At 64.5% G+C, this 53,122-nt stretch carries 65 protein-coding genes; 37 read left to right on the top strand and 28 right to left on the bottom strand.

Annotation, left to right across the window (positions count from 1 at the left end):
- Positions 1-69 precede the first annotated feature (69 nt).
- Entirely contained in the window at positions 70-855 is a 786-nt protein-coding gene (locus D3D01_RS23335; RefSeq protein ID WP_233563634.1) for a TrmB family transcriptional regulator, read from the top strand.
- Between the two features lie 27 nt (positions 856-882).
- Here the strand turns inward: D3D01_RS23335 and D3D01_RS23330 are convergent, their stop codons facing one another.
- Positions 883-1,842 carry a MoxR family ATPase gene (locus D3D01_RS23330; protein WP_101349080.1) on the bottom strand — a complete coding sequence of 320 codons (960 nt, stop codon included), beginning with the start codon at positions 1,840-1,842 and terminating at the stop codon, positions 883-885.
- A 143-nt stretch (positions 1,843-1,985) separates the two neighbouring features.
- Here D3D01_RS23330 and D3D01_RS23325 point away from each other — a divergent pair, with 143 nt between their 5' ends.
- The 3 genes from D3D01_RS23325 to D3D01_RS23315 all read left to right on the top strand — a co-directional run bounded on the left by D3D01_RS23325 (position 1,986) and on the right by D3D01_RS23315 (position 4,900).
- Positions 1,986-3,272 (top strand): O-acetylhomoserine aminocarboxypropyltransferase/cysteine synthase family protein, encoded by a 1,287-nt coding sequence (locus D3D01_RS23325; protein WP_121513917.1) that lies wholly within the window; start codon positions 1,986-1,988, stop codon positions 3,270-3,272.
- Entirely contained in the window at positions 3,269-4,477 is a 1,209-nt protein-coding gene (gene metX, locus D3D01_RS23320; protein ID WP_101349082.1) for a homoserine O-acetyltransferase, read from the top strand. Before D3D01_RS23325 ends, metX begins: the two co-directional genes overlap by 4 nt.
- Positions 4,478-4,597: 120 nt before the next feature.
- Positions 4,598-4,900, top strand: a complete 303-nt coding sequence (locus tag D3D01_RS23315) for a hypothetical protein (protein ID WP_101349083.1) — start codon at positions 4,598-4,600, stop codon at positions 4,898-4,900.
- 42 nt (positions 4,901-4,942) lie between these two features.
- On the opposite strand, the gene D3D01_RS23310 is transcribed toward D3D01_RS23315, so the two are convergent.
- On the bottom strand, positions 4,943-5,500 hold the full coding sequence (locus D3D01_RS23310; RefSeq protein ID WP_101349084.1) for a hypothetical protein: 558 nt from the start codon (positions 5,498-5,500) through the stop codon (positions 4,943-4,945).
- A gap of 88 nt (positions 5,501-5,588) precedes the next feature.
- On the opposite strand from D3D01_RS23310, the gene D3D01_RS23305 reads away from it, so the two are divergent.
- From D3D01_RS23305 to D3D01_RS23295, 3 genes are all read left to right on the top strand, one after another.
- On the top strand, positions 5,589-6,473 hold the full coding sequence (locus tag D3D01_RS23305; protein ID WP_121513916.1) for a ketopantoate reductase family protein: 885 nt from the start codon (positions 5,589-5,591) through the stop codon (positions 6,471-6,473).
- 136 nt (positions 6,474-6,609) lie between these two features.
- Positions 6,610-7,785: a galactonate dehydratase gene (gene dgoD, locus D3D01_RS23300; RefSeq protein ID WP_101349086.1), complete on the top strand. Its 1,176-nt coding sequence runs from the start codon at positions 6,610-6,612 to the stop codon at positions 7,783-7,785.
- A gap of 107 nt (positions 7,786-7,892) precedes the next feature.
- Positions 7,893-8,552 (top strand): DUF502 domain-containing protein, encoded by a 660-nt coding sequence (locus D3D01_RS23295; protein ID WP_101349087.1) that lies wholly within the window; start codon positions 7,893-7,895, stop codon positions 8,550-8,552.
- A 20-nt stretch (positions 8,553-8,572) separates the two neighbouring features.
- Here D3D01_RS23295 and D3D01_RS23290 read toward each other — a convergent pair whose 3' ends face one another.
- The 5 genes from D3D01_RS23290 to twy1 form a co-directional block, all read right to left on the bottom strand.
- Positions 8,573-9,505, bottom strand: a complete 933-nt coding sequence (locus D3D01_RS23290; protein WP_199725654.1) for a branched-chain amino acid transaminase — start codon at positions 9,503-9,505, stop codon at positions 8,573-8,575.
- A 179-nt stretch (positions 9,506-9,684) separates the two neighbouring features.
- A complete protein-coding gene (locus D3D01_RS23285) occupies positions 9,685-10,131 on the bottom strand; it encodes an RDD family protein (protein ID WP_121513915.1) in 447 nt (148 codons plus the stop codon).
- Between the two features lie 116 nt (positions 10,132-10,247).
- Positions 10,248-10,922, bottom strand: a complete 675-nt coding sequence (gene ribB / locus D3D01_RS23280; protein ID WP_121513914.1) for a 3,4-dihydroxy-2-butanone-4-phosphate synthase — start codon at positions 10,920-10,922, stop codon at positions 10,248-10,250.
- Positions 10,909-11,607 carry a DUF120 domain-containing protein gene (locus D3D01_RS23275; RefSeq protein ID WP_121513913.1) on the bottom strand — a complete coding sequence of 233 codons (699 nt, stop codon included), beginning with the start codon at positions 11,605-11,607 and terminating at the stop codon, positions 10,909-10,911. The genes ribB and D3D01_RS23275 overlap by 14 nt, the downstream gene beginning before the upstream one ends.
- Positions 11,608-11,801: 194 nt before the next feature.
- Positions 11,802-12,782: a 4-demethylwyosine synthase TYW1 gene (gene twy1 / locus D3D01_RS23270; RefSeq protein WP_121513912.1), complete on the bottom strand. Its 981-nt coding sequence runs from the start codon at positions 12,780-12,782 to the stop codon at positions 11,802-11,804.
- Positions 12,783-13,045: 263 nt separating this feature from the next.
- Between twy1 and D3D01_RS23265 the strand changes: the two genes are divergently transcribed.
- Positions 13,046-14,278, top strand: coding sequence for a hypothetical protein (locus tag D3D01_RS23265; RefSeq protein WP_121513911.1), 1,233 nt, complete (start codon positions 13,046-13,048; stop codon positions 14,276-14,278).
- 563 nt (positions 14,279-14,841) lie between these two features.
- Here D3D01_RS23265 and D3D01_RS24440 read toward each other — a convergent pair.
- Entirely contained in the window at positions 14,842-14,979 is a 138-nt protein-coding gene (locus tag D3D01_RS24440; RefSeq protein ID WP_170084052.1) for a hypothetical protein, read from the bottom strand.
- A gap of 143 nt (positions 14,980-15,122) precedes the next feature.
- Between D3D01_RS24440 and D3D01_RS23255 the strand changes: the two genes are divergently transcribed.
- Positions 15,123-15,290: a zinc ribbon domain-containing protein gene (locus D3D01_RS23255; RefSeq protein ID WP_121513909.1), complete on the top strand. Its 168-nt coding sequence runs from the start codon at positions 15,123-15,125 to the stop codon at positions 15,288-15,290.
- 27 nt (positions 15,291-15,317) lie between these two features.
- Here D3D01_RS23255 and D3D01_RS23250 read toward each other — a convergent pair whose 3' ends face one another.
- Positions 15,318-15,890, bottom strand: a complete 573-nt coding sequence (locus D3D01_RS23250; protein ID WP_121513908.1) for a peroxidase-related enzyme — start codon at positions 15,888-15,890, stop codon at positions 15,318-15,320.
- A 148-nt stretch (positions 15,891-16,038) separates the two neighbouring features.
- Between D3D01_RS23250 and D3D01_RS23245 the strand changes: the two genes are divergently transcribed.
- The gene (locus D3D01_RS23245) at positions 16,039-16,512 is read left to right on the top strand and encodes a DUF6789 family protein (protein WP_121513907.1); all 474 of its coding nucleotides are present in this window, start codon (positions 16,039-16,041) and stop codon (positions 16,510-16,512) included.
- A 28-nt stretch (positions 16,513-16,540) separates the two neighbouring features.
- Here the strand turns inward: D3D01_RS23245 and D3D01_RS23240 are convergent, their stop codons facing one another.
- Positions 16,541-17,065, bottom strand: a complete 525-nt coding sequence (locus D3D01_RS23240; RefSeq protein WP_121513906.1) for a helix-turn-helix domain-containing protein — start codon at positions 17,063-17,065, stop codon at positions 16,541-16,543.
- 145 nt (positions 17,066-17,210) lie between these two features.
- Between D3D01_RS23240 and D3D01_RS23235 the strand changes: the two genes are divergently transcribed.
- The 6 genes from D3D01_RS23235 to D3D01_RS23210 all read left to right on the top strand — a co-directional run bounded on the left by D3D01_RS23235 (position 17,211) and on the right by D3D01_RS23210 (position 21,346).
- Entirely contained in the window at positions 17,211-17,585 is a 375-nt protein-coding gene (locus D3D01_RS23235; protein ID WP_053966533.1) for an iron-sulfur cluster biogenesis protein NfuA, read from the top strand.
- Between the two features lie 143 nt (positions 17,586-17,728).
- Positions 17,729-18,274 (top strand): CDP-2,3-bis-(O-geranylgeranyl)-sn-glycerol synthase, encoded by a 546-nt coding sequence (locus D3D01_RS23230; RefSeq protein WP_121513905.1) that lies wholly within the window; start codon positions 17,729-17,731, stop codon positions 18,272-18,274.
- Between the two features lie 42 nt (positions 18,275-18,316).
- Positions 18,317-18,589: a hypothetical protein gene (locus D3D01_RS23225; protein WP_121513904.1), complete on the top strand. Its 273-nt coding sequence runs from the start codon at positions 18,317-18,319 to the stop codon at positions 18,587-18,589.
- A gap of 56 nt (positions 18,590-18,645) precedes the next feature.
- On the top strand, positions 18,646-19,800 hold the full coding sequence (hemC, locus tag D3D01_RS23220) for a hydroxymethylbilane synthase (protein ID WP_121513903.1): 1,155 nt from the start codon (positions 18,646-18,648) through the stop codon (positions 19,798-19,800).
- On the top strand, positions 19,797-20,558 hold the full coding sequence (gene cobA / locus D3D01_RS23215; protein ID WP_121513902.1) for a uroporphyrinogen-III C-methyltransferase: 762 nt from the start codon (positions 19,797-19,799) through the stop codon (positions 20,556-20,558). Before hemC ends, cobA begins: the two co-directional genes overlap by 4 nt.
- Positions 20,558-21,346, top strand: coding sequence for a uroporphyrinogen-III synthase (locus D3D01_RS23210; RefSeq protein ID WP_121513901.1), 789 nt, complete (start codon positions 20,558-20,560; stop codon positions 21,344-21,346). Before cobA ends, D3D01_RS23210 begins: the two co-directional genes overlap by 1 nt.
- A gap of 16 nt (positions 21,347-21,362) precedes the next feature.
- On the opposite strand, the gene D3D01_RS23205 is transcribed toward D3D01_RS23210, so the two are convergent.
- Positions 21,363-22,088, bottom strand: coding sequence for a PspA/IM30 family protein (locus tag D3D01_RS23205; protein WP_121513900.1), 726 nt, complete (start codon positions 22,086-22,088; stop codon positions 21,363-21,365).
- Between the two features lie 239 nt (positions 22,089-22,327).
- On the opposite strand from D3D01_RS23205, the gene D3D01_RS23200 reads away from it, so the two are divergent.
- From D3D01_RS23200 to D3D01_RS23190, 3 genes are all read left to right on the top strand, one after another.
- The gene (locus D3D01_RS23200; RefSeq protein ID WP_121513899.1) at positions 22,328-23,791 is read left to right on the top strand and encodes a DHH family phosphoesterase; all 1,464 of its coding nucleotides are present in this window, start codon (positions 22,328-22,330) and stop codon (positions 23,789-23,791) included.
- A gap of 95 nt (positions 23,792-23,886) precedes the next feature.
- The gene (locus D3D01_RS23195; protein ID WP_121513898.1) at positions 23,887-24,120 is read left to right on the top strand and encodes a hypothetical protein; all 234 of its coding nucleotides are present in this window, start codon (positions 23,887-23,889) and stop codon (positions 24,118-24,120) included.
- A 42-nt stretch (positions 24,121-24,162) separates the two neighbouring features.
- Positions 24,163-24,480: a DUF5783 family protein gene (locus D3D01_RS23190; RefSeq protein ID WP_101349104.1), complete on the top strand. Its 318-nt coding sequence runs from the start codon at positions 24,163-24,165 to the stop codon at positions 24,478-24,480.
- Between the two features lie 66 nt (positions 24,481-24,546).
- On the opposite strand, the gene D3D01_RS23185 is transcribed toward D3D01_RS23190, so the two are convergent.
- Both D3D01_RS23185 and D3D01_RS23180 read right to left on the bottom strand, forming a co-directional pair.
- Positions 24,547-25,623 carry a DUF4350 domain-containing protein gene (locus D3D01_RS23185; protein ID WP_121513897.1) on the bottom strand — a complete coding sequence of 359 codons (1,077 nt, stop codon included), beginning with the start codon at positions 25,621-25,623 and terminating at the stop codon, positions 24,547-24,549.
- A 1-nt stretch (position 25,624) separates the two neighbouring features.
- Entirely contained in the window at positions 25,625-26,551 is a 927-nt protein-coding gene (locus D3D01_RS23180) for a S49 family peptidase (RefSeq protein WP_121513896.1), read from the bottom strand.
- Positions 26,552-26,674: 123 nt separating this feature from the next.
- Between D3D01_RS23180 and D3D01_RS23175 the strand changes: the two genes are divergently transcribed.
- The gene (locus D3D01_RS23175) at positions 26,675-28,681 is read left to right on the top strand and encodes a heme-binding protein (protein WP_121513895.1); all 2,007 of its coding nucleotides are present in this window, start codon (positions 26,675-26,677) and stop codon (positions 28,679-28,681) included.
- Between the two features lie 166 nt (positions 28,682-28,847).
- Here D3D01_RS23175 and sufU read toward each other — a convergent pair whose 3' ends face one another.
- The 5 genes from sufU to D3D01_RS23150 all read right to left on the bottom strand — a co-directional run bounded on the left by sufU (position 28,848) and on the right by D3D01_RS23150 (position 32,389).
- The gene (gene sufU / locus D3D01_RS23170; protein WP_101349108.1) at positions 28,848-29,276 is read right to left on the bottom strand and encodes a Fe-S cluster assembly sulfur transfer protein SufU; all 429 of its coding nucleotides are present in this window, start codon (positions 29,274-29,276) and stop codon (positions 28,848-28,850) included.
- Between the two features lie 244 nt (positions 29,277-29,520).
- On the bottom strand, positions 29,521-30,768 hold the full coding sequence (locus tag D3D01_RS23165) for an aminotransferase class V-fold PLP-dependent enzyme (RefSeq protein WP_121513894.1): 1,248 nt from the start codon (positions 30,766-30,768) through the stop codon (positions 29,521-29,523).
- An 82-nt stretch (positions 30,769-30,850) separates the two neighbouring features.
- Complete coding sequence (locus tag D3D01_RS23160) at positions 30,851-31,309, bottom strand: hypothetical protein (RefSeq protein ID WP_101349110.1); 459 nt, start codon at positions 31,307-31,309, stop codon at positions 30,851-30,853.
- A gap of 64 nt (positions 31,310-31,373) precedes the next feature.
- Positions 31,374-31,664 (bottom strand): DUF424 domain-containing protein, encoded by a 291-nt coding sequence (locus D3D01_RS23155; protein ID WP_101349111.1) that lies wholly within the window; start codon positions 31,662-31,664, stop codon positions 31,374-31,376.
- Entirely contained in the window at positions 31,661-32,389 is a 729-nt protein-coding gene (locus tag D3D01_RS23150; RefSeq protein ID WP_101349112.1) for a tetratricopeptide repeat protein, read from the bottom strand. Before D3D01_RS23150 ends, D3D01_RS23155 begins: the two co-directional genes overlap by 4 nt.
- Before the next feature lie 84 nt (positions 32,390-32,473).
- On the opposite strand from D3D01_RS23150, the gene D3D01_RS23145 reads away from it, so the two are divergent.
- The 3 genes from D3D01_RS23145 (at position 32,474) to D3D01_RS23135 (ending at position 34,545) form a co-directional block, all read left to right on the top strand.
- Positions 32,474-32,872 (top strand): hypothetical protein, encoded by a 399-nt coding sequence (locus tag D3D01_RS23145; protein ID WP_121513893.1) that lies wholly within the window; start codon positions 32,474-32,476, stop codon positions 32,870-32,872.
- Between the two features lie 42 nt (positions 32,873-32,914).
- Positions 32,915-33,478, top strand: a complete 564-nt coding sequence (thpR, locus tag D3D01_RS23140; protein WP_121513892.1) for an RNA 2',3'-cyclic phosphodiesterase — start codon at positions 32,915-32,917, stop codon at positions 33,476-33,478.
- A gap of 254 nt (positions 33,479-33,732) precedes the next feature.
- Positions 33,733-34,545: a ZIP family metal transporter gene (locus D3D01_RS23135; protein ID WP_121513891.1), complete on the top strand. Its 813-nt coding sequence runs from the start codon at positions 33,733-33,735 to the stop codon at positions 34,543-34,545.
- Here the strand turns inward: D3D01_RS23135 and D3D01_RS23130 are convergent.
- Positions 34,542-34,994: a hypothetical protein gene (locus tag D3D01_RS23130; RefSeq protein WP_121513890.1), complete on the bottom strand. Its 453-nt coding sequence runs from the start codon at positions 34,992-34,994 to the stop codon at positions 34,542-34,544. The genes D3D01_RS23135 and D3D01_RS23130 overlap by 4 nt on opposite strands.
- 176 nt (positions 34,995-35,170) lie before the next feature.
- Between D3D01_RS23130 and D3D01_RS23125 the strand changes: the two genes are divergently transcribed.
- The 8 genes from D3D01_RS23125 to D3D01_RS23090 all read left to right on the top strand — a co-directional run bounded on the left by D3D01_RS23125 (position 35,171) and on the right by D3D01_RS23090 (position 40,087).
- Positions 35,171-35,323: a 50S ribosomal protein L39e gene (locus D3D01_RS23125; RefSeq protein ID WP_004518346.1), complete on the top strand. Its 153-nt coding sequence runs from the start codon at positions 35,171-35,173 to the stop codon at positions 35,321-35,323.
- On the top strand, positions 35,323-35,601 hold the full coding sequence (locus D3D01_RS23120; RefSeq protein ID WP_121513889.1) for a 50S ribosomal protein L31e: 279 nt from the start codon (positions 35,323-35,325) through the stop codon (positions 35,599-35,601). Before D3D01_RS23125 ends, D3D01_RS23120 begins: the two co-directional genes overlap by 1 nt.
- Before the next feature lie 2 nt (positions 35,602-35,603).
- Positions 35,604-36,269, top strand: coding sequence for a translation initiation factor IF-6 (locus D3D01_RS23115; RefSeq protein ID WP_121513888.1), 666 nt, complete (start codon positions 35,604-35,606; stop codon positions 36,267-36,269).
- Positions 36,270-36,550: 281 nt separating this feature from the next.
- A complete protein-coding gene (locus D3D01_RS24435) occupies positions 36,551-36,688 on the top strand; it encodes a hypothetical protein (RefSeq protein WP_196219967.1) in 138 nt (45 codons plus the stop codon).
- Between the two features lie 148 nt (positions 36,689-36,836).
- Entirely contained in the window at positions 36,837-37,010 is a 174-nt protein-coding gene (gene rpl18a / locus D3D01_RS23110) for a 50S ribosomal protein L18Ae (protein ID WP_004518350.1), read from the top strand.
- Entirely contained in the window at positions 37,007-37,465 is a 459-nt protein-coding gene (gene pfdA / locus D3D01_RS23105; RefSeq protein WP_121513887.1) for a prefoldin subunit alpha, read from the top strand. Before rpl18a ends, pfdA begins: the two co-directional genes overlap by 4 nt.
- A 7-nt stretch (positions 37,466-37,472) precedes the next feature.
- Complete coding sequence (gene ftsY, locus D3D01_RS23100) at positions 37,473-38,762, top strand: signal recognition particle-docking protein FtsY (RefSeq protein WP_121513886.1); 1,290 nt, start codon at positions 37,473-37,475, stop codon at positions 38,760-38,762.
- 875 nt (positions 38,763-39,637) lie between these two features.
- Positions 39,638-40,087, top strand: coding sequence for a cell wall anchor protein (locus D3D01_RS23090; protein WP_101349120.1), 450 nt, complete (start codon positions 39,638-39,640; stop codon positions 40,085-40,087).
- Positions 40,088-40,138: 51 nt separating this feature from the next.
- On the opposite strand, the gene D3D01_RS23085 is transcribed toward D3D01_RS23090, so the two are convergent.
- Genes D3D01_RS23085 through D3D01_RS23075 form a run of 3 tightly spaced genes read right to left on the bottom strand, consistent with a single transcriptional unit; the run spans position 40,139 to position 42,176 of the window.
- Positions 40,139-40,789 carry a bifunctional 4-hydroxy-2-oxoglutarate aldolase/2-dehydro-3-deoxy-phosphogluconate aldolase gene (locus D3D01_RS23085; RefSeq protein ID WP_121513885.1) on the bottom strand — a complete coding sequence of 217 codons (651 nt, stop codon included), beginning with the start codon at positions 40,787-40,789 and terminating at the stop codon, positions 40,139-40,141.
- A gap of 55 nt (positions 40,790-40,844) precedes the next feature.
- Positions 40,845-41,219: a cupin domain-containing protein gene (locus D3D01_RS23080; RefSeq protein WP_101349122.1), complete on the bottom strand. Its 375-nt coding sequence runs from the start codon at positions 41,217-41,219 to the stop codon at positions 40,845-40,847.
- A gap of 48 nt (positions 41,220-41,267) precedes the next feature.
- Positions 41,268-42,176 (bottom strand): AEC family transporter, encoded by a 909-nt coding sequence (locus D3D01_RS23075; RefSeq protein ID WP_121513884.1) that lies wholly within the window; start codon positions 42,174-42,176, stop codon positions 41,268-41,270.
- A 162-nt stretch (positions 42,177-42,338) separates the two neighbouring features.
- Here D3D01_RS23075 and D3D01_RS23070 point away from each other — a divergent pair, with 162 nt between their 5' ends.
- Positions 42,339-43,745 (top strand): signal recognition particle protein Srp54, encoded by a 1,407-nt coding sequence (locus D3D01_RS23070; RefSeq protein WP_101349124.1) that lies wholly within the window; start codon positions 42,339-42,341, stop codon positions 43,743-43,745.
- A gap of 108 nt (positions 43,746-43,853) precedes the next feature.
- Positions 43,854-44,252 (top strand): universal stress protein, encoded by a 399-nt coding sequence (locus tag D3D01_RS23065; protein ID WP_121513883.1) that lies wholly within the window; start codon positions 43,854-43,856, stop codon positions 44,250-44,252.
- 8 nt (positions 44,253-44,260) lie between these two features.
- Here D3D01_RS23065 and D3D01_RS23060 read toward each other — a convergent pair whose 3' ends face one another.
- From D3D01_RS23060 to D3D01_RS23035, 6 genes are all read right to left on the bottom strand, one after another.
- Positions 44,261-44,944, bottom strand: coding sequence for a thioredoxin family protein (locus D3D01_RS23060; protein ID WP_121513882.1), 684 nt, complete (start codon positions 44,942-44,944; stop codon positions 44,261-44,263).
- The gene (locus tag D3D01_RS23055; RefSeq protein ID WP_101349126.1) at positions 44,945-45,688 is read right to left on the bottom strand and encodes an ABC transporter ATP-binding protein; all 744 of its coding nucleotides are present in this window, start codon (positions 45,686-45,688) and stop codon (positions 44,945-44,947) included.
- Positions 45,685-46,443: an ABC transporter ATP-binding protein gene (locus tag D3D01_RS23050; protein WP_101349127.1), complete on the bottom strand. Its 759-nt coding sequence runs from the start codon at positions 46,441-46,443 to the stop codon at positions 45,685-45,687. Before D3D01_RS23050 ends, D3D01_RS23055 begins: the two co-directional genes overlap by 4 nt.
- A complete protein-coding gene (locus D3D01_RS23045; RefSeq protein WP_101349128.1) occupies positions 46,440-47,531 on the bottom strand; it encodes a branched-chain amino acid ABC transporter permease in 1,092 nt (363 codons plus the stop codon). The genes D3D01_RS23050 and D3D01_RS23045 overlap by 4 nt, the downstream gene beginning before the upstream one ends.
- Complete coding sequence (locus tag D3D01_RS23040; protein ID WP_101351392.1) at positions 47,528-48,466, bottom strand: branched-chain amino acid ABC transporter permease; 939 nt, start codon at positions 48,464-48,466, stop codon at positions 47,528-47,530. Before D3D01_RS23040 ends, D3D01_RS23045 begins: the two co-directional genes overlap by 4 nt.
- Before the next feature lie 132 nt (positions 48,467-48,598).
- Positions 48,599-49,987 carry a substrate-binding protein gene (locus tag D3D01_RS23035; RefSeq protein WP_101349129.1) on the bottom strand — a complete coding sequence of 463 codons (1,389 nt, stop codon included), beginning with the start codon at positions 49,985-49,987 and terminating at the stop codon, positions 48,599-48,601.
- A gap of 131 nt (positions 49,988-50,118) precedes the next feature.
- On the opposite strand from D3D01_RS23035, the gene D3D01_RS23030 reads away from it, so the two are divergent.
- The 4 genes from D3D01_RS23030 to D3D01_RS23015 form a co-directional block, all read left to right on the top strand.
- Complete coding sequence (locus D3D01_RS23030) at positions 50,119-50,970, top strand: hypothetical protein (RefSeq protein ID WP_101349130.1); 852 nt, start codon at positions 50,119-50,121, stop codon at positions 50,968-50,970.
- Positions 50,971-51,025: 55 nt separating this feature from the next.
- Positions 51,026-51,604 carry a magnesium transporter gene (locus tag D3D01_RS23025; protein WP_121513881.1) on the top strand — a complete coding sequence of 193 codons (579 nt, stop codon included), beginning with the start codon at positions 51,026-51,028 and terminating at the stop codon, positions 51,602-51,604.
- Positions 51,605-52,171: a magnesium transporter gene (locus tag D3D01_RS23020; protein ID WP_121513880.1), complete on the top strand. Its 567-nt coding sequence runs from the start codon at positions 51,605-51,607 to the stop codon at positions 52,169-52,171.
- A 54-nt stretch (positions 52,172-52,225) separates the two neighbouring features.
- A partial coding sequence (locus D3D01_RS23015) for a nucleoside recognition protein (RefSeq protein WP_121513879.1) occupies positions 52,226-53,122 on the top strand: 897 nt, incomplete at its 3' end.

The raw sequence follows: 53,122 nt of genomic DNA, 5'->3' as shown, positions 1-53,122 counted from the left end.
TCGCGCCGGCCGCACCCGCGTCGAGTCCGGTCCTGTGGACCTTTGTACCGGCCGCTCGATCACCTGACGATGACCGAACTGGCCGAACTCGGGCTCTCGAACTACGAGGAGACGGCGTATCGGACGCTGCTGGTGACCGGTGCGGTGTCCGCGAGCGACCTCTCCGACGCGAGCGGCGTCCCTCGGGGACGGATCTACGACGTCCTCAACGGCCTCGAAGCCCGCGGGATAGTCCAGACCCAGCCGACCGACCCGACGCGGTACACCCCCGTCGACCCGGAGACGGTCGTCGACAGGCTACTCGCGGAGCGGACCCGCGAACTGGCGTCGGAGCTCGATCGGTACCGGTCCGTCGCCGCGTCCGTCAGGGCGGACCTCCTGCCCACACCGCCCGTCGACAGCAGTTTTTGGCTCGGATCGCTCGGAAGCGAGGAGATGCGGGCGGCGATGAGACGGCACGTCAGGACCGCCCGAGAGCACGTCCGGGCGACCGTCGGTCCGCCGTACGAGCGCGCGTCGTGGGAGACGTTCCAGACTGAGGTCGACGCGTTTCTCGACGGCGTGGACGACGGTGTACGGGTCGATCTGCTCTGTAGCGAGGCGGTACTCGACGTGCTTCCCGAGTCGTTCCCCGACCTGCTCGCCGACCGCAACGCGGCGGTCCGGGCGGTGCCGACGGTCGGGGTCTCCTTCGACGTGATCGACGCCGCGGCGGTGACGGTCGACGTTCCGGACCCGCTCTCGCCCGCCGACAGGCTCGGCGTGGTCGGGATCACCGATTCGGAGGTCGCGGCGGCGTTCGAGGCCCGCTTCGAGCGACTGTGGGCCGAGGCGGAGCCGCTGCTGGGGCGGTAATCCGGAACCGACCGGCGGTGCCCGGTCTCAGCGGCCGGGGCTGACTGCGGGCACCTCGACGCGGTCAAGCACGTCCTCGACGACGGTCGCCGGGTCGACCCCGCGAACGCCCGCGTCGGCGGTCAGGACGAGTCGGTGGGCGAACGCCTCCTCGACGACGCTCTTGACGTCGTCGGGGACAGCGTAGTCGCGGCCGTCGAGGACCGCGGCGGCGCGAGTAGCCTCGAACAGCCGCTGGATGCCACGTGGGGAGACGCCGACCTCGACGCGGTCGTCCTCGCGGGTGGCCCGGCCGAGCTCGACGACGTAGTCCCGGAGCGTGCCGTCGACGGTGACCGATTCGACTGTCCGCTGGAGCGCCGGCAGGCGCTCGCCGTCGATGACGCTGGTGACGCTCGGAGCCTGTGCTGTCCGGTCTGCCCGCCGGTCGATGAGTTCGCGTTCGCCGCCGAAGTCGGGGTAGCCCATCGACGTTTTGACGATGAAGCGGTCCCGCTGGGCCTCGGGCAGGCCGAAGGTCCCTTCTTGTTCGACGGGGTTCTGCGTGGCGATGACGAAGAACGGGTCGGGGAGGTCGTGGGTCACGCCGTCGACGGTCACCTGCTTCTCGCCCATCGCTTCGAGCAGCGCGGCCTGCGTCTTGGGCGGCGCGCGGTTGATCTCGTCGGCCAGCACGACGTTGGCGAAGACGGGGCCGGGCTGGAAGTCGAACTCGCCGGTGGCCTCGTTGAACACGTTCGAGCCGGTGATGTCGGACGGCAGCAGGTCCGGCGTGAACTGCACCCGCTTGAAAGAGAGGTCCAGCGCCGTCGCGAACGACTGGGCGGTGAGCGTCTTCCCCGTGCCTGGCACGTCTTCCAGCAGGACGTGCCCCCGAGCGAGAATCCCGGTCATGACGGTTTCGAGGAAGCGGTCGTCGGCGATGACGGCACTGCCGACGGCGTCGAGAATCTGTCGGCTGGTTCGTCCGGCAGTGTCGTGGTCCATACCGGCGTGTAGATAGCCACCGACAAATACCCTCTCCCTCGGTTCCACTGGCCGGCGGGCCGATACCGTGCTATCCTATCACAATAAGAGAGTATTGCCGTAACTATGAGTTATAGATAGCTAGAGATATATGCATACTGCACATGACCGACGACTACGGATTCGGGACGCGCTGTGTCCATGCCGGCCAGGAGGAGCCGGACCCGGCGACGGGGGCACGCGCGCCGCCAATCTATCAGACCTCGTCGTACGTCTTCGAGGACGCTGACACCGCGGCCGACCGGTACGCGCTGGATGACGACGGCAACGTCTACTCGCGGTTCGACAACCCCACTGTCAGGATGCTCGAAAGCCGCATCGCTTCCCTCGAAAACGCCGTCGACGCCGTCGCGACGGGGTCGGGGATGGCCGCGCTCGACGCCGGGACGTTCGTCCTCGCGGCCAACGGCGACAACATCGTGACGGCGTCCTCTATCTATGGCGGCACTCACTCCTATTACTCCAACACCGCCAGCCGCCGGGGTATCGAGACGCGCTTTGTCGACACGCTCGACCCGGACGCCTACGCCGAGGCCATCGACGAGGACACGGCCTACGTCCACTTCGAGACCATCGGCAATCCCTCGCTCGTGGTCCCGCCGATGGAGGAAATATCCGAGGTGGCGCACGACCGCGGCGTGCCCGTCTTCGTCGACAACACGTTCGGGACGCCAGCGCTCTGTAACCCGCTCGACCACGGCGTCGACCTCCTCTGGGAGTCGACGACGAAGTGGATCCACGGCTCCGGGACGACCGTCGGCGGCGTCCTCGTCGACGGCGGTTCGTTCCCCTGGGACGAGTACTCCGAGAAGTTCCCGGAACTGGGCGGCGAGAACGAGGCCTTCGGCAAGAACTTCTCCGAGGCCTTCGGTGACCGCGCGTTCTCCGTCGCTGCCCGCCAGCGCGCCCTCCGCTCGCTGGGCGACGGCCAGAAGCCCTTCGACGCGTGGGCGACGCTCCAGGGTGCTGAGACGCTCTCCCTGCGGATGGAACGCCACTGCGAGAACGCGATGACCGTCGCACAGCACCTTCAGGACCACCCCGAGGTCGCCTGGGTCACCTATCCCGGGCTGGAGAGCCACGAGACCCACGACCTGGCACAGCAGTACCTCTCCGGCGGGTTCGGCGGCATCGTCACCTTCGGGCTGGAGGACGGCTACGACGCCGGCCGACGGTTCTGCGAGGAGACGGACCTCGCCCAGTTCCTCGCCAACATCGGCGACGCGAAGACGCTGGTCATCCACCCGGCCTCGACCACCCACGCCCAGCTCAGCGAGGCGGAACAGCGCGCCAGCGGCGTCACGCCGGACCTCCTCCGGTTCAGCGTCGGCATCGAGGACTCAGCGGACATCATCGCAGACATCGACGAGGCAATCGAACGAGTCACATGAACGTCGAACACAACACCCTCTCGCTGGGCGAGTTCGAGTTCGACTGCGGGGAAACGATTCCTGATCTGGAAATCACATACGAGGCCTACGGGGAGTTCGACGGCGACAACGCGGTGCTGGTCTGTCACGCCCTGACCGGCAGCGCCCACGTCGCCGGCCGCGACCGGGTCGACAGCGCCGACCAGGCCCGCGCCTGGTGGGACGACATCGTCGGGCCGGGCAAGGCCATCGACACCACGGAGTACTACGTCGTCTGTGCGAACGTCCCGGGCTCGTGCTACGGCTCGACGGGCCCGAAAAGCGAGAACCCGGAGACGGGCGAGCCCTACGGCACGGACTTCCCGCCGGTCACTGTCACGGACTGGACCGAGGCCCAGCGCGCCCTGCTCGACGAACTCGGCATTCCGCACCTCCACGCCGTCGTCGGCGGTAGCGTCGGCGGCATGAACGTCATCGAGTGGGCCAAACGCCACCCGGACCACGTCGACCGCATCGTTCCCATCGCCGCGGCCGCGCGACTGGACACGCAGTGCCTCTCGCTCGACGCCATCGCCCGCCGGGCCATCACGACCGACCCGAACTGGAACCAGGGCCACTACTACGGCGAGGACGACGAGCCACCAAGCGACGGGCTGGCGTTAGCCCGCCAACTGGGCCATGTGATGTACCTCTCGAAGGCGTCGATGGAGCGCCGCTTCGGCCGCCGCGCCGCCGGCCGGGACGCCGTCCGCACGTTCCCCACCGACGCTGCGGGCGCGTTCTTCCCGTACCGTGACGTGGAGTCGTACCTCGATTACAACGCCGAGAAGTTCACCGAGCGCTTCGACGCCAACAGCTACCTCTACCTGACGCGGGCGATGGACAACTACGACCTCGCCGCCGGATTCGAGTCCGATGCGGACGCGCTGGCGGCCTTCGACGGCGACGCGCTGGTGATGTCTTTCACCGCCGACTGGCACTTCACCACTCAGCAGGCCGAGGCGCTGGCTGATTCGCTCCGGGAAGCCGGCGCGAACGTCGCCCACCATGTCATCGACTCCGACCACGGCCACGACGCCTTCCTCGTCGAACCGGACAACGTCGGGCCGCCGCTCGCGGACTTCCTCGCTGCTGGTGTCGACGGCAACGCCGTCACCGACTCGGTGGTCGAGGACAGTCAGGAGAGCGATTTCGCACCTGTCCACAACAGCCTGTTCTCGCGGTAGCGACGCTGGCGTGCCGTCTGTCAGCCCGCGGGCTTGCTGACCCCACGATTCGGCTCGTCGATCATGCAATTCCTGATTCGCGGTAGCATTTAACACATCTCGGACCGACTAGCTCTATGTATGGCTGACATGACCACGAACATCGAAAGCGAGGAGTATTCGTTCGGACAGACGGTGTACGACGGGGACGGTAACGAACTCGGGACTATCCGCGGATTCGACGAACACGGGTTCTACGTCACAGTCGAAGACGGCATCGAGGCGATGTCGAGCGAGCACTTGCGCGCCGGGGCCGCGGGCGAGGCCGAACTGATGTGGCGCTGCTGGGAGTGTGGCGAAATGGGCCAGATAGCGGACATCCCCGACGAATGCCCGTCCTGCAACGCGCCAAAAGAGGACATCTACTACTGGCAGGAGGATTGACGGACCGGTAGCTGTCTGGACCCACCGACCACAAATGTGGGCCTACGCCTGCTCGAATCGCTCGGCGACGGCCGGTCCGACTGTCTCTTGCACTGTCTCGGCGGCCGACGGCGGGAGCGAGAACCGGAGCGTCGTCCAGTCGAGTTCGAGGATCGCCTGCCCGTCTTCGTCACCGATGACCACGTACACCAGCGTGCCGCCGTAGACCCGCGCCAGCGCGTCGAACGTTTCTGGCGTCATCGGCACCGTTCCGGTCGTGTGCGTATCGGTAGCCGAAACGTCGGTGTGGCCCGCGAGCGTCTCGACAGCGAACCGCTCGTGCTGTGGGGTGTCTCGCCGCCCGACACCGAGGTGGACGAACGCTTTTTCAGGAGACCGCGGTGACGCGTCCAACACCGCTGCGAGCACGTCTAGCCCGACCGCTTCGTCCGGTTCGGACAGTTCGAACCGCTGTGTGGTCTCCTCCTGTGGCCAGGTCGGCCCCGGTTCGGCGCCGCCACCGATCCCCTCCCACGCCGTGACAATCGTCTCGGTCAGTTGGTCGATACCAATCTCGTCGATGGCCCGGACTACCGCCTCGGCGTCGTCGGAGTCGCCCATGCCCACTCGTTCGTCACTCGCGGCCAAGTGCGTGCTGATTTCGCCTGCCGGTGATGGGTTTTTGTCCCGGCCGTCCCTGCGAGATGGTATGGATATCGTCGTCGTCGGGGCAGGGAGCCTCGGCAGCCTCGTCGGTGGCCTGCTCGCCCGCGAACACGACGTGACGCTGGTGGGCCGTGAGCCACACGTGGGCACCATCTCCGAGGACGGACTCTCGGTCGTCGGAGCCGAAGAGTTTCGGGTCCACCCGAACGCACAGACGACAGTCCCACAGGGTGCCGACCTCGCGCTGGTGACGGTCAAGGCCCACGACACCGCCGCCGTTGCAGCGGACCTCGCGGACTGCACCCTTGACGCTTGCCTCTCGCTGCAAAACGGGATGGGCAACGAAGCGGAGTTAGCTGCCGAGGTTGACTGCCCGGTGCTGGCAGGGACGTGTTCCTACGGGGCACGACTTCGAGAGCCGGGCACCGTCGCGTTCACCGGCCGCGGCGAGGTTGTGCTGGGGGACCGCGACGGCGGCCGGTCCACAGTCGCTGACGAGGTCGGGTCAGCGGTCGGTGCGGCCGGCATCGAGACGACCGTCGCGGCGGATATGCCGGCCCGCCTCTGGGAGAAACTCGCGGTCAACGCCGGCATCAACGCGGTGACGGCCCTCGCCCGCGTGGAGAACGGCGCACTGGCCGATTCGCCGGCCGACGCCATCGCCGCAGACGCCGCCCGTGAGACGGCCGCCGTCGCCCGCGAACAGGACATCGACCTCTCCGACGAGCGTGCAGTATCGCTCGTCGAACGTGTCGTCGACGACACCGCCGCCAACCACTCGTCGATGTACCAGGACATCTCGGACGGCCGCCAAACGGAAATCGACGCCATCAACGGCTACGTCGTGGCGACTGCGACGGCACCAGTCCCGGTCAACGAGACGCTTGCCGGGCTCGTCCGTACGTGGGAGCGACACCGCGAGCGGTAGGTTCTGGAATCACACAACGACTATATACACGTCTCCTATGTGTGTCTCACATGACTCCACAGACCGACAGAGCGCGGCTCGACGCGCCGCGTAGTGCTCCCAGCGGGACTGCTACTACAGCGAGGAGACCACTGGTATGACAGCGGACGACGCGGGTGGGAACCGAATTGTCGACTACGAACTGTTCGAGGTCCCGCCCCGCTGGCTGTTCCTGCGGCTGGAGACGGCCGACGGAACCGTCGGCTGGGGTGAACCAGTCGTCGAGGGCCGGGCACATACGGTACGCGCCGCCGTCGAGGAACTCCTCGACAGCTATCTCGTCGGCGAAAATCCCGAGACAATTCAGGACCACTGGCAGGCGATGTACCGCGGCGGCTTCTACCGCGGCGGCCCGGTCCTGATGTCCGCTATTGCCGGCATCGACCAGGCGCTGTGGGACATCAAGGGCAAGCAACTCGACACACCGGTCCACCAGCTGCTTGGCGGGCAGGCCCGCGACCGGATTCGGGTGTACCAGTGGATCGGCGGCGACGAGCCCTCGGACGTGGCCGACGCCGCCCGCGAGCAGGTCGAGGCAGGGTTCACGGCGCTGAAAATGAACGCCACGCCCGAAATCGAACGGGTCGACACTCCGGCGACGGTCGAGGCCGCCGCGACCCGGCTCCGGGAGGTCCGCGAGGCCGTCGGCCCCGAGGTCGACATCGGCGTCGACTTCCACGGCCGCGTGACGAAGCCGATGGTCAAGCGGTTGGCCTCGGCGATGGAACCGTACGACCCGATGTTCATCGAGGAACCGGTCCTGCCAGAGCACAACGACGCGCTGCCGGCGCTTGCCGCCCACACTGACATCCCCATCGCCACGGGCGAGCGGATGTACTCGCGGTGGGACTACAAGGAGGTGTTCGAGGACGGTGCCGTCGACGTGATTCAGCCCGACCTCTCACACGCCGGCGGCATCACCGAGGTGTACAAGATAGCCGCGATGGCCGAGGCCTACGACGTGGCGATGGCTCCACACTGCCCGCTCGGTCCGGTCGCGCTGGCGTCCTGTGTGCAGGTCGACGCCTGCTCGCCCAACGCGCTCATTCAGGAACAGAGCATCGACATCCACTACAACGAGGCCGCCGACGTGCTGGACTACCTCGCAGACCCGTCGGTGTTCGACTACGAGGACGGCTTCGTCACTGTGCCCACTGACCCCGGCTTGGGCATCGAAATCGACGAGGCGTTCCTCCGGGAACAGTCCCAGCAGGAGGTCGACTGGCACAACCCCGTCTGGCGACACGACGACGGTAGCGTCGCCGAGTGGTAGGCCGGCGGCGATTCCACCGCCATGCTCCCTCGCCAGTGACTGCGTGGGACACAGCACGGAACGCACTAAAGGAAAGGGCTCATATCCCGCGCCCGACACGTATCTGTATGGCCTCCTCAACGTCGTGGAAGCGCGATTTCGCGAGCGGCCTTATTATCCTGTTACCGCTGCTGGTGACGGTGTACGTTATCATCTATCTCTACTCTATCCTCGCGTCCGCGGCGGTTATCCCGGCGATTGACGCCGAACTGCTAGCGGCGCTCGGGCTCCCCTCGGGAACGTCGTCTGTCGAACTCGCTCGGGTGTTTACGACGCTGATTATCTTCATCCTCATCGTGTTCTCCATCGGGTACCTGATGCGGACGGCCTTCGGCGACATCGTCGAACGGGCCATCGACGACGCAATGAATCACGTCCCCGGACTCCGGGTGGTGTACAACGCTTCGAAGATGGCGGTCGAGACGGCTGTCGGGGGAACCGAAGACCTTCAGGCGCCGGTGAAACTCGAAGTGTGGGACGGGATGCGGATGACGGCGTTCAAAACGGGACAGACCACCGATGACGGCCGCGAGGTGCTTTTCCTGCCGACCGCACCGAACATCACGACCGGCTACGTCGTCGAGGTCGAACCACACCGCTACGAAGAAATCGACGAGCGCGTCGAGGAAGCGCTGACGCGCATTCTCAGCGCCGGCTTCGGCGACACGGACCGCAGCAACGCCACGCCGATTCCGGTCGCCGACGAGGACGACCTCGCGGACGACTGACCGCGCCGCTCACCCCGCTCTCAGACGTAGTGGAACCATTCTTCGCGGTTGCCGCTCTCGATGACGTCGAAGAAGGCCGACTGGATGTCGTCGGTGACCGGCCCTTTCGTCCCCTCGCCGATCTCGTTGTCGTCGACGCTCCGGATCGGCGTGACCTCCGCCGCCGTCCCAGTGAAGAACAGTTCGTCGGCGGTGTACAGTTCGCCACGGGAGATGGTCGCTTCCTCGTGGACGGTGTAGCCCATTTCTTCGGCGAGCGTGATGGCGGTGTTGCGGGTGATGCCTTCGAGGATGCTCTCGGCCAGACCGGGCGTGTATATCTCGTCGTCCCGGACCATGAAGATGTTCTCGCCCGGCCCCTCGGCGACGTTCCCCTCCTTGTTCAGGACGATGGCCTCAGTGTAGCCGTTGCGGCGGGCCTCCTCGCCGGCGAGCATACTGTTGACGTACAGGCCGGTCGTCTTGATGTTGGTCGGGATCTGGCTGGAGGCGTGCTTGCGCCAGGACGACACCATCACGTCGACGCCCTCCTCCAGCGCTTCCTCGCCGAGATACGCGCCCCACGGCCACGCTGCAATAGTTGTCTTCGTCGGGCAGTCTTTCGGGCTCACGCCGAGCGAGTCGAAGCCGTAGTAGACGATGGGGCGGATGTAACACGACTCGAACCCTTCCGTCTCGATGAGTTCGGTCGTCGCCTCGGTGAGTTCCGCCTTGCTGAACTCGATATCGAGGTCGTAGGGCTTGGCTGATTTGTACAGGCGGTCGAGGTGCTCCTCCCAGTGGAAGATGGCCGGTCCCTGCTCGGTGTCGTAACAGCGCACGCCCTCGAAGACGCCGGTGCCGTAGTGCAGCGCGTGCGTGAGGACGTGGGTCTGTGCGTCCTCGAAGTCGACGAACTCGCCGTCCATCCAGATACGGTCGGTCCCCTCGAACATCTCCGGACGGTCGCTCATCGCACGATCCCTCCGCTGAGTCGACAGTCGCGATGCCCGCGGGTGGTGCCTCCTGCAGTCTCGTCGTGTGTCATATCTACCCCATTGATTCCCGTGGTTAAGAGTGTTGACGGTCCACGAGAGAGCGCCCTGCTCCGATCAGGGTCGCGCTCATTCAGCCGGGAACGCCAGTCCGCGTCTCACCGCATGTTCCCGGTCTCGCCGGCGCGGACGACGACCGTATCCGCGACGATGTCTCCGAGCCGTTGCTTGCGGTCTGTGCCGAGCACGGCGACGATGCCGATAAGGTAAAACGCCGGCAGCGCGTCGACGATGCGAAGCACAGTCCGTATCGCTGCCGGCCCGTACTCGATTGGGTCGCCGTCCTCCATCACGACGACGATGTCGAGGGCCATCTTTCCGACCGTCTGACCGTACGTTCCTTCGAGGTAGATGTAGTAGCCAAAGCCGATGACGAGTCCGAACAGGCTTCCAAGGAATGCGAGTCGAACCTGCGCTAAGATGCCGCTGATGACTGACGAGACGATGGCGATAAGCACGATGTCGATTATTATTGCGCCAATCCGCCGCCCGATCACGTCGCCTTCCGTGCCCATTTCGGGTGCTGGGCGTTCAAACCAAGCCATACGCACAGAATGACATGCCACTGATATAAATCTGGGTCAGACATCGCGTATCTCTATAACAGAGGCCAGTACACGCCTTTTCGGTCAATTACTGCCGAGACAGGTCTCCGTTGCCGTCAGTCGAACCGCTCTAGCAGGCTCGCACCCTCGACGTAGACCAGCCCCTCCCGGTCGGCGTAAGCCCGCGCCGCTGCCGGGGGCAACGCTGCACCCGTCTCGTCGTCCAGCATCTCACAGACGACGGCGGCCTCCGGCAGGTCGGCCGCGTCGGCGAGTTCGAGCGCGAGTTCGGTGTGGCCCTCGCGGTCAGAGAGGCCATTGGGGGCCGCCCGGAGAAGGTGAACGTGGCCCGGCGACCGGAAGGCATCGCTGAAGGCCTCGGGGTCGGGGTCCGTCGCGGCGGCGGCCAGTTCCTGAATCGTCAGCGAGCGGTCCTCGTCCGTGATGCCGGTGAAGGTGTCGCGGTGGTTCACCGTCAGCGAAAACGAGGAGCGCTCGTCGTAAGCGAGGTCGTGGTCGGCCGCTGTCGGGTGGTCGAGCACCTCTTGCATGAACGGCAGTTCGAGCGCGTCGGCGACGCGGTCGGAGAGGGCAACACAGACGAGGCCGCCGGCGTCGTTGCGCATCCGGGCGACGGCCTCGGGGCTGACGGCCCCGGCCGGGTAGACGAGGTCGGTCTCGCCTTCGCGGTCGGCGGCGTCGTGGATCAGCACCGGCTCGCCGCGGGCGAAGGCGGCGACGGCGTCGGCCACGCTGTCGGCGTCGACGGCGGTTTCCTCACTCCGAGACATGCACGATCACCTCGTCGCCGTCGGCCAGTTCCAGCACCTCGCGGAGCTTTTCCGGTGCGATCACTTCGAGTTGCTCCTCGCCGTGGTGGGTCCGTTCGGGCGCGATGACGTGGGCCGGCTCGTACTCGCCGTCGCTGCCCTCTATCGAGGCGGGGTAGCAGTACGCGGGGCCGTACGTCCGCTCGTCGTCCTCCCAGCCCTCGATGGTGACCGGCTCGATGGCGCTCATCCGCGCCCGCTTGCGGACGCTCTCGGCCGTGAGTTCGAGGTTGAGCGTGCCCGCGAACGGCTCGTACCCCAGTCGCTCGATGAACTGCTCCATGTAGCCCGGCAGCGTGATGTAGTGTCGTCCCTCCCCCATCCCCGAGGTGACGACCCCGGTCAGGTCGACGCTGGCGTCGGCCTCGAAGATGCGCCGGTAGTCGGCGTACTCCGACTGGAGGCGGCGCTCGCCGTCGCCGGTCAGCTCCACCTTCTGTCCGTCGCTGACCATGTCCCGAGAGAGAAAGCCGGCGTCTTCGAGTCGCTGGAGCCGCCGCGAGGCGGTCTGGTTCGACGCGTCCAGCCGGTCCCCGAGGTCGGCACAGGACACTTTCGTCGGCTCGTCGAGCGCGCCGTCGAGGGCGAGCAGTTTCAGCGTCGCCAGCTCGTCCCGACCGACGCCCTGTCCCGTTGATTCAGCCATACGCCGACGTAGGGAGTCGTGCCGGATAAGCATACCGAAGGTGGAATGCATCCCACTTTTGGAACGGCTAGAAACTACTTCGGCGTTGGTAACGGGAGCGCACCACTATTTAGGCCGGACACAACTTAAACTGCCGTCTAACACGTTCAAATCTATCACACTGTTGTGATGACGCTGTCTCGTTTGCGATACAGTCAGTACTCCACGAGTGCGTCCCGCTCCCAGAACTCGCTCGACTTCTCCAGTTTCGGGACCCACGTGTTCTCGTCCTCGGCGAGCATCGCCACGCGGGAGTCTTCGACCTCTTTCAGTACGTCGTGGTCGGGGAGGTACTCACTCATCTCTCGCGTGAACTCGCGGACCTCGCTGTGGTCGGGCATCGAGTCGCGGTCGAGGCGGCCCCGCGAGTGGCCGACGTGCATGTACGCCTTCATCTCGACGAAGTCCGCGTCGGCCCGGTCGCACATTGCCGCGTACCACTCGGGGTGATGCATGTTGTGGCCCTTGACAAGCGTCGTCCGGATGACGGTCCGGGTGTCGTCTTTCTCGGCTAGCACGTCCAGCGTATCGATGAGCGAGTCCCAGGCGTCGTCCTCCATCGCCTGGACCGTCGAATCGAATGTCTGGCGGTCGGCGGCGTCGACGGAGACGTACAGCTGGGTCGGGTCACAGCGCTCCAGCATCTCCGTGTTGGTCCCGTTCGAGACGAGGAACGTGGTGATGTCGCGGTCGTGGAACTCCTCGATGAGTTCCGGCAGGTGCGGGTAGAGCGTGGGCTCGCCGTCAAGCGAGATGGCGACGTGGCGCGGTTCCATCGCCTGGTCGAACACCTCGCGCGGCACTTCGTTGTTGCCACCGAAGCCGGAGAGGAGTTTCCGCTGGAGTTCCACGGAGGCATCGGCGACCGCCGCGGGGTCGTCCCACTCCACGTCGCCGAGTTCGTAGGCGTGGCCGGCGTGGTCCCGCCAGCAGAACACGCACCGCTCGTTGCATTTCACCACCGGCGTCATCTGAATGCAGCGGTGGGACTCGATGCCGTAGAAGATGTACTTGTAACACTTCCCCTCCCCACGCAGGGCGTTTTTGGTCCAGCCGCAGGTCTGGGCGGCCGTGTGGTTCTCGCTGTGGTAGGCCGGGTCCGAGACCTGCTTCGGACCGCCGTCGGCGTCACTCATTGCTGTCGGCTTCGACAGCCAGCGGCAAAAACTGTTGGGAGATGCTCGCTGTGACAGGTCCCTCTGTGCAACAGAATCAGCTTTTATATTACTGCACAACTGATCGACATTTATCGGTGCACAATAACCTATACTATCACTGCTAAGTACTTACCAATTCAATAGATTTAATTGCCGGGCAGATATATCAGCCAAACAGCCACGGGTGGAACGGCTCTCGTGGTGCGGTGCTGTTCCCCGTAGGGGGGGGGAAGGTGCATACAATGTCAGAAGGCAGTTCAGGAGACGATAGTCTCTCCGTTGACAGGCGAAGCGTTCTGAAACTGTTCGGTACAGCCGGTGTTGCAGCGGCCGGCACGGGACTTGGATCGATTGCGTTTTCAGGTAATAGTGCGGCGGCGTCGGTTGATATCGGCGCGACGAACCCGGGCAGCGTCACAAACGACCGCGGTGACCTGAGTAAGGTCACCATTGACCCGACGTTTCGGGTGGAGTGGTCCAATCTGGACACCGCTGTCGGGAAGGTGTTCTACGTCATCGAAGGCCGGACTAGGGACAACGGCAACTGGAGCAACTGGTCGCCGGTGTTCCGTTCGACGCCGTGGCTGACGCCGGGTTCGGTTCAGGGTGCGGACGCGTCGAAACCAGGGACCAGCGGCCATCTCGAGTTCACCGACCCGTTGTCTGCAATCATGAATCGGTCGTCGGCGGCCCGGGGTGCCAAGAGCGAGGACCCGCGACCGCTGCCTCGCCCAATTGAGGTCGTCAATGAGCTCGGCCGTCCGGACTATGATAGCGCGGACTACTCCAACATCGGCGGTGTTGACGCTTCGACGTATCTGGCTGGGAACTCGATGGGGGGTGCTGACAGTGCCTACTCGAATCTCGACAGCGGCGAACTCTCCCGGACAGAGGGTAGCGCTGTCGAATACGGCGACTCGTCCTTGGATGACAACGGCGGGACGCTCCCGCTGGTCAACAACTTCCCTGGCGCCGAAAGTGGCTATTACGGCGCGGCCGACGACACGTCCCGGTTCGACGTCGACGAGGACGGTGCTTCAGACACTGATACTGTCGAAATCAGGTACACGTTCGCGCTGCAGCGGTTGAATACCGGGTCAGCTGATCTCGGAGACGACCCCTCTAACATCGGATACACTCCGGTCAGTTCGTTCACGCAGAACCCGCTATCAGACTACTCGACCATCGAAGAGGCTGTTCGTGCGGACCCGTGGCTCGAAAACGTCCGTCCAGAAGACGTCAACACGGGGAACTCCGAACTAGTGATGGACGGTACCGACGGCTATCCCTCGATAACGAACAACGGCGCAAACTCAGCAGCGTCGAACGTCTACGACGCGTACCAAGCAATCGCCGATTCCCATCCGGCCGTTATCAGCACTACTGCACAGTTCACCGTCACCGTAACGAACGAGGCCGGTGACAGTGGCGTCACCGGGTCGACCGGTGCCGGCACAAGCGGTGGTGGACAGTAACGCTGGTACGGGAATCGGCCGTCACCTGTTTGAATGAGTACAGACCACTCACTGTTATCTCCACGGGCCGTGCTTTTTACGGTCGCTATAGCTGTTGCGCTACTTGGTATTGGCCTTGGAATGCCACCGTTTGGCGGCAGCGAACAACAGCCCGGAGTGGCGCCGCCGAACGAAACAGCCACACCCGGACAGCAACCAGAGACATCGGGCGGCGGCGCTGGACCGCAGCAATTGACACGGCCGACACCAACGGTGACGGCAACGCCTGTCCCTGAGAAGCCGATAGAACCGACGGATCCTGATCCGGAAACCGATGCCGGAACCGAACCCAGCGACTCGCCCGTTTCGAACAGTAACAATGGAGGCGCCAGCGGTTCGACCAGCGACTCGGATCCGGCGGAAACGGACAGGGACCCGACAGCTGGCGTGGAAGGGTCGACTAATGCTAGCGTCGAGTAATACCGAGCGTCCGGTAGTCGTACGTTGGTGAACTCGGGACGGCGTCATCGGAGAATACAACACCCCCACACCAAGCCGGTGCCAGTCTGTGGCCAGTCAGCAGGTCACGTCAACTTGACGATGGGGTTGCTCATGTGGTGGCCGACGACGTTGCCATTTTCCATGATCCGGTCGTAGCCATCGTCGTCAACTTCGATTCGCGTTTCGCTGTCTTTCTGCATCAGATAGAGTGTTTCGCTCATACATCTGTGGATGCCCCTGATACGCAAGACAAGAACTACTAGGTGTATAGATACGCGCTGCGATGGATGCTATATGTATCAAACTGCACCGGAAATGTACTTCAGCCGGAAGATTTTGGGGCTTCGACGCTGAGTGTACTAGTATGGGTGTGCTTGACACGGTTTCCGAGCTATTCGGCTCCGGAGAACGACACTACAGGTTCCGCTGTGATGACTGCGGGACCGAGTTCGCACAGCGTGCGGCGACGGTCGAGGACCTGACCTGTCCGGAGTGTGGCGCTGGAACGGTGCGGCCGGCCGAGGCGGCGTGAGAGCAGGCGGTCAGCACGCTGGCCGCATCAGCGGCCCAGATTGTAGAACTCGTCGTTCGGGCGGATGTCGGCGAGCTGTGCGAGGCGGTTCGAGAGGTTAAAGAAGGCGGCAACGCTGCCGATGTCCCAGATGGCGCGGCGGCTGTAGCCGTGTTCCTCTAGCCGTTCGAGGTCCGCTTCCTCGATACGGGCGGGCGACTCGGTCAGTTTCACCGCGAAGTCAAGCATCGCCTTGTGGGTCTCGTTAATCTCGGCCGTCCGGTGGTTCGCGGCGACCTGCTCGGCGAGCTTGGGCGCGTCGGCGTAAATCCGCAGGAGCGCACCGTGGGCGACGATACAGTAGAGGCAGTCGTTGACGCCGCTGACGGCGACGATTATCATCTCGACTTCCTCGCGTTCCAGCTCAGTCTCCTCGACCAGCGCGTCGTGGTACGCAAAAAAGGCCCGGAAATGCGAGGGACGGTACGCCATCGCTGGGAAGATGTTCGGTGTGAAGCCGGCGCGGTCGGTCTCCTCCTTGATGCGGTCCTGCAGGTCTTCGGGGAGGTCGTCGATGTCCGGGGTATCGAACCGTCTCATCACTGTATCGGAGTCTGCCATACCACCTGTCCGTCCGGCCTCGGCTTGAAAGTTAGTTGCCTGTCAGGCCATGGCCGGTGAGAGCTGGTGTATAGCTCTTGCGGGGCCGTGGCACAAGGTCGAACAGCCACGCTGGCTCTTTTGTCAGACGACACGACGAGTCAGATGCATGTCAACGACGACAGAAACGACGCAAACGTACGATCTCGGTACCGGCAACTGGAAAGCCGGCGTGCTCGGCGGCATCGCCGGGAGCGCCGTCATGGGGGCGCTGATACTGGTGATGAATCCCCCGACGCTCGCCGTCGCAATCCCGTCCCTGTACGGCCTCGCGCCGCCGCCGAGCCCGGCCGCTGGTCTCGTCGTCCACCTCTCGCACGGGGCTGTGATGGGCGTGCTGTTCGCCGGGCTAGCGAGGGTCCTCGGTCTGGAATCGTCCGGTAAACTGCTCGGACTCGGCGTCGGCTGGGGCGTCGCCACCTGGGCGCTCTTCGCCGCGCTTCTGATGCCAGTCTGGCTCGGTGCAGTCGGCTCGCCGGCCTCGCCGCCGTTCCCGAACTTCGCGCCGCCGTCGCTGCTGTGGCACGTCGTCTACGGCGGTGTCCTCGCGGTCGTTTACGCCGCGACCATGGACCGCATCTGAGGCCCAACCTGAGCCGTCGCGGTCGCCGCTACTGCTCCTGAAACACGGTCCACTGTTTCTCGCCGGTTTCGGCGTCGGCTATCGCTTCGACCTTCTCACGCTGCAGGTCGTCCAGCTGTGCCGTTGCCAGCCGAACCCACGACAGGAACTCCTCGCGGAGCCGCTCTCGCACGACTTCAGGCGGCTGTGGCGTATAAACGTACACGTGCCCGCCCTCCGTCCTAATCCGTCGGCGCTTCTCAACGACACCGAGGTCGGCAAGATGGTTGAGATGCCGCGCGACGACGCTCCGGTCGTAGCCGATCTGCTCGGCCAACTCCGCCACGGTCAGCTCCCCGCCTTCCATCACGCAGAGGCAGATGTCCAGTTCGGTGCCGGACATATCGAAGACGGTCTTGAGCAGGGTTTCGAGCGACGGCTTGCTGACTGCTGCCGCCTCTGTCTCGGTCGCTGCCATCGGCTCGCCACAGCACTCCGGACGATTGTCGCCGATGCCGACGCTACCGCAGGTCGCACACTCGAACAGCCGCGGTCCCTCAGCGGGGGGTGTCATGCGATGGGCTACTCGCCCCGTCGGTAGAAGCTTCAGGTATGGTCAGGGTAACTACGGGCGGGTGCCTGCGGGCCGTGGTTTCCCCCTCGTGATATAGATGTTAGTCCAAAGGTCTAAGCCCTCCCGGGACCGAATACGAGTCACTATGAGCACTGACACAGAGGACGCCAACGACCTGCGCGAGCGAATCACGAACTTCCTGCGCCGCAACTTCCCCCAGATCCAGATGCACGGCGGGAGCGCGGCCATCGAGGAAATCGACCGCGAGGAAGGCAGCGTCACCATCCGCCTCGGCGGCGCCTGTTCCGGCTGTGGCATCTCGCCGATGACCATTCAGGCCATCAAGACGCGCATGACCAAGGAGATCCCGGAGATCAACGAGGTCACCGCCCGAACTGGGATGGAACAGCAGGAAGGGATGTCCGGCGGGAGCGGCGGCATGAGTCCGTCCTTCCCCGGCGAGTCCCGCGGCGGCGACGTTGGCGGCGACGATGACGAAGGCCCCGAAGCGCCGTTCTGAGGCCAGTTCTCGATCTTTTTTAGACTCGTGACCAGCAACGGGTGTCGGCGTGCCCGCGTAAGTCCCAGAGTCTGTGGCCACTCTCGCCAACCCCATCGCAGCGAGTCACACAGATTAAGACGACGGCGGCAGACAGCGGGGATATGGAGACGGTCGACACGGTCGTCTGGGCGCTGTGGGCGATGTTGCCGGCGTATATCCCGAACAACGCCGCGGTGCTCGCCGGTGGCGGCAGACCGATAGACGGTGGCCGAACGTGGGGCGGGCGGCGAGTGCTGGGCGACGGCAAGACCTGGCGCGGGACACTCGTCGGCACCGCCGCGGGAACGGCCCTCGCGCTCGGCCTCACTCAGGTCGGGCCCGCCGTGAGCGCCGCGCTGGGAACGGACCTGCCGGCGTTTCCGTTCCGCGCGGGACTGGGCCTCGCCTTCGGCGCGATGCTCGGGGACATCGGCGCGTCCTTCCTCAAGCGCCGCACGGGCCGGGAACGCGGGGCCGCGTTCCCCGGTCTGGACCAGTTGGATTTCGTCGTCGGGGCGTTGCTCTGTGCCTTCGTGGCCGCCCCGCCGTGGTTCACCGCGACCTTTCCCCTCCCGGTGCTCGTCGTCGTCGTCGTCGCGACGCCGGTGTTACACGTCGTCACCAACGGCATCGCCTACCTGCTCGGGCTGAAAAACGAGCCGTGGTAGGCGACCCGTAGACCTACGTGCCAGCGCACGACATCACTCGTGATGGCCCTGACCAATTCCCTCCCAGTCGTCAGCCGCGCCCCGCCGACCGTCCGACGCGCGACGGCCGCCGGCCTGCTCTGTACCGCGATTTTCCTGCCGGTCATGTACGTCCTTCTGCACGCGTACCTGGTGCTCACGGTGAGCGTCGGCCCCGTCGACACGCTCGAACGACTGATAGACTTCGCCCTCGTCGCCGGGGGCGCGACGACGTTTCTCGCGGGATTCGTCTCGAAGTTCCTCACTGAGACGTTCCTCACCGAGCGGACTGCCTAACCCCACCGAACTGACGAAGAAGTGCGTTTTTACGCGCCGACCGTGGAGTGTCGGGTATGACAACACGCGGGGAGACACTGCAACTGGCGACGCGGGGCTCGGACCTCGCGTTGCGGCAGGCGGCGACAGTTCGGGATTCGCTGAGCAGTCGCCGGCTGTCGGTCGAACTCGTTGAGGTGGAGACGACGGGCGACCAGATACGGGACGAACTCATCCACCGGCTCGGCAAGACCGGCGCGTTCGTCCGCAGCCTCGACGAGAAGGTACTGGAGGGCGAACTCGACGCGGCGGTCCACTCGATGAAGGACATGCCCACCGAGCGGCCCGACCGCCTCGTCGTCGCGGCGGTCCCCGAGCGGGCCGCTGCCGAAGACGTACTGGTGACGCCCGACGGCCGCTCGCTCGATGACCTGCCGGAGGGTGCGACCGTCGGCACGTCGAGCCTGCGACGCAAGGCGCAGTTGCTCGCCGAGCGCGAGGACCTCACCGTCGAGCCGCTCCGGGGCAACGTCGACACGCGCATCGCCAAACTGCTGGCCCCGTCGCTCCAGCGGGAACACCAGGAGCGCCACGAGGCCGAACAGGAGCGGAAGGGCAACGCCGGCGATCCCGACACCGACGAGGAAGAAGAACACCCCTACGACCGCACGGTCGAGGAGTGGTTCGACGACCTCACTGAATTCGAACGGCGGGCGATGGAGCGGGACCCGGACACCGAATACGACGCCATCGTGCTGGCGAAGGCGGGGCTCCACCGGGCCGGCCTCACGCGCTACGTCGGGATGTCAGACCTCGACCCCGACCGGTTCGTGCCGGCTCCGGGCCAGGGCGCGCTGGCGGTAACCGCCGTCGACGGCGACCTCGCGCTGGACATCAAGGACCGACTGGACGACCCCCAGACGCGCGTCGAGACGACCGTCGAGCGGACGATTCTCGAAGAACTCGGCGGTGGCTGTGTCGCGCCAATCGGTATCCACGCCCACCTGGAGGGCGGTGTCATCCACACACGAGTTCGCGTCCTCTCACAGGACGGCACAGAGGAGGTGTCGGTCGGTCGTGACATCCCGGCTGAGTACCACATCGACGCGGCACAGGACCTCGCAGCGGAACTCGCTGAACAGGGCGCTGACGACCTCATCGCCGAGGCCAAGCGGGACTCGACGGGCGCGGACGATGACGCTTCAACGGCGCGGGAGGACGACGAGGAATGACGGACGCTGCACCCGGCAAAGTGTACCTCGTTGGCTCCGGTCCCGGCGACCCGGACCTGCTGACGGTCAAGGCAAAACGCCTGCTGGAGGAAGCCGACGTGGTGTTGCACGACAAGCTCCCCGGCCCCGAAATCATCGGGATGATTCCTGAGGAGAAGCGCGAAGACGTGGGCAAACGCGCCGGCGGCGAGTGGACACCGCAGGAGTACACCAACGCCCGACTGGTCGAACTTGCAGAGGAGGGAAACACTGTTGTCCGACTGAAGGGCGGCGACCCGACGGTCTTTGGCCGCGGCGGCGAGGAACTGGCCCACCTCGCGGAGAACGACATCCCGGTCGAGGTCGTCCCCGGCATCACGAGCGCCATCGCCGGCCCCGAGGCCGCCGGCATCCCGGTCACGCACCGGGACTACACCTCCTCAGTCTCCTTCGTCACCGGCCACGAGGACCCCACGAAAGAGGAGTCGGCCGTCGACTGGGAGGCCCTGGCCGCGACCGGCGGCACGCTGGTCGTCCTGATGGGCGTCGGCAAACTGCCCCAGTACACCGAGGCCCTGCGCGAGGCTGGCATGGACCCCGACACGCCCGTCGCGCTGGTCGAACGCGCGACCTGGCCCGACCAGCAGGTCGCCACCGGGACGCTCGACAGTATCGTCTCGGTCCGTGACGAGGCCGGCATCGAACCGCCCGCCATCACCGTCATCGGCGAGGTGGCCGGCGAGCGCGAGCGGGTGGTGGCGTTCCTGGAGGGGTACTGATGCGCGAGGAACCGCGCCTGCGCGTGGCCGCCTTTCGTCCCGCCGACGACCGCCTCGACGACGCGGTCGAACTCATCGAATCGCTCGGTGCTGACCCGGTTCCGGACCCGATGCTGGCGGTCGAACCAGCGGCGGCCGGCGACATCGACGGTGACGGCGACGACGGCCCGGTCACGCCGCGTACCGACGCCGACTACGTCGTCCTGACCAGCAAGACCGGCGTCGAACTCGCCGCCGAAGCCGGCTGGGACCCTGGCGAGATGACGGTATGTGCCATCGGCGAGTCGACCGCCGCGGCGCTCCACGAGGCTGGCTATGGCGTCGACATCATCCCCGCCGAGTACTCCTCGACGGGGCTCGTCGAAACGCTGTCCGGAGCGGTGGCCGGCGCAAGAGTCGAAGTCGCCCGCTCGGACCACGGCTCGGCGGTGTTGACCGACGGGCTGGAGGCGGCCGGCGCGTACGTCCACGAGACCGTCCTTTACCGACTGGTTCGGCCGCCGGAATCGGGCGAGTCCGCGGAGCTGGCAGCAAGCGGTGACCTCGACGCGGCGCTGTTTACCTCCTCGCTCACCGTCGAACACTTCCTCGATGCGGCCGCCGAGCGCGGGGTCCGCGAGGCCGCCGTCAACGGACTGAACGAGGCGACCGTCGGCGCAATCGGTGAGCCGACGCGGGAGACGGCCGAGGCCGCCGGCATCGCCGTCGACGTCGTCCCCGAGCAAGCCGATTTCGAGGCGCTGACCTGCGAGACCGTCGAGGCGGCCGCTCCGACACACCACGAGTAACGTGACCGCGTGCGGCTCACTCCGCCGCTTCTCTGGTGGCCTCTCGGCTCTCAACCTCGGTCCGGAGCGTCGCCAGTTCGTTCTCGATGGCCCGCTCGCTGGAGAGTCGGTCGAGTTCCTGGTCGATGGAGTCGCCCTCGTCGAGCACGGATTCGAGGTCGCCGCTCGCTTCGAGTTCCTCCAGCGCGGCCGCGCGGGCCTCCATCTGCTCGGTGCGCTCCGTCGCGCGCTCTATGGAGCGGTGGACGTCGGCCATCGTATCGCCAGCGCCGGTAAAGGCCTCCGAGACCCGCGCCGACGCCTCGGCGGCCTGATAGCGGGCCTTCATGGTCTCTTTCTTCGTGCGGAACTGCTCTATCTGGCTACTGAGCTCGGCCCGCTTGCCGACTAGCCGGTCCTGTGTTTCCTGCAGGTCGTCTATCTGTCCCGACAGCTCCGAAATCTGGCTGACGTTGACCTGCTTTTTTTCCAGTGCCCGGCGTGCGAGGTCCTCACGGCTCTCCTGCAGGGCGGCCCGGGCCTGCGTGTCGTGTTTCTCGACGTTGGACCGCAGCCGCTGGCGGTGTATCTCCAGGCGTTTCTTCTGGGTCGTCACGTCAGCGATGCCGCGGGTCACGTCCTGTAGTTCGTCCCGCATCTGTTCGTAGGAGTAGTCCAGTTCCGCCGCCGGGTCCGACGTGCGGTTGAGCAGGGCGTTGAGCTTGGCCCGGACCGCGAACGCGAACCGCCGGAGCAGGCTCATCGCGCCCGCTCCCGACCGCCTGCGGCTCGAATCGGTCCCGACCATGGCTCGGCTGTGACAGCGTGCATGTCCTCTCGTATGATTGACACCGTTATAATAACAGGGTGCCACCCGGTGCGATACGCGACTGCGCGGCGAAATCGGGAGACAGTCGCGGCGATTCGACCGTCGCGCCGGCCCCCACCGAGCGACCGCACGTCTGAACGTTTTTATGCCGGAGCGCACCAATCTCCGGTACGATGACTACGACCGGCCCCGTTCCGGCGCTCGCTGATCGCGCGGCCGCCTGTGCCGACCGACTCCGGGCGGCCGAGCGCGTCCTGCTCGCGTCCCACATCGACGCCGACGGGCTGACCAGCGCCGCCATCGCCACCGCGGCGCTATCGCGGGCCGGTATCTCCGTCGAGACTGTGTTCAAGAAGCAACTCGATGCAGCCGAAATCGAGAGCATCGCGGTCCGCGAGTACGACACCGTCTTGTTCACCGACTTCGGCTCGGGCCAGCTCGACGTCATCTCCGAGCACGTCGCCGCGGGTGATTTCGAGGCAATCATCGCCGACCACCACCAGCCGTCCGACCCGGGCGACTGCCATCCCGATGCGGTCGACGGTACTGACGGCTATGCCGACTTCGAGACTCACCTGAATCCGCTCCTCGAAGGCATCAACGGGGCGTCTGAGCTCTCGGGTGCGGGCGCGGCGTACGTCCTCGCCCGCGCGCTCGCGGCCGACGACACCGACAACCGCGACCTCGCCGCGCTCGCGGTCGTCGGCGCGGTCGGGGACATGCAGGCCGTCGGCGGCGAACTCGTCGGAGCCAACGCCGGCCTCGTCGAGGAGGGGGTCGACGCCGATGTGCTGGAGGAGGGGACCGATCTCTCGTTGTACGGCAAACAGACCCGGCCGTTGCCGAAGCTGCTTGAGTACGCAACCGAAGTGCCGATACCGGGCATCTCGAACGACGAGGCCGGCGCGACCCGGTTCCTGGAGGGGCTCGGGGTTGACCTGAAGACCGACGGTGACTGGCGGACGTGGGCAGACCTTTCTGACGACGAACGCCAGACTGTCGCCAGTGGGCTGGTCCAGCGTGCCGTCGAGCGCGGCGTCCCGGCAGACAAGATCGAGACGCTCATCGGCACGACTTACACGCTGACCACGGAACCGCGCGGGACGGAACTCCGGGACGCAAGCGAGTTCTCGACGCTCCTGAACGCCACGGCCCGCTACGAGCGGGCAGACGTGGGACTGGCGGTCTGTCTCGGCGAGCGCGATGCGCCACTTGAACGGGCGCGGACGCTGCTGTCGAACCACCGCCGGAACCTCTCGGAGGGACTCACGCTCGTCAAGGAGCGTGGCGTCACGCAGGCCGGCTCGGTCCAGTGGTTCGACGCCGGCGACGCTATCCGCGAGACTATCGTCGGCATCGTCGCCGGGATGGCGCTGGGGACCGACGGCGTCGACTCGGACAAGCCGATTATCGCGTTTGCCAGTACTGACGAAGACGAGACGAAAGTGTCATCTCGGGCGACCGGCCCGCTGGTGGGCCGGGGCGTCGACCTGTCGGTCGTGATGCGCGACGCCGCTCAGTCCGTCGGTGGTGACGGGGGCGGGCACGACATCGCGGCGGGCGCGACCATCCCGGCCGGGGAGGAGTCGGCGTTTATCGAGGCCGCCGACGAGATTATCACTAACCAAGTGTCGTAATCGAAACGCATCAAACCGCGCGGTAGTGAAACTGACGACGCTGTCACCAGTATCAGCAATAAAAGCTATACGTCCGCTTCTCCGAACACCCCACGATGGACTCTCGGGACCTGTTCGATCTCGTGCTCGTCGTCGTTGCCGGCCTGCTGGCTTACACTGAGACCTTCGGGTTTGCGAACCCGCGGACGACGCTACAGGAGATTATCGCAGCTATTGCCGGACTGGACATCCGCGTCTTTCTCGTCATCGGTGGCATCTTCGGCATCTGTTTCGTCGCGTACCTCACGATGTATCTCCCCCGGAAGGACGCACGCACGATACAACGCTGAACATCGGGCCATCTTTATCCCCAGCCCCGTACCGTTCTGGCAATGACAGAGTTCGATCCCGAGAAGTTCGAAGACAAGTACGCGAACTACTTCCCGGAGCTCCAGAAGGCCTACAAGAACGCCTTCGAGCGGATGAACGACACGTACGACTCTGAGCTGGTCCACGCTATCGACCAGCAGATCCTCAACGAGTCGGAGCCGTTTTATGATGACGGCGAGTTCAGCGTCGAACTACCCGAGGACCCGACGGAGCGGCTCTCAGCGGTCATCGTCGACGACGAGAAACTCGACGCCGTGCTTTCCGAATATCTCGACGAGATCGAGCGCGAACTGCACCGCGTGTTCGATCTCGACGACTGACTGCAGTCGCCGCGGTTTGGCGGTACCTGTCTACCAGTACTTCCAGCGAAAACGCGTGGTGATGTCTTACTCGTCGGACATCACAGTCTCGTTCGGGTCGGGCGCTGGGGTGGCATCCGGTTCGGACGGCAGTACACCGCCGCTGCCTGTTCCAGCACCGGGGAGCGAGCCGCCAGGTCCGGAATTACCCGATTCTGGGGGCCGCGGTGCGTCTGCGGGTGATTTTTCGCCTGTGACGAGGAAGTCAAGCAGATTTCCGACCAGTTGCTCGTTGTCGGCCCGGTAGAGGAACTCCTGCGTGAACACGCTCGTATCACCAACGGTGGCGACGTTCCCCGAGCGGGCAACGACGCCGTACGTGTCCTGTCGCCGGGTCTTCGAGAGCGTTGTCTGTTCCGTCGTCGTGAGTGCGGTGTCACCGCCCTGAACGGGGATCGCGGCGTAGAAGACCGCTCGGTCGACGCCTTCGGTGAGTTCCGTCTCGCCCGTCGGCGTCGCGTAGACGTTCTGGTAGTTCGTGTCGTACTCGTGCATATTGTACAGGTAGCCGTTCCCGTACGAGAGGCCGTACTGGCTCGCCAGTGGGGCCATCGGCTTGGTTACGCTATCCGACCGAATCGGGCCGAACAGTCCCAAGCCGGCGGGACTCGCCTGTGACGGCTCGTTTAGCAAGAGCACGCGACCGCCCGCATCGCTGAACGCGGAGAGGCCGTTCAGTTCGCTCTTGGTGTAGCGCTGTTCTGCGCCGAGAACAACGAGGGCGTCAGCCGAGCGGAGGGACTCGTTGAGTGGGCTCCCGCTCTGTCGCTCACCGACGTGGTAGCGGACCGTCGCTCCGTTCTCGGTCAGGGTCGAGACGAGCGGCGTGAGCGCTTCGCGGTCGATATCACCGGCGTGAGCGACATCGATAACGACGACCTTCCCGGACGCGTCGGCCGACATCGAGAGTTCACCGCTCTCGTCTGCCGGCGTTGCGACGGACTCGCCGCTGTTGAACGACGGGGCGTTCACCTGGGACACATCGGGGGCTGATTGTGCGCCGCCACCAATCGCGACGGTGCCGACAATCACCGACAGGACGAGTATCCCAGCAAAAAACCCTGCTCGGACGACTGGACTCGAACGTAAGCTATCGGCTGACATTTCAGGCACCTCCCTGTGCGGTACTGTTGTAGACGACCTGTTGATTCTCCGGCGTGCCGTATATCATGAGGAAGTGGACTGTGTCGACGCCCCGGAACGTGTACGGTGCGCCCTCGGCGACGACGGTCGCGTTCCCACCGGCTTCACTCCCGCCGGCGAGGAGGAACAGCCCCTGTGGGTCCGCGGGGTTGTGGTACACGACCTGATACTCCGAGAGGCCAGCAGCGTCGGCTGCGCCGGCTATCGCGGCTTCGAGTCCGCCGACTTCATCTGCGTAGCCGGTCTGGACCGCGCGACCGCCCTGATACGCCGAGGCTTCGGCGACAGTCTCTCGGGAGACGTTGAGCCTGTCACCGCGTTCGGTCATGACCGCACCGACAAAGGCTCGTTTCATCGACTCGAGGCTGGCGTAGTACTGGTCCCGTGTCATCCCTCGATGGGCCTTGTCGGGGCCAGTAGTGGCGGCGGGGCTCAGTCCGTCACTCGGTGCGGTTCCGATGACGCCGACGTGGCCGACGAGGCTGGCCGGCGTCACGTAGATGCGGTCGCTCGGGACCGCGGTGTAGTACGCGCCGGAGGCGGCGTACTGGTCGACGCTCGTGTACACCGGCTTCTCCGCTGCGAGCCGCTTGACGGCCAGATACATGGACTCACTGGAGGCGGCGCTTCCCCCGGGACTCGATATCCGCAGGACGACCGCTTCAACTGACTCGTTGCTGCGGAGTTCACGGAGCTGCTGTACCGTGTCCTGTGAGCTAGAACTGGAAATCGTTTCGTCGATATTCACTACAGCGACGTACTGTTCGTCACCCTCGGCGACCGACGCCGCATACGGTACGACGGCGGCACCAATGAGAATGGCAATAACCGCAAGTACCGTATATGATTGGAGGGCAGTCGCGACCCGTCTATCGATTGGGTTGTTCATACGACAACATCGATTCGCTGTCACGTCGGACTAATAAAAGCATAGCCTGAACTGCTGGCCCAGAAGTCGCCATCCCGGAACGACATGGGAAGTTTCCTTACTGTCGACCTGTAATCGGCGACTATGGACCAACGAAAGCCGCCAGCCACGGAAGAGGGCTGGTACGCGCTGCACGACTGCCGGAGCATCGACTGGGACGCCTGGCGCGAGGCCCCCCAGCGAGTCCGCGACCGTGCGCTCTCTGAGGGTATCGGCTTCCTCGACGCCTACGAAGCCGTCGAAGACGCCGAGGAGGGCCAGACGGCAGTGTACACTGTCATGGGCCACAAGGCCGACATCATGATCCTCCACCTGCGGCCGACGATGGGCGACCTCGACGCGGCCGAACGGCACTTCGAGCAGACGGAGTTCGCCGCCTTCACTGAGCAGGAATTCTCCTACGTCTCCGTGACGGAGGCGTCGGGCTACACCGAGAAGTCCCGCGAGTACTTCGAGGGCGAGGTCGACGACGACTCCGGGCTGGCACAGTACATTCAGGCTCGGCTCCACCCCGACGTGCCTGACGAGGAGTTCGTCTGTTTCTACCCGATGAGCAAGCGCCGCCAGCCCGACCAGAACTGGTACGATACGTCCTTTGAGGAGCGGGCGGCCCACATCAAACGGCACGGCGATATCGGCCGCGGGTACGGCAGCGAGGTGAGCCAGATGATAGCCGGCTCCATCGGCTTTGACGACTGGGAGTGGGGCATCACGCTCTGGAGCGACGACATGCGCCACATCAAAGAACTGCTGACCGAGATGCGCTTCGACCCCTCGACCTCGCAGTTCGCAGAGTTTGGTCCCTTCTACGTCGGCCGGAAGTTCGACCCGTCCGAGTTGCCGGCCGTTCTGGCTGGCCAGCGGGTGCCGACCGACGACGAGTCGGTTCCGGAGACGCCGGCGGATGTTGCGGAACACGAGCACGTGCCCACCGACACCGGCGCGAGTCACGGCCACGGCGAAGAGCCAGCGGCAAGCGGTGCACAGACGGGGGTACACGCCGGTGGAGACACCGACAGCCACGGCGGGACCCATCCCGGAAGCGCCGGCGAAGGTGACCACCCCCACGCCGAGGAGTCGTCCGACGAGGACGCGGATTCCGGCAGTAGCTCGGGCGGCCGGCCTGACGTTTCGGCCGACTTCGAAGAGATAGACGACGCCGCACAGCGACTCGGCCGGCTGGGGCTGCACGAGGGCGACGCGTATGACGCCGGCGACTACGCGCTGGTGTTCCATTCCTCGGCCGATGCGGAGGACATCGTCGACGACGTATCCGACCTCGAGAGTAACTTCGACCACTACGACCGCCACGTCCGGACGGCTGTGCGCGCCGACAGCGGGCAGACCTACGTTGTCAGTATCTGGACGGCGAAAGACGCCGCCGAGACGGCAGCCGGGTTCCTGAAAGACATCGACGGCGTTGACGAACAGCTCGGCGGCTCCCTCGGCGAAGGGGCCGCAAGCGAAGAGACCGAGGACGGCAGTGACGCCCAGACCGCAGAGTCATCGCAGTCTATCCGCGAAACGCTCGAATCGGCGGGCGTCTACGCCGGACAACCGCACGGTGAGGACGTGTACGCTCTCGTGGTGTACTCCGAAGCCGACGCCGAAACGCTCGACGCGGAAGTCGCGGACCTCCGGAGCGCGTTCGACCGCTACGACACCCACGTCCAGACGACAGTGTATGGCGATTCCGACGGCAACCTCTCGGCCGTCGCATCGCTATGGGACACTGAGGACGCCGCACAGACCGCCAGCGACTACCTCACCGACCTGCCCGGCGTCGTCGGCCGCCACGGCGAGGGCGACGGGTTCGGGACGATGGGGATGTTCTACACGGTCAAGCCCGAGTTCCACGACGACTTCGTCGAGAAGTTCGACACGGTCGGCGGCCTGCTCGAAGAGATGGACGGCCACCGCGAGACCTCGCTGCTGTTCAACCACGACGACGAGAACGACATGTTCATCGCCAGCCAGTGGGACTCACAGGAGGACGCGATGGCCTTCTTCCGCTCCGACGACTTCTCGGAGACGGTCGACTGGGGCCGTGACGTGCTGGCCGACAGACCGCGGCACGTGTTCCTGGCCTGACGACCGGCCGTCAGTCCACTTCTCCGCTACTCGGCGACAAGCCGCCAGAACTGTAGTTCGCCACCGTCGTTTTCGACCCGGGTCGCTCGTCGTAGTCGTTGCCTGGCATAGCCTGCGCTATCCTGGACTGAAAGGCAAGAGAATAGCAGCGGTGTTTCTACCCGTCTTAGTCGTCGTCTTCGGTCGTCGTCCGGTCGATGTCCTTCTCGCCGAAGTAGATCTCCGCGCCGTCCTGTGCCACCTTCTCGGCGAGGACGGCGCATTTCACCCGCATCGGCGAGATGTCGACGCCGAGCATCTCCGTGATGTCGTCGCGGTCCATCGCCTCCAGGTCCTCGACCGCCATCCCAGCCAGTTCCTGTGAGAGCATCGACGCGGAGGCCTGTGAGATGGCACAGCCGTCGCCCTGGAAGGCGACCCGCTCGATGGTCTCCTCGTCTTCGTCGAGGACGACGTCCATCCGTATCTCGTCGCCGCACATCGGGTTCTCGCCGACGTGGGTGAACGTGGGGTCCTCGATTTCCCCGTAGTTCCGGGGGTTCTTGTAGTGATCGAGGATCTGCTGCCGGTACATATCCGAGCCACCGATACCCATAATTGAGCTATGATACGGCTGTCAGTCGGAAAAGGGTTCCGAGCCACCTTTTTCTGCGTCGGGTTCGAGTCGCGCTCTCCGAGCGCGTTCGAACCACGTCTGGAAAAACGTGGTCTTGCTGAGCAGCGCGAAGCAAGGCTCGAAAGACGAGCAAAGCGAGTCCTTCGGTGGCGAAAGAGGCCGGACGCTCACTTCGTTCGCGTCCGGGGGAAACCGCGCGCCGAGGGCGCGCGATAGAGATTGATTACGCGAACAGCTGACGCGCGTCGTCGATAGCCTCAACCAATTTATCCACTTCCTCGCGCGTGTTGTAGATGTAGAAGGACGCACGCGCAGACGCCGGGACACCCATCTTGTCGTGGAGCGGCTGGGTGCAGTGGTCGCCGGCGCGGATGGCGACGGCGGAGTCGTTGAGAATCGAGGAGAGGTCGTGGGCGTGGACCGAATCGAGGTTGAACGCGACCAGACCACCCCGTGCCGTCCCCGCGGGCGGGCCGTACGTCTCCACGTCGCCCTCTGCTTGGAGCTGTTCCAGCGCGTACTCGGCGAGCTGTTCCTCGTGGCGCTGAATCCGTTCCATGCCGATGTCGTCGAGGTAGTCACAGGCCTCCGCCAGCGCGATGCCCTGGCAGATGACCGGCGTTCCGGCCTCGAACTTCCAGGGGAGGTCGTTCCAGGTGGCGTCCTCGAAGGTGACCTTCTGTATCATCTCGCCGCCGTAGAGGTACGGCTCCATCTCTTCGAGAATGTGCTTTTTTCCGTAAAGAACGCCGATACCGGTCGGACCGGCCATCTTGTGGCCGGAGAAGGCCAGGAAGTCGGCGTCGATGGCCTCCACGTCGACCGGTCGGTTCGGCACCGACTGGGCGCCATCGACGAAGATGTAGGCGTCATGGTCGTGGGCGATGTCCGCCAGTTCTGAGACGGGGTTGACCGTCCCGAGCGTGTTCGAGACGTGGACGACGCTGACCATCGCGGTGTCGTCGGTGATGAGTTCGCGGGCGTGGTCCATGTCCAGCGTGCCGTCCTCCTCGACGCGGATGTACCGACAGGTCGCGCCGGTCTTCTTGGCGATCTGCTGCCAGGTGACCAGCGAGGCGTGGTGTTCCATCTCCGTGAGCACGACCTCGTCCTCGGGGCCGAGTTCGTTCAGGCCCCAGGCGTAGGCGACGAGGTTCTCGCTTTCGGTGGTGTTCTTGGTGAAGACGATTTCCTCGCGCTCGCCCGACGCGCCGATGAACTCGGCGACGCGGTCGTGGGCGTCCTCGTAGGCGACGCTGGCCTCCTGGCTGAGTTGGTGGAGCCCGCGGTGGACGTTGGCGTTCGTCGTCCGGTAGTAGTCAGCGATGGTCTCGACGACGGGTTCGGGCGTCTGCGTGGTGGCTGCGTTGTCGAGATACACCACTTGTTCGCCGCCGAATTCGCGCTGGAGGATGGGGAAGTCCTCGCGGATACGCTCCACGTCCAGTAGTTCAGATTCAGCGTGTCCCATTACTTCTGTTCAGGGGCTCAACAGGCAACATTCCTTCGGTTCACCTAGAACTCTTTCCACCCGGTAGCGGCCGTTCCTCGCCCTATTCGGAGTCAGACTCGGACACGGATGTGGCGGCCATCGCGTGTTGTTCCCGGTAGGTCTCCAGCAGGTAGTTGTCCCAGACGAGGTCCCCGAGGACGTGGGCGTACAGGACGAGGGCGGTAAACAGCGATAGCGGCTCGGAGACGAGCCAGAGGCTCCCGACCGCGAGACCGCCGATGAGGTGGTGGCTGAGGAGCCGCTGGAGCGGCCAGAGGTCCTGCGGGCCGAAAATTTTGTCTTGGTCAAGCAGCACAATCTTTGGATTCCGGAGGCAGCGGCGGAGCGCGGCCCAGTCTCCGCTCTCCAGTCGAGCCACGGCGAAGTGGTCGACGTCGATGGCGACGCCGACGACGACCGCATAACCGACAGCGGCCCACCAGGGGAGCGAAAGGGGCAGGACGACAACGCCAGCGGCCCCGACGGCCGCGGAGACGATGGCGTGGTCTCGAGAATACATACGTACCCCTGTCGACGGGCGTGTGCAAAGACTGTCGGGGTCGGGCGTGCGGTAGCGACCGCAGCTACATCCAGAGCAGTTGCGCGTGGCGCGTCTCACCCAGATCGAGGACGTTCTCCTCGTCGACGAAGCCGTGTTCGACAGCGACGCTGACGGCGTCGTCGCCGACGATGTTGGCGACCGAACACCGGGTGAGGCTGTCGACAATTTCGTCTTCGGTAGCCGTTTCGCCGCCGTAGAACTCCTCGTTGACGGTGAGTGACACGGGGCCGTTCTCGAACGTTTCGCCCATGATGTCGGGGTCACAGACGGAGACGAGCAACCCCTCGTCGGTGTCGCGTTCGTTGAGTATCATTCAAGCAGTTGCTGTTCGGCCTCCTCGCGCATCTCGTCGACTTCCTCGGCCAGCTCCTCGGCGCGGTCGAACTCGCCGACCTCTTCGAGGGCGCGGGCCTTCTCTTCGAGCACGTCGGCGTTCCGGAAGCCGAGTCGGACCGCGTTGTCGAAGGCGTCGATGGCCTCGTCAGCCAGCCCGCGTTCGAGCAGGAAGAAGCCGCGGTTGTACCAGCCCTCGCCGAAACGGGGGTCGATTTCGACGGCGCGCTCGGCGTGTTCGAGCGCCTGCTCGGAGCGGCCCGATTTCCACAGCGCGTACGCGAGGTTCGTCTCCGCCGTGGCGGCGTGATCGGACTCCTCGTCGAAATTGAGGGCTTCCTTGTACGCGCCGATAGCGGCGTCCCACTCCTCGAGTTCCGCGTGGGCCGCGCCCTTGTTCGTCCAGGCTTCCTGTTTGAGCCGCTCGTCGTCCGTGTACTGGGCGACGCGCTCGAACGTCTCGGCGGCCTGTTCGTGACGGTTGATGTGCATGTACTCCAGCCCGACATCGAGCAGCTGCTCGGGGTCGACGGCGTCGGAGGAGATGTTCCGCTGGTCCAGCAGGTCAGTGACGACACGGGAGTCGACGGGGTCGACCTTGTCCGGGTCGACCTCGAACTCCGGGGGTTCGAGGTCGAACCCCTCGTAGGGGTCGTCGAACCCCTGCCCCTCGGAGAAAGCGTGGTCGTCGTCGTGGTCTGTCATGCCTCCTGATTGACGGCCAATCCGGTTAAGGGCTACGTCCACGGCTCGTGAAGATATAGGTGTCCTGCGGTCGAATTCCCGGATATGCGGGACCCACTGGCAGTAGACGCGTTGCTCGTCTTCTCCGGGGGTGTGTTCGCGGTCGTCGGCTGGGCCGCTATCACCGCCAACGCGGTCCCGCTGTCACTGCCCGCCGCTGGAGTGGGCGTTGCTGGGACGGTCGTTCTGGCGGCTCTCGTTGGGCGCTACCACGCGCAGCTATCGAGGTTCTGGCGCTGGGTGTCCAGTCCGGCAGAGACGCCCCGAGAACGAGCACGGGTGGGTCTCCTGCTCGTGGCGGCCATCCTCGCTCGGCTCTCCCTCACACTGCTGCCCGACACCGCCGTCCCCGCTCTCTTCGGCATCGCGGTCGCAATGGTCGCTCTGGGGCTCGGACACAGTCTCTGGCGGTGGTATACGGCCCCGGAGCACAGCAGCCACTGACCCGTCGTAGCTTTCTTGCGGACACGACCGGAACCGCTAGCTATGGCCAAGCGCCTGTTCGTCAGCGTCGACCTGGACGGGCTCGAAGACGCGGTTGCGAACGTACAGGCGCGCTTCGACGGGGTATCGGGTCTTCGACTGACCGACCCCGAACAGGCTCATATCACGTTGAAGTTCCTTGGCGATACAGACCCGGACCGTGTCGGTGACATCGTCACCGCGCTCGAAACCGCGGTCGAAGACAGCGGCATCGAGCCGTTCGAAGCCGATTTCGGCGGTTTCGGCGTCTTTCCGTCGCTGTCCTATATCAGCGTTGTCTGGGTTGGCGTCCGCGAGGGCCAAGGTGGCACGAGACTGACTGCGCTGCACGACGCTATCGAAGAGAGGACCGCCGCGATGGGGTTCGAGCCGACAGACCACGAGTTCACACCCCACGCGACCGTCGCCAGAGTGGACCATGCCGGCGGCAAAGAGACAGTACAGAACGCAGTCGAGAACGACGACCCCGACGTGGGTCGCCTGCTGGTCGAGGAAATCCGACTCAAGGAGAGTGAGCTGGGCCCCGACGGACCGACGTACCGGACCGTCGAATCGGTGCCGCTGTAAACGTGTGTTGTCACAGTCAGACGGCTACGCCGGTCCGACTTCCAGACAGACGGTTCTGGCCGGCGCTTATTGTAATAATATTTATACGAGCTGCGCGACGGCGTTGCGACCGCTGTGGCATGGCCGGTATTCCTTCCAGGGGCGTCAATTAGACCCCCGAGTAGCTATCGACAGCGTCTGGCTGCCCGTTTAGGTTAGCCAAAACAAATCAGGTTAGTGACAATTTTTATCGGTCCGAGTGGCGTAGGACCGATATGGTCGCCGTCGAGAACGTCGTCTTCGTGTTTGTCGCGGGGTTGCTTACGGCACTCGCCACCGGCCTCGGTGCGATCCCGTTCTTTCTGGTGGATGAGTTCTCTGACCGATGGAACGTCCTGCTGTGGGGGTTAGCCTCGGGGATCATGGTCGCCGCCTCGCTGTTCGGCCTCGTCCGGGAAGGGCTATCCTACGGGTCGCCGGTGCTGCTGGTTCCCGGAATCCTTGCCGGGGTCGCGCTTGTGGCCGTGGCGCACGAACTTCTGGACGACTTCGACAGGTCACCCAAAGAGTTCGAACAGGCGGATTTCACGAAACTCCTGCTGATTCTGGGCATTTTGACTGTCCATAGCTTCCCGGAAGGCGTGGCTGTCGGCGTCTCCTTCGCGGAACTTGGGCTGGAATCGGCGACGCCAGACTCCGCCGTGAGTCTCGTCGGTGTCTCCGTCCCGCTGCTGGCAGTGTTCATGACGGTCGCCATTTCTATCCACAATATCCCCGAGGGGACTGCCATCGCCATCCCCCTCCGCTCGCTGGGCGTCAGCGAGTGGAAGATGGTCTGGTGGGCAGTGTTCTCCTCGCTGCCACAGCCGCTTGGGGCCGTTATCGCGTATTACTTCGTCACGCTGGCGAAGGCGTTTCTCCCGTTCGGCTTTGGCTTCGCCGCCGGAGCGATGGTGTATCTCGTGCTCACGGAGTTCGTCCCAGAGGCGCTGGAGTACGGCGGCGGTTTGCCGGGTGGGGGCAAACGCGAACTCCTCGCTGGCGTCGCTGTCGGCGTGTTGGCGATGGTGCCGCTGGCGTTCGTTTAGAATGGGAGCCTGTTCCGGATGACGGTGAGATCGACGAAGGCCTTTAGCGGGTCGTCGTAGTCGTCAACCCGGGTTTCCATCCGGTAGTTCGAGTGGTCGACGGCGAAAAAGTACGGTCCGGGCTCGTCAAGTGACTCCCGTGCGCCGCCGTCGTCTGTCGACGCCTGATAGATATCCGACCCCTTTGGCTGAACTGCTGTCTGGCTGAATTTGGGGTTCCCCGGCGGTGTCTCGTCCGGTTCTCGACCCTTGATATACGCATCGTACTGCTTGAACTGCGCACGGTCAGTGAAGAAGTACACGTTGAACGGCGTCTCAGACTTGACAATATACTGTAACTCACCGCCGGGGTCAGATACGTCCGGAATCCGCTCTTTTATCCACGCCTCGTGTGGCTCGACTCTGACATCCTGCTTCACGCTGACGACGACTTCGCCGCCACCACCCATGCAACCAGAGCCGACGGCTGTTGCACCGACACCCACTGTCTGGAGGAATCTCCGGCGCTTCATCCATTGATAATCAGGGTTGCGCTCTACTTAGTTCTACGTCCGCAGTTATAGTCGCTGATAACGGGTTCGAAAAGGAAGGAATTTAAACCACGGCACGGAACAAGCACCATACCATGGGTAAGAAATCGAAGGCTACGAAGAAGCGACTGGCCAAACTCGACAACCAGAACAGTCGAGTCCCGGCCTGGGTCATGCTCAAGACGGACCGCGAGGTCCAGCGCAACCACAAACGACGCCACTGGCGGCGCAACGATACTGACGAATAATGAGCGCCAGTGACTTCGAGGAGCGTGTCGTCACCGTCCCGCTCCGAGACGCGCGAGCCGAACCGAACCACAAGCGCGCAGATAAAGCGATGGTCCTCATCCGCGAGCACCTCGCCAAGCACTTCTCTGTCGACGAGGACGCCGTCCGTCTGGACCCCTCCATCAACGAGGCGGCCTGGGCCCACGGTCGCGCCAACACGCCGAGCAAAATCCGTGTTCGCGCCGCCCGCTTCGAGGAAGAGGGCGAAGCCATCGTCGAAGCAGAGACCGCAGAGTAACGTTGCTCCGCGCGGCTTTCTCCGGGTCGTCGTACGTGGGTGTGTTCGCCCGTGCGACCGACGACTGCGTGCTGGTTCGCCCAGACTTAGACGAATCGCTGCTTGACGACCTGAGCGACGAACTCGACGTTCCGGCCGTGCCGACCACCGTTGGCCGCTCCGGGACCGTCGGCGCGCTCGCAACCGGCAACGAGAACGGGCTAGTCGTCTCCCAACGCGTCCGCGAGACCGAAATCGAACGGATTCAGGACGTCGTCGACGTGCCCGTGACGCGGCTGCCCGGCCGGATCAACGCCGCCGGCAACGTCGTCTGCTGTAACGACTACGGCGCGTACGTCCACCCCGACCTCTCCAGAGAGGCCGTGCAGGCGATCAAGGACGGGCTAGACGTACCCATCGAACGCGGTGTCATCGCCGGTGTCACGACTGTCGGGACCGCCGCCGTCGCCACCAACAAGGGCGTCCTCTGCCATCCGAAGGCCACTGACGGCGAACTCGATGCCCTTGAGGACATCCTCGACGTGCCGGCCGACATCGGGACCATCAACTACGGTGGCCCGCTCGTCGGCTCCGGGCTGGTCGCGAACGATCACGGCTACGTCTGTGGTTCGGACACCTCCGGGCCGGAACTGGGCCGTATCGACCAGGCGCTGGGCTACATCGACTGACGCGACTTCTCTTTCACCACTCAGGATGGATGCTGGTGGCTGAGTTTCTCTGCCACCACGCCCGGAACGGGTAGTCCACAGTCAGCACACGCCCAGGACCGGCTGGTCCCGCCCCGCTCCAGCGTCAAATCCTGCCTGAAGCGCAGAGTCGCACCACACTCACACTGGTAGGTTGTCTCGCTCATATCTCAACGTATGTGGTGTCCGGCCAAATCCGCCGGGGTCAGTGACCATGATAGATCGTGTCAAAGAATAATATAGTGCGTTCCCAAACATCACGTATGGTCCAGCGAACACCGACTGCGGAAGACCAGAACCGCCTCGTCTGCCGGAAGTGTGACTACTCGACAGGTGTGCTCCGGCCGTCCTGCCCGGAGTGTGGTGGTGATATGGTGTACGCGCCAGAACCCAGTGAATAGAGGTATTTCGCCCGTTTCTTGATATGTCGGTACCGGACTGCCCGGGTCTGAGAGTGGTGAATACTGGTTGGTTCTGTCGCGGACAGTTGCGTTACTCGAAAAAGGCGGAAGGGGAAGATACTTCCCTGCCCTGCCCGCATCTGCGTGTATGAGCACGTACACTGTTCGCGGTAGTTTCCCGGCCCGAGACGGCCCACAGGAGTTCGAGAAGGAGGTCGAGGCGCCAAACGAGAACGTCGCTGAGGAGCGCGTTTACAGCGACTTCGGCTCCCAGCACAACCTCAAGCGCACGCAGATCACAATCGAGGAGGTGGCAGCATGATGGGCGGTGGCGGCGGTGGCGGCGGTCAGATGCAGCAGGTCGCACAGGAAATCGAACAGATGGAGCAGGAAGTCGACGCCATCGACGAGGAAATCGAACGCCTCCGCGAGAAGCAGACGAACATCGACGAAGCCATCGAGGCCATCGAAACGCTCGACTCCGGCTCCACGGTGCAGGTCCCGCTCGGCGGCGACGCCTACATCCGCGCGACTATCGAGGACATCGACGAGGTTGTCGTCTCTCTCGGTGGCGGCTACTCCGCAGAGCGCGAACAGGACGGCGCTGTCGACACGCTGGAAACCAAGAAGGAAACGCTGGACGACCACATCAGCGACCTGCAGGAAGAGAAGGCCGAAGTCGAGACCGAGATGGAGGAACTCGAACAGCAGGCCCAGCAGATGCAACAGCAGCAGATGCAGCAGATGATGCAACAGCAAGAGCAGGAAGACGAGTAAGGCCGCCATGTTCGACGGACTGAAGGACAAACTCAGCGGGTTCACGAGCGACGTCGAGGAAGATGTCGACGACGACGCGCTCGAAGCGGAGGACGAACCGGACGCCGGCGAGGCAGATGGGGACGTGCCTGCCGATGCAGAGACTGAATCCGAGCCCGCACCGGACGCACAGCCGTCCGAAGACGACACGCGGGTGGCGGAAGCGACAGCCGAGACCGACCAGCAACAGGCTGACGCTGAACCGCCAGCAGCGGACTCTGTGGCGACAGAGGAGTCAGCCACAGCGTCGGCTACGGAACTCGAAGACACGGACGCGGTCCCCGACGACGAGTCACAGTCGGACACCGCCGCGGCGACCGAGGAGGACTCGGAGTCCGAAGCCGATTCGGAGTCTGAGGAAGACGACGGTGGCCGCGGCCTCGCCGCGAAGGCGAAGCTCATGGCGACCGGGAAGACGGTCATCGAGGAGGAGGACCTGCAGAGCCACCTCGACGACCTCGAACTGGCGCTGCTGTCGAGCGACGTGGAGATGAGCGTCGCCAACGAAATCCTCGACGGCGTCAAGGAGAATCTCACGGGCCAGACCCGCAGACGGCTCTCTAGCACGGGGAACCTCGTCCGGGACGCACTCCGAGAGTCGCTGTACGATGTCATCAACGTCGGCCAGTTCGACTTCGACGAGCGCGTCCAGCAGGCGGACAAGCCCGTCACCATCGTGTTCACCGGCGTCAACGGCGTCGGGAAGACGACCTCAATTGCGAAACTCGCCCAGTACTTCGAGGACCGTGGACTCTCGACGGTGCTCGCCAACGGCGACACCTACCGCGCTGGCGCGAACGAGCAACTGGAGAAACACGCCGAGAACCTCGACAAGAAGATCATTACCCACGAGCAGGGGTCGGATCCGACGGCGGTTGTCTACGATGCCGTCGAGTACGCAAAGGCCAACGACATCGACGTGGTGCTTGGCGATACGGCTGGCCGACTCCACACCTCCGATGACCTGATGGCCCAACTGGCGAAGATCGACCGCAACATCGACCCCGACATGACGCTGTTCGTGGACGAGGCGGTCGCGGGTCAGGACGCCGTCAATCGGGCGCGCGAATTCAACGACGCGGCCGAAATCGACGGAGCGATTCTGACGAAAGCCGACGCCGACCCGCAGGGCGGTGCGGCTATCTCCGTCGCCCACGTCACCGGCAAGCCAATTCTCTTCTTGGGGACCGGCCAAGACTACGACGACCTCGAACCGTTCGACCCCGAGGAAATCGTCGACAGTCTCATCGGCGAGTAGGCCTCTTACTTTGCGGTTATTGTTGCCGCAGCCTCCGGGCTGTGCGTAGCTATTGTGCACCCTGTGCGTGGAAAACACGGAGCGGTCACACGCTTCTGCCGAGGGCCCACTGCACTCGATGCGGCAAATATTACTACATGAGCGGAGGTGTGGTCGTTTTCGCCGACAGGAGCGCGCTGAAGTCACTCGCTGTGCATCTCTGACGTACACACTATCGTAGCGTGACACCAATGCAGACAACCGAACGACGCGACGTTTCCAGCGATGTTGTCAACGGGGGAGATAGCGATGTCTGACGGCCACTACTGTCGGCAAGCCGCGCCGGCTGATGTCGCACCTGAACTCGTCGGGCCGTCTCCGGATGATCGTCCTCTCCCTGTTGACGAGCAGCGGTCGTAACTGGCGGGGGCGAGTTGCTGCCCGCTGTCTCAGTTGGCAGTGACGAGAACTGCGGCGATGGGAGTTCCCGCAGGCTGGAGACTGCTGCTGGACACACGCGTTATTACGTTGCTAAACGGGGCTGAGTGGATGAGTTCTGACCGGTGAACGGCTGTCCGTCACAGTGCGGAGCAGGCCGGCATTCCCAGAGGCGCAGATGTCTATGTGTTTGATAACTGCTTGGGAACAGTATGCATACATATAAGCCGGGCACCGAACAACACCGCGACACCTCAATGTCTGGGCAATCAAAGCCAGAACTCCCGGTGAACCGGACGAAATACTGGCTTTGAACGAATCAGGGTCTGGCACAGACTGTTTATCGTTGTTCTGTGGACCGGCCCACCTTCGGATGTGTCTAATTCGTTCCGTCGGCTCCCTGTCAGACGCTTAGCAGGCCATTCATAAACTGCCCTGGTGGTCTTCGGGCAAACGCTATGGGACGACTCACAACTCGACGAAACGTTATCAAAATCGCAGGCGGCGCACTCGTAGCGCTCGCTGGCTGTAGTGACACTGGCGGTAGCGGCGGGAACGGCACGATGGAAACTGACGGCGGAGGTGGTGAAGCCCCGAACACACCCACGGCAGCAGCGACTGATGCGATGACGGAAGACGACACAGAACCGGCGATGGAGACTGCGTCCGACACCGAGGGCGAAACTGGAACCGATACCCAGACGGAATTCGACGAAAACGAGACCGGGATGCCGGACGGCGAAACCGACATACCCGGCAACGATACCGAGGGGCCGGGCAACGCAACAGACCTGCCAAGCAACGAGACCGAACTGCCGGATAACGAAACCGGTCTGCCCGGTAATGAGACCGACACGGCCGGAAACGAGTCGGGCAACGAAACGACTGCCAACGAAACCGGCACATAAGCCGCTGACGCCGTGCCGGACCGCGTTCTGTCCGGCCGGGTACGTCTGGTGTTACTCTCGGGCGGCTTCAACGGCGTCGACGAATGCCGCGGCCTGCTCGCGGACACCGTCCATGTCGTCGTTTTCGATGGCCTCGTAGTTGACCAGCGCCGAGCCTGCGCCGACGGCGACCGCGCCGGCGTCGAAGTACTCCCCGACGTTGTCCGTCGAGACACCACCAGTCGGCATAATCGGGACATCGCCAAGCGGCCCCTGCAGCGCGCCGATGTGGCCCGGGCCGACAGTCGAGGCGGGGAACATCTTCAGGATGTCCGCGCCAGCTTCCATCGCGTCGGCGGCCTCCGTCGGCGTCATGACGCCCGGAATCGCGAGGACGCCCTCGCGGTTACACACGTCGATGACCTCTTCGTTGAGGTTCGGTGCGAGGACGAATTCCGCGCCGGCCTCGATGACGTTTCGGGCGGCAGCGGCGTCCATGACTGTCCCGGCCCCGATGATGGCGTCGGTATCGTCGAGGGCCTTGTCGACGGCGGCGATCATGTCCGAACAGCGCTTTGCGTCGGCCGTCAGCTCCAGCGCCGTGACGCCGCCCTCGTGGACCGCCGTCGCCACGTCGACCATTTTCTCCTCGGGAATCCCGCGCAGGACTGCCGTGACGCCGCTGTCGACCAGTTCCTGTTGTACCGCCTGTTTGCTCGTCATAGGCGCAACTGTGGTGGGGTGGCTGAAAAGCGTGTCTGAACCGCCGGCTCACTCGCTAGGCGTCCGGGTTGTACGGGCGCGCGATATCAGTCGGCGGCGCGCCGACGCCCAGCACAGTAACCGACTCGTCGGCATCAGCAGGGTTGTGGGCACGGTGTGGGCTTTCCGGTTCGGCGACGAACGCTTCGTCGGACGAGACAACGTACTCCCCGTCGGGCGTTTCGACGTGAAGTGTCCCCTCAAGGACGTAGAACAGTTCCTCGCGCGTCTCGTGGTAGTGGTAGGTCCGCGAGAGGTCCTCGCCGGGGGCCATCTCGTAGGTGGCCGCATGGAGCGCGTGGAGTTCGGCGGCGTCGGAGATGCCGCGCCGGTCACAGGGGTAGTCCTCGGTTTCTGACAGGTCCCGTGGGTCGATCTGATGATAGCCCATATCGTCGGTGGGGGCGTCGGCGGGCAAAAGCGTGCCCACGGCGCAGTGTCAGGTGAACAGCCAGACGAGAAGCGAAAGCGTTCCGATGGAGACGACCGTCGACGTGAAGACGTTTAGCGAGGCAAACGCCGCGTCGCCGCCGAGTTCCGTCGTGTAGACGTACGTCGACACCGCCGTTGGGGTGCCGAGCATCACGACCGCCGCGCTCAGCGCCGTCGTGTCCATCGACAGCGAGGAGTACACCAGCCACGCCAGCGCCGGCATCCATAGCACCTTCAGCCCGACGACGCTGACGGTCTTCTGCAGGTCAGCCATCGGGAGGTCCGTGTCAAGCGTCGCACCGATACACAGCAGCGCGACCGGCAGCGCCAGTTCGGCCGGCACGCCGAGTGCACCGATGAGTGACTCCGGAACGGACAGCGACAGGACCGAGGCTGTGATGCCGGCCGCCAGCGCGATGAGGACCGGGTTCGTCACGAGTTTCTTGCATTCGCCCAGCAGCGAGGCGTCGCTGCCGTTGATGCGGACCAGCAGGAACACCGTCACCGGGACGTGAGTCACCGCGCCGATGCCGAGGATGACGCTGGCGACGGCTGTCGCTTCGCTGTCCATCGTCGCCGCCACGAGCGGCAGGCCGAGAAACCCCATGTTGCTGTGATACGACTGCACGACCGACACGCTCCGGCGACCCGCTGACTCCATCCGTCGATGGACGAGCCAGCCCAGCGCTATCGTCAGTCCGATGACGGCCCAGAACCCCCCGAGGAGCGCCGGCGAGATAATCTCCTGTAACGGGCGGGTGTAGGTAGACCGGAATATGAGCGCCGGCAGCGCGACGGTAAAGACGAGTGTGGTGAGGATATCCGTCCGCCGCTCGGTCAGCAGCCCGAAGTGACCGGCAGCGACGCCGGTCGAAAGGAATGCGACCATGAACCCGAGCTGCCCGAGAACGGCCATGTTGGTGCCCAATCGGTTCGAACGCTTGACCCTTTCGTCACAGGCGAAAGCGAATTTTAATCATGTAGTTCCCGCGCGGAGGGAGTCGGTTCCGCTCCCAGCCAGGGCGTGGCGGCCCGACAACAAGCCTTTACCCGCACCGTCGCGTATCTCGCGCCAACAATGGTACTCGACAATCTGGGGAGTTCACTCCGGGGGACACTTGACGACCTCCGGGGGAAGTCCCGGCTCTCTGAAGAAGACATCGAGGACATCGTCAAGGAGATTCAGCGGTCGCTGTTGCAGGCCGATGTGGATGTCGGGCTCGTGCAGGACCTCTCCGACAGCATCGAAACACGCGCGCTGGATGAGGAACCGCCGGCGGGGACGACCCCGCGGGACTGGGTCCTGCGAATCGTATACGAGGAACTGGTCGACCTCGTCGGCGAGTCGACCGAACTCCCACTAGAAGAGCAGACCATCATGCTCGCCGGCCTGTACGGGTCGGGGAAGACGACGACGGCCGCGAAGATGGCGTGGTGGTTCTCGACGAAAGGACTCCGGCCGGCTATCATCCAGACTGACACGGACCGGCCCGGTGCGTACGACCAGTCCAAGGAGATGGCCGAACGAGCTGAGGTCGACTTCTACGGCGACCCCGACGAGGACGACCCGGTGAAGATCGCCCGCGACGGGCTGGAAGCGACGGCGAACGCGGACGTTCGTATCGTCGACACGGCAGGTCGTGACGGCCTGAACGAGGAACTCATCGAACAGATCGAGCGCATTGAGCAGGAGGTCCAGCCCGACCGGGACCTGCTCGTGCTGGACGCGGCGATGGGCCAGAGCGCCAAGAGCCAGGCCGCCGACTTCGAGGAAGCCATCGGCATCGACGGCGTCGTCATCACCAAACTCGACGGGACGGCGAAAGGTGGCGGCGCGCTCGCCGCCGTCAACGAGACCGATTCCACCATCGCCTTCCTCGGTTCCGGGGAGACGGTCAAGGACATCGAGCGCTTCGAACCGTCGGGGTTCATCTCTCGACTGCTCGGCATGGGCGACCTCAAACAGCTCACCGAGCGCGTCGAGCGCGCGATGGAGGAGACCCAGGAGGGCGACGACGAGGACTGGGACCCCGAGGACATGCTAGAGGGGCAGTTCACCCTCAAGGACATGCGCAAGCAGATGCAGACGATGAACAACATGGGGCCGCTCGACCAGGTGATGGACATGATTCCCGGCCTGGGCGGCGGGCTGATGGATCAGCTCCCCGACGACGCGATGGACGTGACACAGGAGCGGATGCGTGACTTCGACGTTATCATGGACTCGATGACTGAGGAGGAACTGGAGAACCCCCGCGTCGTTGGTCAGTCCCGGACCGAACGCATCTGTCGCGGCTCGGGCAAGCCCGAGGAGCGCGTGCGTGAACTCCTCCAGCAGCACAAGCAGATGGAGCAGATGCTCAAGCAGTTCCAGGGCATGGGCGACGGCGACATGGAGCGGATGATGAAACAGATGCAGCAGGGCGGTGGCGGTGGTGGCGGCATGGGCGGTATGGGCGGCGGCATGGGGCCGTTCGGCGACTGACGCCGCTGTGTCGAGTCGCGGGCTGTGATACCCTACGCTATTTTGATGATTTATATTCGAAATCCGGGCCAGAACTAAGGGTTGGCCCGTCCTACGGATAAAGCGAGCATGTACGAAATTGTCGCTGGGATAGACAAAAGTGAGGCTCGTGGGACCGCCATCGCGGAAGCGATAACCGAGATTCCGATGGACGCCAGCCAGGTCCGCGTCACGTTGCTACACGACTTCGAGGAGAACCCCGAAGGTGCGTCCGTCGATCAGGTGGCCTCTATCCGCCGGGCACGGGAAGCTCTCGAAGAGGCTGGCGTCGAGGTGGCTCTGGAAGAGTCGAGCGGCGAACCGGCTGACGCCATCCTCCGGCTAGCTGACGAGCAGGACGCTGACATGATTGTCGTCGCCGGGCGCAAGCGGACGCCGACGGGTAAAGTGCTGTTCGGCAGCGTCACACAGAGCGTGATTCTGGGCACGGACCGCTCCGTGCTGGTCTGTAGCGGCGAAGAAGAGTAACGCCGCGGTCAGACGCCGTACACTTCTTCGACCCGCTTAGCGAGCGGCGACGGGTCCGTCCGGCCGGTGATCCGCTCGACGGGGTCGCCGTCCTCGAACAGCACGACGGCGGGCGCCGCGTTGACACCGACTGACCGACAGAACTCCGGCGACCGCTCGCCGGCGACGCCGCCGACCGGAACGCCGTCCGGGAACGCGGCCAGGACGTCGTCTAACTGTTCTTTCATCGCTTCGCAGGGGTCACAGAACAGCTTCCATACGGTCACGACACACCGCTCGTGGGCGTCGACGAAGGCCTCGTAGCTGTCGTCGTCTAGATGTTCGACCCCGTCGGGGACCGGCGTCTCCGGTCCCAGTTCGGTCGCCATCTGTGCCATCGTCGTCAGTTCCACGGTGGTGTAGGAGCCGTCGACGTTCGACCGCAGGGTCAGGAACGTGGCGAACTCCTCACGCGAGACGTCGAGTTCGTCGACGCGCTCGGCCGCTTCGGCAGCCGAATCGAGGCCGAACACGTCGGCGACGGACTCGTGGAACTCCGCGTCGCCCATCGTGACGTAGGTGTCGTAGTACACCTCGCGGTCGGCCTCGAATGCCTCTGTCGTGCTGACTTCGTCCGTCTCCTCGTCGATGACGGCAACGCCTTCCGACTGCAGCGCGTCAAGCAGCGCTTCGGGAGAGCTTGTGTCCGACATTCAGACACCCAGATATTTGTCGCGCGTTTCTTGATCTTGCTGTAGTTCCTCGGCGGGTCCCTCGAAGACCACTTCTCCGCGATCCAGCACGTAACACCGGTCGGCAATCTTCATCGCCGCTACGGCGTTTTGCTCGACCAGCAGTATCGTCGTCCCGTCCTCGCTGATACGTTCGATGGCGTTCTCGACGGACTCGATGATCTGGGGGGCCAGCCCCTCGTACGGCTCGTCGAGCATCAACAGGTCGGTGCTCTGATGGAGCGCGCGGGCGATAGCGAGCATCTGCTGCTCACCGCCCGAGAGCGTGCCGGCCTTCTGGGAGCGTCGCTCGTCGAGTCGCGGGAAGTACTCGTAGATCTCCGCCGTCGACATCCCTTCGTCGCGGAAGTCGAGCTTCCGCCGCCAGGTGTTCGACTTGTTGCGGACGGTGTCCGCGAGGTGGAGGTTCTCGGCGACGGTCAGATCAGTGAACACGCGCCGTTCTTCCGGGACCAGCGAGATGCCGCGGACGGCGATGTCCTCTGGCGGCTGGTTCGTGATGTCCGTTCCGTCGAACTCGATACGGCCGCTCCGGACATCCGGCGGCGTCGCCCCGGAGATACACCGGAGTGTCGAGGTCTTCCCCGCGCCGTTTCGGCCCAGCAGGGCCGTGATTTCGCCGTCATCGACGTTCATCGACACGTCCTGGATGATGTGGCTCTCGCCGTAGTAGCCGTTGATGTTGTCCACGTCGAGCAGCGTCATTCTTCGACACCTCCAAGATACGCTTCCTGTACCGCAGGATCGTTCTGTACTTCCGTCGGCGTCCCTTCCGCGATGACTGCTCCGCGGTTGAGGACGACGATTCGGTCCGAGATGTCGAAGACGATCTCCATGTCGTGTTCGACAAGCAGGAAGGTCAGGTCGAGGTCCTCCTTGACTCGCTTGATGAGCTTGACGGTCGATTTCGTTTCGTCGGGGCTCATTCCGGCAGTCGGTTCGTCCATCAACAGCATATCCGGCTCGGCGGCCAGCGCGATGCCGAGTTCGAGCCGGCGCTTGTTCCCGTAGTCGAGGCTATCGGCCTGATTCTCCCGCTCGTCGTACAGGCCGACCGACTCGAGGACCTCGTTCGCCAGTTCGTCGACCGCCGGGTAGCTGTTCTGATTCCGGAAGAAATTGAACCGGAACGAGCCGTGCTCGGCCGCCAGCGCCGCGATGGTCGCGTTCTCCTTGACGGTTAGTTCGGGGAAGATAGAGGCCGTCTGGAAGGACTTGCTCATCCCTCGCTGGACAACCTCGTGTGGGTCCATCCCGATGATGGAATCCCCTTGGAACGCGATCTCGCCGTAGCTCGGTTCGAGCCGCCTGGTGACGAGGTTGATGAACGTCGACTTCCCCGCGCCATTGGGGCCGATGAGGCTCACGCCCTCCCCCTGTTCTATCTCCAGGTCCACCTCATCGACGGCCGTGAGGCCGCCGAACTGCTTGGTGAGCTGTTCCGTTTTGAGGACCGTCATTCGTCCTCACCCCCGACAACCATGTCACGAAGGTAGTCGATACCGCCCCAGATCCCGTTGGGGAAGAGGACGACAGCGACGACGAATACGATACCAAGAATGAGGTGCCAGAACGGGCCGAGCGTCTCGAACCCGCTGACGATGTTCTCGATGTACAGGTACAGGCCGGCACCGAACAGCGGCCCGAACAGCGACCCGACGCCGCCGAGCACAGTCATGATGACGACGCGGCCGGATTCGGTCCAGTACAGCGACTCCAGTGGCACGTAGTTCCCCTCAATGGCGAACAGGCTCCCGGCGATGCCGGCGAAGGCAGCCGAGATGATAAACGCCATCAGCTTGTACCGCCAGACGTCGAGGCCGACGAACTCCGCCCGCCGCTCGTTCTCTCGAATCGCGCGGAACACGGTCCCGTACGGCGAGTGGAGGATGCGGTTCGCCATCGCGACCGACAGCACCGTCATGACGGCCACGAACACGTACAGCATGTTGTCGACCAGCATCGACAGCGGGAACGGCACGCCGCCGTGGATGTCGATGACGCCCAGCAGGCTGCCGATGTCCACGGAGGTGAAGCCGTTCTCACCGTTCGTCAGGAAGGCCAGCGGCGAGGCCGCTAGGTAGAACGACATCTGGCCGAACGTCAGCGTCAGGATGGCGAAATAAATCCCACCGCGGCGCAGCGACAGGAAGCCGACGATCCACGCCAGCAACACGGCAAACGCCGTGCCGGCGAGCAACACCAGCAGCGGCGAGCTACTGACGCTCGCGCTGAAGATACCGGCGGCGTAGGCTGCGCCCCCGAAGAAGACGGCGTGACCGAACGACAGCAGGCCGGTGTACCCCAGCAGGATGTCGAACCCAACGGCGAAGATACCGTAGATGAGAATCAGCGTCGCCAGCTGCGTGTAGCCGTTGAGGTAGTTGTTGAAGAGGAACGGGAAGACGGCCACGCCCACGACTGTGAGCAGTACCGTCGATATCTCCCGGTCGCGGAAGCTGGCCCACCGGTCGGCGAGGCCGCCGGTGACCTCCGCCTCAGCGTCGGCCGCTGCCGTGGCGGTCGCGTCACCCGGTTCGTCGCTCATGAGACGTCCACCTCCGAGCCCAGCAGACCCTGCGGACGCACCAGCAAGACGAGTGCCGCGAGCGCGTAGATACCGACCTGACTCCAGGCGGCGTACCCAGTCTGGATGAGGAGCACCTGTAGGGTTCCAAGCATCAGCCCGGCCACGACGGCCCCCTCTATTTTCCCGACGCCGCCGATAACGACAGTCAGAAACGCCGGAACCAACTGTTCAGTCCCGATGTTCGGATTGACATTGGCGAGCGGACCGCCAACGACACCAGCCACGCCGGCGAGTGCAGCACCGATGCCGAACACGACGAGGTACGGCCGGCTCAGTTTAATTCCCAGGAGGCGAACCATCTCACCGTCGAGGGTACCGGCCTGGACGATGAGTCCGAAGTCAGTGTACTCAACGAGGCCGTACACGCCCAGGACGAGGACTGCCGTAATCGCGATGACGCCGAGTCGCCAGCGCGGGAAGTTCCCAACGACGGGCAACGCGATGGGGCCGGATGCCCACGATGGCTGTGGGAACGGCTGGCTGTTCCCGCCAAGCAGCGCCCGGAGCAGTTCCTGGACGATGATTGCGAGCCCGAAGGTCACGAGAATCTGGTCAGTGTCGGGGCGGTCGTAGAACGCCTGTGCGACGAATCGCTCCATCAGGAGGCCGACGACGAACACGACAATCGGCACGATGATGAGCGCGGCGACGAACCCCAGACCGATGCCGTATGACTGGATGCCCCACTCTGCTAACTGGCCGTTGTTCAACGGGACCTGACCAGTTATGAACAGCCCCAGATACGCGCCGACGAGGTACAGTGCCCCGTGGGCGAAATTCACGAACTTCAGTGTCCCAAGGATAATCGACAGTCCAACCGCGAGTAGGACGTAAATCGCACCCTGTTGCAACCCGTTTAGTAAGATAGTGAGGATGTCCGCGAGTAGCGTCACGTCGGACTCCCCCCACTGCACTCCGCTCGTACTATCTGCGTATTCCTAATCATGCTAGTTTTTGTGTATCAAGTAAGGCGACCTCATGAACTATAAATCATGAGGGAAGCGGTCCCCTGTCGGGATTATGGCCTATTCGTCGCCGTATTCGCCGAGTTCACACTCCGCGGCCGGCCCGGAATCGCACGCGTATCCGACATCGTCCCGGGACGTGACCTCGACGATTTCGATGAAGTTCCCGTCGCCCTGTTCGCTCTCCGGGAGTCCGCGGGCAACTGGAATCGCTCGCTGGGCTTGGTGGTCGCAGGCCCGCATCGTCTCCTCGCCCATGCCGATATTGTTGTAGTTGTAGTCTTCCAGTTCGCGGATGACTTCCGGCGGGTAGAACGTTCCCGCCCGCTCGGCGGCAGCCGCGTACTGGAGCGTCTGGGCGTAGGCGAGCTGGGCCGGGCCAGAGGGAACACGGTCGTACTCGTTCTGGAACACCTCCGTGAACGCGTTCGAGGGCTCGTTGTCGATCTGGGAGTCCCAAGCAATCGTTCCGAAGACGCCCTCGATAGCCCCGCCGGCGGCCTGTGCCATCGGTCGGTTGTATAGCGGGACGACGATTTCCATGTCCTCGTCGATACCGGCATCGACGGCCTGGGAGACGGAGTTCGCGCCGTCCAGCCCGTAGTGGTCGAGCAGCAACACGTCCGCGCCGCTGTTTGCTGCCTCCGAGAGGTACGACGAGAAGTCGCTGGTCCCGAGCGGCGTCGGCACGCTATCGACCTGCTCCCAGCCGATTTCCGAGAGGAACTGGTTCATCGACTCCTGGACGGTCTGGCCCCAGGAGTAGTCGGCGTACAGCTGGTAGAAGGAGTTATCCGAGCCGTACTCGCTTTCGAGCACCGGCGCAAGCGCCTGTCCGGTCATGTACGCGTTGAACATCTCCCGGAAGCCGTACCGGGCGCAGTCTTTTCCGGTCGTGTCGTTGGAGTGAGTCAGGCAGGCCATGAACATGACCTTCTCCTGCTGGCAGAGGCCCTGGACGGCGATGGCCACCGCGCTGGAGGAGCCACCAGAGATCATCACTACGTCATCCCGGTTTATCATCCGCGAAGCGGCCTGTCGGGCGGTGTCGGCGTCGGTCGCTGTGTCGCCGTTCACCGACTCGACCGTATAGCCAAGGACGCCGTCTCCGCTGAGGTCCTCGAAGCTGTCCACCCAGCCACCCCCGTTATTGAGGTGTTTCTGGGCGAGTTCGTACGCCCGGAGTTCGTCTTGCCCCTCAGACGAGTAGGGTCCGGACTGTGGCACGTTGAACCCGAACGTGACCGTGTCGCCCTCGACCGGGAAGTTCCCGAGCGACGGGTAGTCGTCGCCGCCGTCGCCACCACCGCCGTCGCCACCGTCGCCACCACCGCCGTCGCCACCGTCGCCACCGGAGCAACCGGCCAGTCCTGTTAGCCCTGCCACACCTGCGACGCCCGTACTCTTCAGCAACTGTCGTCGGTTGACCGATCTGCCATTAGTTGGCATGTTCCATACGGTGTGTGTATATATCATAATAGTTTCGGTAGGTTAACTAACGATTTAACATCTACAGGCCGACAGATTCCGGGTAAATTGCGATCCGCAGACTTATTTCGATCTGAATGGTTTGTTATAGCATGGCGAGGAACGCAGGGTGGCAGCTACTCGTCCTCACCGTCGTCGTTACCGCAGGCTGTGGGGGATTCGGGTTCAGCGGCGGCGACGGCTCGCCGACGCCGGTGACGCCCGCTCCGGTACCGACCGACTCTGCGACCGCGTATCCGGCCGGCGTTGGACCGACGGGTGTCACCAGCCCATCTCTGCTTGGGTCCGCACACGGCGACCGCCTCAACGGAACCGGGTACACGCTGACGATGACCCGCACCGTCAGATATGCAAACGGGTCGTTGCGGTCCCACCTTCGAGTCCACGTCGCGCTGGACAAGAACCGGACACATCTCGCGAACATCTCTGTCCGTGGACATGCAGCCCCAGTGCTCCTCGGCCGACCGCCGGCGACCGCCTCATTCTGGTCCGACGGCGACACGTATCTCCGTCGACTTGTGCGCGACAACCGCACGGTCTACAACGAGTACGACCCGCCGGACAGCTACGCTGGTACGTGGCAATACTGGGTCCACACCGCCGCGCTGAACGGGCGTCCTGCCGCCGACGTCACTCGAACTGTTGCTCCGTTCCACACTCGGACCTCGCGGTCCGGGCGGTCCGACGGGGCGGTCTACGTCATCAGCGGTGACCGACTGCGGGACAACGCAACGTCGACAGTGTGGGCGAGCCGGAAGAACGCGACGCTCGTCGCCCACGTCACCCGGTCGGGACTCGTCCGCAACTACCGGACCGAGTACACGACGGTCACGGACGGCGGCGACCCGATCACCGTCACCAGAACTGTTCGGTTTACCAAGGTCGGGAACACGATGGTCGGGCCGCCGCCGTGGCGCGACAGGGCACAGTCGACTCCCGACTGAGCCGTCGCCAGCGCTATCAGGGGGCTTTTTTTCACTCGCCGTCCTTCGGCCTGCAATGACTGTCCGTGAGGTGGCACTCGAAGCCTACCGGGAATCGCTCCCGGTACTGGCGCTCAGTGCAGTCGGTGGCCTCTTCGCGGGCGTCGTCCTCGGCGGCATGGACGCGGAGTTGCAGGACGTTGCGGGACTGCTCGTGCTCGTGCCGGCGTTGCTTGCCACCCGTGGGAACGTCTACGGCTCGCTCGGGGCCCGTCTGGGGTCGGCACTCCATCAGGGACTCATTGACCCGCGGTTCTCCTTCGACGACGACCGCATCAACGCCGCCGTCGCGGCGGCACTGGCAAACGGCGTGCTCATCAGCGGGGTCGCTGCGGTGATGGCTGTCGCCCTGCTCGCGCTGATCGGCCGACCGTCGGCCCCGCTCACGACCCTTGTCGCCATTGCGCTCATCGCGGGCTTCGTCTCCGGGCTGTTGTTGACTATCGCTGTCGTCTCGGTCGTGTTCGTCGGCTACCGCCGCGGGCTCAACCCGGATACGCTGGCCGGCCCGGTCGTGACGACGACGGGCGACGTGGTCGGGGTCGCGACGCTACTGGGCGCGACCCGCCTCGTTCTCGCGCTGGGGGGTGGCTGAGTGGCGGAGTTCGCCTCCCAGTGGTCGGTTTCGGGCATCGTCCGGACGATGTTTCCCATTCTGATTGTCCTCACTGCTATCGAACTCGGGAGCGGCCTCGTGCTGGATACCTTCGAAGGAACCCTGCTGCAGTATCCCTCGCTGCTCGTCCTCGTCCCCGTGACAATCGGAATGGCGGGCAACCTCGGCAGTATCCTCGCGGCGCGGTTCTCGACGGCGTTTCACCTCGGCCTCCTGTCGTTTACGGCGACTGATGACCGGTTGGCCGGCAACGCCATCGCTACCCTCGCTCTCGCGGTGACACTGTTCCCGCTGGTCGGTGCCGGCGCGTGGCTTCTTCAGACCGTCATCGGCGGCGCTGCGCTCCCGCTCCGGACCGTCGTGCTGGTCGCGTTCGTCAGCGGCAGCCTGTTGGCGGTGCTGGCTATCGTTGTGACGACGGTGACGACGTACGCCGCTTACCGGTTCGAACTGGACCCCGATGACGTGGTCATCCCTGTCGTCACGAACGTCTGTGACGTGTTGGGCGTGGTGGTGCTGTTCGGTGCTGTCCGCGTGTTCGTGTGAGTGGCGACTGACGCTACCGATGGGCCTTTGCGGGACAGGCCGCTACGTCGAGTCGTGCAGTCGCTCGCCGCCGTCCTCGGGCACCCGGCCGTCTCGGTCCTCGGAGAGGTCGCCGTCCGTGTCCTGCGCATCACCGTCTTCCTCTCGCTGGGGGTGTTCCTCGCGGAACTGGCCGTGGCGTTCGGCCTCGTCGAGAAAATCGCTGTCGTCTCCCGCTATCTCACGTCGCCGGCGAACCTCCCCGACGAGGTCGGGACGGCCATCCTGACCACGACGGCCTCGACGACCGCCGGCTACGGCATGCTCGCCGACTTCCGGGAGTCCGGCGTGCTGTCCGACCGCGCGACGCTCATCGCCGTCACCATCAACACGTTCTTCGGCTTCGCCCAGCACATCATCACGTTCTACGCGCCGATACTCATCCCCATCCTCGGCTTCCGCGTCGGGGTGCTGTACGTCGCCACCCGCGGGCTCGTCGCGCTGGCGATTACGCTGACCGGCATCGCCGCGGGCGCGGTCCTGCTGGACCCGGCCGCCGTCGGCCGGTCGGGTGCCGGCGCGGGACCGGCCCCCGACGGCGGGACGGCCGACGACCCCGCGGACGTGTTCGACGAGCGCCCGGCCACCCGCCGGGCGGCCGTCAGGGCCGCGTTCGACGCGACGGCCGGGAAGGTCCGGGACATCCTGCCGCGGTTGGCGGCCATCTACGCCGTTGTCTCCCTGCTCGTGGCCTACGGCGACGAACTCCTGGCGCTGGCTGGCAGCGACGGCGCGTCCGTGACCGCCGCCGCCGACGGGTTCGCCGGGCTGCTCGGCCTGCCCGGCGCGGCCATCCCCGTCATCGCCGCGTACGCGCTCGATACCACCTCGGGGGCAACGGTCATCGCGCCGCTCATCCGGAACGGGACTTTCACCGCCCGGACCGCCGTGGCGACGATGCTCGTAGGCGGC

The sequence above is a fragment of the Haloarcula sp. Atlit-7R genome (genome assembly GCF_003666065.1).
In the GTDB taxonomy this organism is placed as follows: Archaea; Halobacteriota; Halobacteria; order Halobacteriales; family Haloarculaceae; genus Haloarcula; species Haloarcula taiwanensis.
The sequence above is the reverse complement of the archived record's forward strand: the minus strand, read 5'-3'. Positions and strand labels throughout refer to the sequence as shown.

Bases quoted from the DNA above. Each gene is read 5' to 3' on its own strand.
- D3D01_RS23335 (WP_233563634.1), top strand. From the start codon at position 70: ATGACCGAACTGGCCGAACTCGGGCTCTCGAACTACGAGGAGACGGCG.
- D3D01_RS23330 (WP_101349080.1), bottom strand. From the start codon at position 1,842: ATGGACCACGACACTGCCGGACGAACCAGCCGACAGATTCTCGACGCC.
- D3D01_RS23325 (WP_121513917.1), top strand. From the start codon at position 1,986: ATGACCGACGACTACGGATTCGGGACGCGCTGTGTCCATGCCGGCCAG.
- metX (WP_101349082.1), top strand. From the start codon at position 3,269: ATGAACGTCGAACACAACACCCTCTCGCTGGGCGAGTTCGAGTTCGAC.
- D3D01_RS23315 (WP_101349083.1), top strand. From the start codon at position 4,598: ATGGCTGACATGACCACGAACATCGAAAGCGAGGAGTATTCGTTCGGA.
- D3D01_RS23310 (WP_101349084.1), bottom strand. From the start codon at position 5,500: ATGGGCGACTCCGACGACGCCGAGGCGGTAGTCCGGGCCATCGACGAG.
- D3D01_RS23305 (WP_121513916.1), top strand. From the start codon at position 5,589: ATGGATATCGTCGTCGTCGGGGCAGGGAGCCTCGGCAGCCTCGTCGGT.
- dgoD (WP_101349086.1), top strand. From the start codon at position 6,610: ATGACAGCGGACGACGCGGGTGGGAACCGAATTGTCGACTACGAACTG.
- D3D01_RS23295 (WP_101349087.1), top strand. From the start codon at position 7,893: ATGGCCTCCTCAACGTCGTGGAAGCGCGATTTCGCGAGCGGCCTTATT.
- D3D01_RS23290 (WP_199725654.1), bottom strand. From the start codon at position 9,505: ATGAGCGACCGTCCGGAGATGTTCGAGGGGACCGACCGTATCTGGATG.
- D3D01_RS23285 (WP_121513915.1), bottom strand. From the start codon at position 10,131: ATGGCTTGGTTTGAACGCCCAGCACCCGAAATGGGCACGGAAGGCGAC.
- ribB (WP_121513914.1), bottom strand. From the start codon at position 10,922: ATGTCTCGGAGTGAGGAAACCGCCGTCGACGCCGACAGCGTGGCCGAC.
- D3D01_RS23275 (WP_121513913.1), bottom strand. From the start codon at position 11,607: ATGGCTGAATCAACGGGACAGGGCGTCGGTCGGGACGAGCTGGCGACG.
- twy1 (WP_121513912.1), bottom strand. From the start codon at position 12,782: ATGAGTGACGCCGACGGCGGTCCGAAGCAGGTCTCGGACCCGGCCTAC.
- D3D01_RS23265 (WP_121513911.1), top strand. From the start codon at position 13,046: ATGTCAGAAGGCAGTTCAGGAGACGATAGTCTCTCCGTTGACAGGCGA.
- D3D01_RS24440 (WP_170084052.1), bottom strand. From the start codon at position 14,979: ATGAGCGAAACACTCTATCTGATGCAGAAAGACAGCGAAACGCGAATC.
- D3D01_RS23255 (WP_121513909.1), top strand. From the start codon at position 15,123: ATGGGTGTGCTTGACACGGTTTCCGAGCTATTCGGCTCCGGAGAACGA.
- D3D01_RS23250 (WP_121513908.1), bottom strand. From the start codon at position 15,890: ATGGCAGACTCCGATACAGTGATGAGACGGTTCGATACCCCGGACATC.
- D3D01_RS23245 (WP_121513907.1), top strand. From the start codon at position 16,039: ATGTCAACGACGACAGAAACGACGCAAACGTACGATCTCGGTACCGGC.
- D3D01_RS23240 (WP_121513906.1), bottom strand. From the start codon at position 17,065: ATGACACCCCCCGCTGAGGGACCGCGGCTGTTCGAGTGTGCGACCTGC.
- D3D01_RS23235 (WP_053966533.1), top strand. From the start codon at position 17,211: ATGAGCACTGACACAGAGGACGCCAACGACCTGCGCGAGCGAATCACG.
- D3D01_RS23230 (WP_121513905.1), top strand. From the start codon at position 17,729: ATGGAGACGGTCGACACGGTCGTCTGGGCGCTGTGGGCGATGTTGCCG.
- D3D01_RS23225 (WP_121513904.1), top strand. From the start codon at position 18,317: ATGGCCCTGACCAATTCCCTCCCAGTCGTCAGCCGCGCCCCGCCGACC.
- hemC (WP_121513903.1), top strand. From the start codon at position 18,646: ATGACAACACGCGGGGAGACACTGCAACTGGCGACGCGGGGCTCGGAC.
- cobA (WP_121513902.1), top strand. From the start codon at position 19,797: ATGACGGACGCTGCACCCGGCAAAGTGTACCTCGTTGGCTCCGGTCCC.
- D3D01_RS23210 (WP_121513901.1), top strand. From the start codon at position 20,558: ATGCGCGAGGAACCGCGCCTGCGCGTGGCCGCCTTTCGTCCCGCCGAC.
- D3D01_RS23205 (WP_121513900.1), bottom strand. From the start codon at position 22,088: ATGAGCCTGCTCCGGCGGTTCGCGTTCGCGGTCCGGGCCAAGCTCAAC.
- D3D01_RS23200 (WP_121513899.1), top strand. From the start codon at position 22,328: ATGACTACGACCGGCCCCGTTCCGGCGCTCGCTGATCGCGCGGCCGCC.
- D3D01_RS23195 (WP_121513898.1), top strand. From the start codon at position 23,887: ATGGACTCTCGGGACCTGTTCGATCTCGTGCTCGTCGTCGTTGCCGGC.
- D3D01_RS23190 (WP_101349104.1), top strand. From the start codon at position 24,163: ATGACAGAGTTCGATCCCGAGAAGTTCGAAGACAAGTACGCGAACTAC.
- D3D01_RS23185 (WP_121513897.1), bottom strand. From the start codon at position 25,623: ATGTCAGCCGATAGCTTACGTTCGAGTCCAGTCGTCCGAGCAGGGTTT.
- D3D01_RS23180 (WP_121513896.1), bottom strand. From the start codon at position 26,551: ATGAACAACCCAATCGATAGACGGGTCGCGACTGCCCTCCAATCATAT.
- D3D01_RS23175 (WP_121513895.1), top strand. From the start codon at position 26,675: ATGGACCAACGAAAGCCGCCAGCCACGGAAGAGGGCTGGTACGCGCTG.
- sufU (WP_101349108.1), bottom strand. From the start codon at position 29,276: ATGGGTATCGGTGGCTCGGATATGTACCGGCAGCAGATCCTCGATCAC.
- D3D01_RS23165 (WP_121513894.1), bottom strand. From the start codon at position 30,768: ATGGGACACGCTGAATCTGAACTACTGGACGTGGAGCGTATCCGCGAG.
- D3D01_RS23160 (WP_101349110.1), bottom strand. From the start codon at position 31,309: ATGTATTCTCGAGACCACGCCATCGTCTCCGCGGCCGTCGGGGCCGCT.
- D3D01_RS23155 (WP_101349111.1), bottom strand. From the start codon at position 31,664: ATGATACTCAACGAACGCGACACCGACGAGGGGTTGCTCGTCTCCGTC.
- D3D01_RS23150 (WP_101349112.1), bottom strand. From the start codon at position 32,389: ATGACAGACCACGACGACGACCACGCTTTCTCCGAGGGGCAGGGGTTC.
- D3D01_RS23145 (WP_121513893.1), top strand. From the start codon at position 32,474: ATGCGGGACCCACTGGCAGTAGACGCGTTGCTCGTCTTCTCCGGGGGT.
- thpR (WP_121513892.1), top strand. From the start codon at position 32,915: ATGGCCAAGCGCCTGTTCGTCAGCGTCGACCTGGACGGGCTCGAAGAC.
- D3D01_RS23135 (WP_121513891.1), top strand. From the start codon at position 33,733: ATGGTCGCCGTCGAGAACGTCGTCTTCGTGTTTGTCGCGGGGTTGCTT.
- D3D01_RS23130 (WP_121513890.1), bottom strand. From the start codon at position 34,994: ATGGGTGGTGGCGGCGAAGTCGTCGTCAGCGTGAAGCAGGATGTCAGA.
- D3D01_RS23125 (WP_004518346.1), top strand. From the start codon at position 35,171: ATGGGTAAGAAATCGAAGGCTACGAAGAAGCGACTGGCCAAACTCGAC.
- D3D01_RS23120 (WP_121513889.1), top strand. From the start codon at position 35,323: ATGAGCGCCAGTGACTTCGAGGAGCGTGTCGTCACCGTCCCGCTCCGA.
- D3D01_RS24435 (WP_196219967.1), top strand. From the start codon at position 36,551: ATGGTCCAGCGAACACCGACTGCGGAAGACCAGAACCGCCTCGTCTGC.
- rpl18a (WP_004518350.1), top strand. From the start codon at position 36,837: ATGAGCACGTACACTGTTCGCGGTAGTTTCCCGGCCCGAGACGGCCCA.
- pfdA (WP_121513887.1), top strand. From the start codon at position 37,007: ATGATGGGCGGTGGCGGCGGTGGCGGCGGTCAGATGCAGCAGGTCGCA.
- ftsY (WP_121513886.1), top strand. From the start codon at position 37,473: ATGTTCGACGGACTGAAGGACAAACTCAGCGGGTTCACGAGCGACGTC.
- D3D01_RS23090 (WP_101349120.1), top strand. From the start codon at position 39,638: ATGGGACGACTCACAACTCGACGAAACGTTATCAAAATCGCAGGCGGC.
- D3D01_RS23085 (WP_121513885.1), bottom strand. From the start codon at position 40,789: ATGACGAGCAAACAGGCGGTACAACAGGAACTGGTCGACAGCGGCGTC.
- D3D01_RS23080 (WP_101349122.1), bottom strand. From the start codon at position 41,219: ATGGGCTATCATCAGATCGACCCACGGGACCTGTCAGAAACCGAGGAC.
- D3D01_RS23075 (WP_121513884.1), bottom strand. From the start codon at position 42,176: ATGGCCGTTCTCGGGCAGCTCGGGTTCATGGTCGCATTCCTTTCGACC.
- D3D01_RS23070 (WP_101349124.1), top strand. From the start codon at position 42,339: ATGGTACTCGACAATCTGGGGAGTTCACTCCGGGGGACACTTGACGAC.
- D3D01_RS23065 (WP_121513883.1), top strand. From the start codon at position 43,854: ATGTACGAAATTGTCGCTGGGATAGACAAAAGTGAGGCTCGTGGGACC.
- D3D01_RS23060 (WP_121513882.1), bottom strand. From the start codon at position 44,944: ATGTCGGACACAAGCTCTCCCGAAGCGCTGCTTGACGCGCTGCAGTCG.
- D3D01_RS23055 (WP_101349126.1), bottom strand. From the start codon at position 45,688: ATGACGCTGCTCGACGTGGACAACATCAACGGCTACTACGGCGAGAGC.
- D3D01_RS23050 (WP_101349127.1), bottom strand. From the start codon at position 46,443: ATGACGGTCCTCAAAACGGAACAGCTCACCAAGCAGTTCGGCGGCCTC.
- D3D01_RS23045 (WP_101349128.1), bottom strand. From the start codon at position 47,531: ATGAGCGACGAACCGGGTGACGCGACCGCCACGGCAGCGGCCGACGCT.
- D3D01_RS23035 (WP_101349129.1), bottom strand. From the start codon at position 49,987: ATGCCAACTAATGGCAGATCGGTCAACCGACGACAGTTGCTGAAGAGT.
- D3D01_RS23030 (WP_101349130.1), top strand. From the start codon at position 50,119: ATGGCGAGGAACGCAGGGTGGCAGCTACTCGTCCTCACCGTCGTCGTT.
- D3D01_RS23025 (WP_121513881.1), top strand. From the start codon at position 51,026: ATGACTGTCCGTGAGGTGGCACTCGAAGCCTACCGGGAATCGCTCCCG.